This is a genomic window from Sinorhizobium terangae, from assembly GCF_009601505.1.
In the GTDB taxonomy this organism is placed as follows: domain Bacteria; phylum Pseudomonadota; class Alphaproteobacteria; order Rhizobiales; family Rhizobiaceae; genus Sinorhizobium; species Sinorhizobium terangae.
On record NZ_WITC01000121.1, the window covers coordinates 55,570 to 111,865 of the forward strand.

At 60.8% G+C, this 56,296-nt stretch carries 57 protein-coding genes (2 of these 57 running past the window's edge); 42 read left to right on the forward strand and 15 right to left on the reverse strand.

The features are described 5' to 3' along the window. The 10 genes from pdhA to GHK62_RS28630 form a co-directional block, all read left to right on the forward strand. Positions 1–928 carry the 3' portion of a pyruvate dehydrogenase (acetyl-transferring) E1 component subunit alpha gene (gene pdhA / locus GHK62_RS28585; RefSeq protein ID WP_153442320.1) on the forward strand. It extends 119 nt beyond the left edge of the window, so only the last 928 of its 1,047 coding nucleotides appear in the window; the start codon falls outside the window, past its left edge; its stop codon occupies positions 926–928. Between the two features lie 17 nt (positions 929–945). Then, positions 946–2,313 (forward strand): pyruvate dehydrogenase complex E1 component subunit beta, encoded by a 1,368-nt coding sequence (locus GHK62_RS28590; protein ID WP_153442321.1) that lies wholly within the window; start codon positions 946–948, stop codon positions 2,311–2,313. A gap of 15 nt (positions 2,314–2,328) precedes the next feature. Continuing rightward, positions 2,329–3,687 carry a pyruvate dehydrogenase complex dihydrolipoamide acetyltransferase gene (locus tag GHK62_RS28595; protein ID WP_153442322.1) on the forward strand — a complete coding sequence of 453 codons (1,359 nt, stop codon included), beginning with the start codon at positions 2,329–2,331 and terminating at the stop codon, positions 3,685–3,687. A 58-nt stretch (positions 3,688–3,745) separates the two neighbouring features. Continuing rightward, positions 3,746–4,387 (forward strand): SGNH/GDSL hydrolase family protein, encoded by a 642-nt coding sequence (locus GHK62_RS28600; RefSeq protein WP_153442323.1) that lies wholly within the window; start codon positions 3,746–3,748, stop codon positions 4,385–4,387. 2 nt (positions 4,388–4,389) lie between these two features. Beyond that, on the forward strand, positions 4,390–4,971 hold the full coding sequence (locus GHK62_RS28605; protein ID WP_153442324.1) for a GNAT family N-acetyltransferase: 582 nt from the start codon (positions 4,390–4,392) through the stop codon (positions 4,969–4,971). 19 nt (positions 4,972–4,990) lie between these two features. After that, the gene (gene lpdA, locus GHK62_RS28610) at positions 4,991–6,436 is read left to right on the forward strand and encodes a dihydrolipoyl dehydrogenase (protein WP_153442325.1); all 1,446 of its coding nucleotides are present in this window, start codon (positions 4,991–4,993) and stop codon (positions 6,434–6,436) included. 78 nt (positions 6,437–6,514) lie between these two features. Beyond that, entirely contained in the window at positions 6,515–6,766 is a 252-nt protein-coding gene (locus GHK62_RS28615) for a GlsB/YeaQ/YmgE family stress response membrane protein (protein ID WP_153442326.1), read from the forward strand. A gap of 135 nt (positions 6,767–6,901) precedes the next feature. Continuing rightward, positions 6,902–7,876: a lipoyl synthase gene (gene lipA / locus GHK62_RS28620; RefSeq protein WP_153442327.1), complete on the forward strand. Its 975-nt coding sequence runs from the start codon at positions 6,902–6,904 to the stop codon at positions 7,874–7,876. A gap of 66 nt (positions 7,877–7,942) precedes the next feature. Further along, positions 7,943–8,512, forward strand: a complete 570-nt coding sequence (locus GHK62_RS28625) for a P-loop NTPase family protein (protein ID WP_184108811.1) — start codon at positions 7,943–7,945, stop codon at positions 8,510–8,512. Positions 8,513–8,521: 9 nt separating this feature from the next. Next, the gene (locus GHK62_RS28630; RefSeq protein WP_153442328.1) at positions 8,522–8,968 is read left to right on the forward strand and encodes a type II toxin-antitoxin system RatA family toxin; all 447 of its coding nucleotides are present in this window, start codon (positions 8,522–8,524) and stop codon (positions 8,966–8,968) included. On the opposite strand, the gene GHK62_RS28635 is transcribed toward GHK62_RS28630, so the two are convergent. Together GHK62_RS28635 and GHK62_RS28640 are read right to left on the reverse strand one after the other, a co-directional pair. Further along, entirely contained in the window at positions 8,959–9,456 is a 498-nt protein-coding gene (locus GHK62_RS28635) for a CinA family protein (protein WP_153442416.1), read from the reverse strand. The genes GHK62_RS28630 and GHK62_RS28635 overlap by 10 nt on opposite strands. After that, entirely contained in the window at positions 9,456–10,670 is a 1,215-nt protein-coding gene (locus GHK62_RS28640) for a bifunctional 2-C-methyl-D-erythritol 4-phosphate cytidylyltransferase/2-C-methyl-D-erythritol 2,4-cyclodiphosphate synthase (RefSeq protein WP_153442329.1), read from the reverse strand. Before GHK62_RS28640 ends, GHK62_RS28635 begins: the two co-directional genes overlap by 1 nt. 164 nt (positions 10,671–10,834) lie before the next feature. Between GHK62_RS28640 and dusB the strand changes: the two genes are divergently transcribed. The 9 genes from dusB (at position 10,835) to hflX (ending at position 22,370) form a co-directional block, all read left to right on the forward strand. After that, positions 10,835–11,863, forward strand: a complete 1,029-nt coding sequence (dusB, locus tag GHK62_RS28645; protein WP_153442330.1) for a tRNA dihydrouridine synthase DusB — start codon at positions 10,835–10,837, stop codon at positions 11,861–11,863. Continuing rightward, positions 11,860–13,017 (forward strand): two-component system sensor histidine kinase NtrB, encoded by a 1,158-nt coding sequence (locus tag GHK62_RS28650; protein WP_153442331.1) that lies wholly within the window; start codon positions 11,860–11,862, stop codon positions 13,015–13,017. Before dusB ends, GHK62_RS28650 begins: the two co-directional genes overlap by 4 nt. Further along, complete coding sequence (ntrC, locus tag GHK62_RS28655; protein WP_153442332.1) at positions 13,014–14,468, forward strand: nitrogen regulation protein NR(I); 1,455 nt, start codon at positions 13,014–13,016, stop codon at positions 14,466–14,468. The genes GHK62_RS28650 and ntrC overlap by 4 nt, the downstream gene beginning before the upstream one ends. A gap of 205 nt (positions 14,469–14,673) precedes the next feature. Continuing rightward, complete coding sequence (locus GHK62_RS28660; protein ID WP_153442333.1) at positions 14,674–16,947, forward strand: sensor histidine kinase NtrY-like; 2,274 nt, start codon at positions 14,674–14,676, stop codon at positions 16,945–16,947. Next, positions 16,937–18,301 carry a two-component system response regulator NtrX gene (gene ntrX / locus GHK62_RS28665; protein ID WP_153442334.1) on the forward strand — a complete coding sequence of 455 codons (1,365 nt, stop codon included), beginning with the start codon at positions 16,937–16,939 and terminating at the stop codon, positions 18,299–18,301. Before GHK62_RS28660 ends, ntrX begins: the two co-directional genes overlap by 11 nt. Before the next feature lie 57 nt (positions 18,302–18,358). After that, a complete protein-coding gene (gene trkA / locus GHK62_RS28670; RefSeq protein WP_153442335.1) occupies positions 18,359–19,735 on the forward strand; it encodes a Trk system potassium transporter TrkA in 1,377 nt (458 codons plus the stop codon). A gap of 13 nt (positions 19,736–19,748) precedes the next feature. After that, entirely contained in the window at positions 19,749–20,612 is an 864-nt protein-coding gene (locus GHK62_RS28675; RefSeq protein WP_153442336.1) for a D-amino-acid transaminase, read from the forward strand. A gap of 111 nt (positions 20,613–20,723) precedes the next feature. Further along, positions 20,724–20,966 carry an RNA chaperone Hfq gene (gene hfq / locus GHK62_RS28680; protein ID WP_003535434.1) on the forward strand — a complete coding sequence of 81 codons (243 nt, stop codon included), beginning with the start codon at positions 20,724–20,726 and terminating at the stop codon, positions 20,964–20,966. Positions 20,967–20,972: 6 nt separating this feature from the next. Beyond that, on the forward strand, positions 20,973–22,370 hold the full coding sequence (gene hflX / locus GHK62_RS28685; RefSeq protein WP_184108813.1) for a GTPase HflX: 1,398 nt from the start codon (positions 20,973–20,975) through the stop codon (positions 22,368–22,370). Positions 22,371–22,394: 24 nt separating this feature from the next. Here the strand turns inward: hflX and mazG are convergent, their stop codons facing one another. After that, positions 22,395–23,228 (reverse strand): nucleoside triphosphate pyrophosphohydrolase, encoded by an 834-nt coding sequence (gene mazG, locus GHK62_RS28690; protein ID WP_153442337.1) that lies wholly within the window; start codon positions 23,226–23,228, stop codon positions 22,395–22,397. A gap of 3 nt (positions 23,229–23,231) precedes the next feature. Then, entirely contained in the window at positions 23,232–23,819 is a 588-nt protein-coding gene (locus tag GHK62_RS28695; protein WP_153442338.1) for a deaminase, read from the reverse strand. 230 nt (positions 23,820–24,049) lie between these two features. Here GHK62_RS28695 and cysG point away from each other — a divergent pair, with 230 nt between their 5' ends. From cysG to GHK62_RS28720, 5 genes are all read left to right on the forward strand, one after another. After that, positions 24,050–25,510, forward strand: a complete 1,461-nt coding sequence (cysG, locus tag GHK62_RS28700) for a siroheme synthase CysG (RefSeq protein WP_153442339.1) — start codon at positions 24,050–24,052, stop codon at positions 25,508–25,510. Positions 25,511–25,521: 11 nt separating this feature from the next. Further along, positions 25,522–25,836: a DUF2849 domain-containing protein gene (locus GHK62_RS28705; protein ID WP_184108815.1), complete on the forward strand. Its 315-nt coding sequence runs from the start codon at positions 25,522–25,524 to the stop codon at positions 25,834–25,836. 14 nt (positions 25,837–25,850) lie between these two features. After that, entirely contained in the window at positions 25,851–27,524 is a 1,674-nt protein-coding gene (locus GHK62_RS28710; protein WP_153442341.1) for a nitrite/sulfite reductase, read from the forward strand. 15 nt (positions 27,525–27,539) lie between these two features. Further along, the gene (locus tag GHK62_RS28715) at positions 27,540–28,040 is read left to right on the forward strand and encodes a DUF934 domain-containing protein (RefSeq protein ID WP_153442342.1); all 501 of its coding nucleotides are present in this window, start codon (positions 27,540–27,542) and stop codon (positions 28,038–28,040) included. 144 nt (positions 28,041–28,184) lie between these two features. Further along, the gene (locus GHK62_RS28720) at positions 28,185–28,997 is read left to right on the forward strand and encodes a ferredoxin--NADP reductase (protein WP_153442343.1); all 813 of its coding nucleotides are present in this window, start codon (positions 28,185–28,187) and stop codon (positions 28,995–28,997) included. A 138-nt stretch (positions 28,998–29,135) separates the two neighbouring features. On the opposite strand, the gene GHK62_RS28725 is transcribed toward GHK62_RS28720, so the two are convergent. The 5 genes from GHK62_RS28725 to GHK62_RS28745 all read right to left on the reverse strand — a co-directional run bounded on the left by GHK62_RS28725 (position 29,136) and on the right by GHK62_RS28745 (position 34,311). Then, positions 29,136–29,753: a GntR family transcriptional regulator gene (locus GHK62_RS28725; protein WP_153442344.1), complete on the reverse strand. Its 618-nt coding sequence runs from the start codon at positions 29,751–29,753 to the stop codon at positions 29,136–29,138. Between the two features lie 245 nt (positions 29,754–29,998). Continuing rightward, positions 29,999–30,775 (reverse strand): amino acid ABC transporter ATP-binding protein, encoded by a 777-nt coding sequence (locus GHK62_RS28730; protein WP_153442345.1) that lies wholly within the window; start codon positions 30,773–30,775, stop codon positions 29,999–30,001. A 13-nt stretch (positions 30,776–30,788) separates the two neighbouring features. Next, positions 30,789–31,943, reverse strand: coding sequence for an amino acid ABC transporter permease (locus GHK62_RS28735; RefSeq protein ID WP_153442346.1), 1,155 nt, complete (start codon positions 31,941–31,943; stop codon positions 30,789–30,791). Between the two features lie 4 nt (positions 31,944–31,947). Beyond that, positions 31,948–33,141, reverse strand: a complete 1,194-nt coding sequence (locus GHK62_RS28740; protein ID WP_153442347.1) for an amino acid ABC transporter permease — start codon at positions 33,139–33,141, stop codon at positions 31,948–31,950. Between the two features lie 144 nt (positions 33,142–33,285). Then, complete coding sequence (locus GHK62_RS28745; protein WP_153442348.1) at positions 33,286–34,311, reverse strand: amino acid ABC transporter substrate-binding protein; 1,026 nt, start codon at positions 34,309–34,311, stop codon at positions 33,286–33,288. A gap of 336 nt (positions 34,312–34,647) precedes the next feature. Between GHK62_RS28745 and GHK62_RS28750 the strand changes: the two genes are divergently transcribed. Beyond that, the gene (locus GHK62_RS28750) at positions 34,648–35,838 is read left to right on the forward strand and encodes a cystathionine beta-lyase (protein WP_153442349.1); all 1,191 of its coding nucleotides are present in this window, start codon (positions 34,648–34,650) and stop codon (positions 35,836–35,838) included. Positions 35,839–35,841: 3 nt separating this feature from the next. Here the strand turns inward: GHK62_RS28750 and GHK62_RS28755 are convergent, their stop codons facing one another. Together GHK62_RS28755 and GHK62_RS28760 are read right to left on the reverse strand one after the other, a co-directional pair. Then, complete coding sequence (locus GHK62_RS28755; protein ID WP_153442350.1) at positions 35,842–37,014, reverse strand: FAD-dependent monooxygenase; 1,173 nt, start codon at positions 37,012–37,014, stop codon at positions 35,842–35,844. Between the two features lie 28 nt (positions 37,015–37,042). Further along, on the reverse strand, positions 37,043–37,288 hold the full coding sequence (locus GHK62_RS28760) for a zinc-finger domain-containing protein (RefSeq protein ID WP_153442351.1): 246 nt from the start codon (positions 37,286–37,288) through the stop codon (positions 37,043–37,045). Positions 37,289–37,463: 175 nt separating this feature from the next. Between GHK62_RS28760 and GHK62_RS28765 the strand changes: the two genes are divergently transcribed. The 8 genes from GHK62_RS28765 (at position 37,464) to GHK62_RS28800 (ending at position 44,535) form a co-directional block, all read left to right on the forward strand. Further along, positions 37,464–38,249, forward strand: coding sequence for an alpha/beta fold hydrolase (locus GHK62_RS28765; protein ID WP_153442352.1), 786 nt, complete (start codon positions 37,464–37,466; stop codon positions 38,247–38,249). Positions 38,250–38,350: 101 nt separating this feature from the next. Then, on the forward strand, positions 38,351–39,169 hold the full coding sequence (cysE, locus tag GHK62_RS28770; RefSeq protein WP_153442353.1) for a serine O-acetyltransferase: 819 nt from the start codon (positions 38,351–38,353) through the stop codon (positions 39,167–39,169). A gap of 220 nt (positions 39,170–39,389) precedes the next feature. Next, positions 39,390–39,593 carry a DUF3126 family protein gene (locus GHK62_RS28775; RefSeq protein ID WP_034854672.1) on the forward strand — a complete coding sequence of 68 codons (204 nt, stop codon included), beginning with the start codon at positions 39,390–39,392 and terminating at the stop codon, positions 39,591–39,593. 230 nt (positions 39,594–39,823) lie between these two features. After that, a complete protein-coding gene (locus GHK62_RS28780; protein ID WP_153442355.1) occupies positions 39,824–40,177 on the forward strand; it encodes a phasin family protein in 354 nt (117 codons plus the stop codon). A gap of 237 nt (positions 40,178–40,414) precedes the next feature. After that, positions 40,415–40,768: an ATP-dependent Clp protease adapter ClpS gene (clpS, locus tag GHK62_RS28785; protein WP_153442356.1), complete on the forward strand. Its 354-nt coding sequence runs from the start codon at positions 40,415–40,417 to the stop codon at positions 40,766–40,768. A gap of 9 nt (positions 40,769–40,777) precedes the next feature. Further along, complete coding sequence (gene clpA / locus GHK62_RS28790) at positions 40,778–43,285, forward strand: ATP-dependent Clp protease ATP-binding subunit ClpA (protein WP_184108817.1); 2,508 nt, start codon at positions 40,778–40,780, stop codon at positions 43,283–43,285. A 174-nt stretch (positions 43,286–43,459) separates the two neighbouring features. Then, positions 43,460–44,194 (forward strand): AzlC family ABC transporter permease, encoded by a 735-nt coding sequence (locus GHK62_RS28795; RefSeq protein WP_153442357.1) that lies wholly within the window; start codon positions 43,460–43,462, stop codon positions 44,192–44,194. Next, the gene (locus GHK62_RS28800; protein WP_153442358.1) at positions 44,146–44,535 is read left to right on the forward strand and encodes an AzlD domain-containing protein; all 390 of its coding nucleotides are present in this window, start codon (positions 44,146–44,148) and stop codon (positions 44,533–44,535) included. The genes GHK62_RS28795 and GHK62_RS28800 overlap by 49 nt, the downstream gene beginning before the upstream one ends. A 35-nt stretch (positions 44,536–44,570) precedes the next feature. Here the strand turns inward: GHK62_RS28800 and GHK62_RS28805 are convergent, their stop codons facing one another. The 4 genes from GHK62_RS28805 to GHK62_RS28820 all read right to left on the reverse strand — a co-directional run bounded on the left by GHK62_RS28805 (position 44,571) and on the right by GHK62_RS28820 (position 47,526). Continuing rightward, positions 44,571–44,990, reverse strand: a complete 420-nt coding sequence (locus GHK62_RS28805; protein ID WP_153442359.1) for an HIT family protein — start codon at positions 44,988–44,990, stop codon at positions 44,571–44,573. Positions 44,991–45,136: 146 nt separating this feature from the next. Beyond that, positions 45,137–46,315, reverse strand: coding sequence for a GNAT family N-acetyltransferase (locus tag GHK62_RS28810; RefSeq protein ID WP_153442360.1), 1,179 nt, complete (start codon positions 46,313–46,315; stop codon positions 45,137–45,139). 4 nt (positions 46,316–46,319) lie between these two features. After that, positions 46,320–47,045, reverse strand: coding sequence for a glycerophosphodiester phosphodiesterase (locus GHK62_RS28815; protein WP_153442361.1), 726 nt, complete (start codon positions 47,043–47,045; stop codon positions 46,320–46,322). Positions 47,046–47,058: 13 nt separating this feature from the next. Beyond that, the gene (locus tag GHK62_RS28820) at positions 47,059–47,526 is read right to left on the reverse strand and encodes a RidA family protein (protein WP_153442362.1); all 468 of its coding nucleotides are present in this window, start codon (positions 47,524–47,526) and stop codon (positions 47,059–47,061) included. 145 nt (positions 47,527–47,671) lie between these two features. Here GHK62_RS28820 and GHK62_RS28825 point away from each other — a divergent pair, with 145 nt between their 5' ends. The 9 genes from GHK62_RS28825 to bamA form a co-directional block, all read left to right on the forward strand. Further along, positions 47,672–48,499 (forward strand): cell envelope integrity EipB family protein, encoded by an 828-nt coding sequence (locus tag GHK62_RS28825; RefSeq protein WP_153442363.1) that lies wholly within the window; start codon positions 47,672–47,674, stop codon positions 48,497–48,499. 182 nt (positions 48,500–48,681) lie between these two features. Further along, a complete protein-coding gene (gene rpsB, locus GHK62_RS28830) occupies positions 48,682–49,449 on the forward strand; it encodes a 30S ribosomal protein S2 (protein ID WP_153442364.1) in 768 nt (255 codons plus the stop codon). Between the two features lie 253 nt (positions 49,450–49,702). After that, positions 49,703–50,626, forward strand: a complete 924-nt coding sequence (gene tsf, locus GHK62_RS28835) for a translation elongation factor Ts (RefSeq protein ID WP_153442365.1) — start codon at positions 49,703–49,705, stop codon at positions 50,624–50,626. Between the two features lie 191 nt (positions 50,627–50,817). Next, a complete protein-coding gene (pyrH, locus tag GHK62_RS28840) occupies positions 50,818–51,540 on the forward strand; it encodes a UMP kinase (protein ID WP_153442366.1) in 723 nt (240 codons plus the stop codon). A 51-nt stretch (positions 51,541–51,591) separates the two neighbouring features. Then, a complete protein-coding gene (gene frr, locus GHK62_RS28845) occupies positions 51,592–52,152 on the forward strand; it encodes a ribosome recycling factor (RefSeq protein ID WP_153442367.1) in 561 nt (186 codons plus the stop codon). A gap of 35 nt (positions 52,153–52,187) precedes the next feature. Further along, positions 52,188–52,931, forward strand: coding sequence for an isoprenyl transferase (locus tag GHK62_RS28850; protein WP_153442368.1), 744 nt, complete (start codon positions 52,188–52,190; stop codon positions 52,929–52,931). Beyond that, the gene (locus GHK62_RS28855; RefSeq protein ID WP_153442369.1) at positions 52,931–53,764 is read left to right on the forward strand and encodes a phosphatidate cytidylyltransferase; all 834 of its coding nucleotides are present in this window, start codon (positions 52,931–52,933) and stop codon (positions 53,762–53,764) included. The genes GHK62_RS28850 and GHK62_RS28855 overlap by 1 nt, the downstream gene beginning before the upstream one ends. Before the next feature lie 178 nt (positions 53,765–53,942). Further along, positions 53,943–55,067, forward strand: a complete 1,125-nt coding sequence (gene rseP, locus GHK62_RS28860) for an RIP metalloprotease RseP (protein ID WP_153442370.1) — start codon at positions 53,943–53,945, stop codon at positions 55,065–55,067. A gap of 305 nt (positions 55,068–55,372) precedes the next feature. Continuing rightward, positions 55,373–56,296, forward strand: the start of a protein-coding gene (gene bamA, locus GHK62_RS28865; RefSeq protein ID WP_153442371.1) for an outer membrane protein assembly factor BamA. The gene runs 1,407 nt beyond the window's last position; the window shows 924 of its 2,331 coding nt (coding positions 1–924); it begins with the start codon at positions 55,373–55,375; its stop codon lies beyond the right edge, outside the window.

Consider the following 56,296-nt stretch of genomic DNA (forward strand, 5'->3'; position numbering starts at 1 on the left):
CCGGGAAATGCTGCTGATCCGGCGTTTCGAGGAAAAGGCTGGCCAACTTTACGGCATGGGCTTCATCGGCGGCTTCTGTCACCTCTATATCGGGCAGGAAGCCGTCGTAGTCGGTATGCAGATGGCGCTCAAGGAAGGTGATCAGGTCATCACCGGTTACCGTGATCACGGTCACATGCTTGCTTGCGGAATGAGTGCGCGCGGCGTAATGGCCGAACTGACCGGCCGTCGCGGCGGCCTTTCCAAGGGGAAAGGCGGCTCGATGCACATGTTCTCCAAGGAAAAGCATTTTTATGGCGGCCACGGTATCGTCGGGGCACAGGTGTCGCTCGGCACCGGCCTTGCCTTCGCGAACAAGTACCGTGGCAACGATAATGTCAGCCTCACCTATTTCGGCGACGGCGCCGCCAACCAGGGCCAGGTCTACGAGAGTTTCAACATGGCTGCTCTCTGGAAGCTGCCGGTGATCTACATCGTTGAAAACAACCGCTACGCCATGGGCACGTCCGTGTCCCGTGCATCGGCGCAGACCGATTTCTCGCAGCGCGGCGCCTCCTTCGGAATTCCCGGCTATCAGGTGGACGGCATGGATGTTCGCGCCGTCAAGGCGGCCGCCGACGAAGCGGCTCAATATTGCCGTTCCGGCAAGGGGCCGATCATCCTCGAAATGCTGACCTATCGCTATCGCGGCCACTCCATGTCCGACCCGGCGAAATATCGGTCGAAGGACGAGGTGCAGAAGATGCGCTCCGAGCATGACCCGATCGAGCAGGTAAAGGCCCGGCTTACCGAAAAGGGCTGGGCGAGCGAGGAGGAGCTGAAGCAGATCGACAAGGATGTCCGCGACATCGTTGCCGACAGCGCCGATTTTGCCCAGTCTGATCCGGAGCCGGATGTCTCCGAGCTCTATACCGACATCCTGCTTTGATCCGGGGAGGGACAACCATGCCAGTAGAAATTCTCATGCCCGCCCTTTCCCCGACGATGGAGGAAGGCACGCTCTCCAAATGGCTGAAGAACGAGGGGGACAAGGTGTCCTCGGGCGATGTCATCGCCGAGATCGAAACCGACAAGGCGACGATGGAAGTGGAAGCCGTTGATGAAGGCACGATCGGCAAGCTCCTGATTGCCGCCGGTACGGAAGGCGTGAAGGTCAATACGCCGATTGCCGTGCTGCTGCAGGACGGCGAGGCTGCCGGCGACATCGTAACGCCGAAGGCCGAGGCTCCGAAACCCGCTGCGAATGAAGCGCCCGCCGCCGCGCCGGCTCCGGTTGCCGCTCAGCCGAAAGCGGAGATTCCTGCCGACCCGGCTATCCCCGCCGGAACGGAAATGGTTTCGATGACGGTGCGCGAGGCGCTTCGCGATGCGATGGCCGAGGAGATGCGCGCCAGTGACGACGTTTTCGTCATGGGTGAGGAAGTCGCCGAGTACCAGGGCGCCTACAAGATCACCCAGGGCTTGCTGCAGGAGTTCGGCCCGCGTCGCGTGGTCGACACCCCGATCACCGAACATGGTTTTGCCGGCGTCGGCGTCGGCGCGGCGATGACGGGCCTGCGCCCGATCGTCGAGTTCATGACCTTCAATTTCGCGATGCAGGCGATCGACCAGATCATCAACTCCGCTGCCAAGACTCTTTATATGTCGGGCGGCCAGATGGGCGCGCCGATCGTCTTCCGCGGCCCGAGCGGTGCGGCAGCCCGCGTCGCCGCGCAGCACTCGCAGTGCTATGCCGCCTGGTACAGCCACATCCCGGGCCTCAAGGTCGTCATGCCGTACACGGCCGCCGACGCGAAGGGCCTCTTGAAGGCAGCGATCCGCGACCCGAACCCGGTGATCTTCCTTGAGAACGAAATTCTCTACGGTCACTCCTTCGAGGTTCCGAAGCTCGATGATTTCGTGCTGCCGATCGGCAAGGCCCGCATTCATCGCGTCGGCAAGGATGCAACCATCGTTTCCTTCGGCATCGGCATGACCTACGCGGTCAAGGCTGCGGCCGAGCTCGAAGCGCAGGGCATTGATGTCGAGATCATCGACCTTCGCACGATCCGCCCGATCGATCTTCCGACGGTGATCGAGTCGGTGAAGAAGACCGGCCGCTTGGTGACCGTCGAAGAAGGCTACCCGCAGTCCTCCGTCGGCACCGAGATCGCCACCCGCGTCATGCAGCAGGCCTTCGACTATCTCGATGCGCCGATCCTGACGATCGCGGGCAAGGATGTGCCGATGCCCTATGCCGCCAACCTCGAAAAACTGGCGCTGCCAAGTGTCGCCGAGGTCGTCGATGCCGTGAAAGCCGTTTGCTACAAATAAAGGGAGGGCGCTTCGATGCCAATCAACATCACGATGCCTGCCCTCTCTCCGACCATGGAAGAAGGCAATCTGGCCAAGTGGCTGGTCAAGGAAGGCGATCAGGTCAAGTCCGGCGACGTCATCGCCGAGATCGAGACCGACAAGGCAACCATGGAAGTGGAAGCCGTCGATGAAGGCACGGTCGCCAAGATCGTCGTGCCGGCCGGCACGGAAGGCGTCAAGGTCAATGCGCTGATCGCCGTTCTGGCGGCTGATGGCGAGGACGTGGCGACGGCAGCGAAGGGCGGCAATGGCGGAAATGGCGCGGCTGCACCGGCACCGGCAGCCAAAGCCGAAGAACCGGCCCCGACGGCACCTGCCGCTGCACCCGCTCCTGCTGCGGCACCGGCCGCGGCGCAGCCGGCAGCATCGGTATCGACTCCCGCCGCAGCCGATGGCAAGCGACTCTTCTCTTCGCCGTTGGCGCGCCGCCTTGCCAAGGAAGCCGGCATTGACCTGTCGGCAATCGCCGGTTCCGGCCCCTATGGCCGCGTCGTCAAGAAGGACGTCGAGGCCGCCGTCGCCGGCGGCGGTGCCAAACCGGCAGCCGCACCTGCGCAAGCGGCTGCACCCGCTCCGGCGGCGCTCGCAAAGGGCATGTCCGAGGACGCCGTGCTCAAGCTCTTCGAGCCGGGTTCCTACGAGCTCGTCCCGCATGACGGCATGCGCAAGACCATTGCCAAGCGCCTGCAGGAATCGAAGCAGACGATCCCGCATTTCTATGTTTCGATCGATTGCCAGCTCGACGCTCTGCTTGCGCTTCGTGCACAGCTCAATGCCGCCGCTCCGGAAAAGGACGGCAAGCCCGTCTACAAGCTCTCGGTCAACGACATGGTGATCAAGGCGCTGGCGCTGGCACTGCGCGACGTTCCGGACGCCAACGTCTCCTGGACCGACTCTAATATGGTCAAGCACAAGCATGCCGATGTCGGTGTTGCTGTCTCGATCCCCGGTGGTCTGATCACACCGATTATCCGCCAGGCGGAGTTGAAGAGCCTTTCGGCCATCTCCAACGAGATGAAGGACTTCGGCAAGCGCGCCAAGGAGCGCAAGCTGAAGCCGGAAGAGTACCAGGGCGGCACCACTGCCGTCTCCAACATGGGCATGATGGGCGTCAAGGACTTTGCCGCCGTCGTCAATCCGCCGCATGCGACGATCCTCGCGGTCGGTGCCGGCGAGGAGCGCGTCATCGTTAAGAACAAGGAGATGGTGATCGCCAACATGATGACCGTCACGCTCTCGACCGACCATCGCTGCGTCGATGGAGCGCTCGGTGCGGAACTGCTCGCCGCCTTCAAGCGCTACATCGAAAATCCGATGGGCATGCTGGTCTGATGCGATCGGGACCGGCTTTTTCGAGCCGGTCCATCCCCCAAAAACGTGGGCACAAGCGATGAAGACAGTCCTTTGTTACGGTGACAGTCTGACCTGGGGCTATGACGCGGGCGGCCTCGGCCGGCACGCGTTGGAGGATCGCTGGCCGAGCGTGCTGCAAAAGGCCCTCGGTGCGGACGTGCACGTCATCGCCGAAGGGCTGAACGGCCGCACGACGGCCTATGACGACCATCTCGCCGATTGCGACCGCAACGGTGCGCGTGTCCTGCCGACCGTGCTCCATAGCCACGCGCCGATCGATCTGATGATCTTCCTGCTCGGCACCAACGACATGAAGCCGGTGATCCACGGCACGGCCTTCGGCGCCGTCAAAGGGATCGCGCGCCTCGTCAACCTCGTCCGGCGGCACGACTGGCCGGTCGAAGCCGAGGAGGGGCCGGATATCCTCATCGTCTCGCCGCCGCCGCTTTGCGAAACCGCCAACAGCGCCTTCGCGGCAATGTATGCGGGCGCTATCGAGCAGTCGGCGATGCTGGCGCCGCTCTATCGCGATCTCGCCGACGAACTCGACTGCGGCTTTTTCGATGCCGGCTCCGTTGCGAAAACCACCCCGCTCGATGGCGTGCATCTCGACGCCGACAACACCCGCGCGATCGGCCGGGGATTGGAACCGGTCGTGCGGATGATGCTCGGGCTCTGACCATGGCGGCTGGCGCGACCCTTAGGCCGGCGAGGCGGGGCGAGGCAGCGGAGCTCGCCGTCCTGATCGACATCGCCTCGCACGGATTTGCCGCGTGGCTCTGGTATGGCGGCGTTATGCGCGGCGTTGCCGAAACGGCGTTCGAGCACGGCCGCAACAAGCTTCGCGAAGATGAGGGGCTAGGTACATGGCGCGACGCGATCGTTGCCGAGGTTGAGGATGAGATCGCGGGTGTAGCCGTCTCCTACGCGATCGATCCCTCCGTCCGCGATATCGAGGCGAAACATCCGGTGCTCGTCCCGTTGCTGGCGTTGCAGAGACAGGTCGTGGGCCATTGGTTCATCGATAGCCTTGGGGTCTACAAGCATCGTCGCGGCGAGGGGATCGGCCGCGCATTGCTGGAGCACGAAATTGCCCGCGCCGGGCCGGCGCCGGTGAGCCTGATCACCGAAAGCCACAATGAAAGGGCTCAGGCACTCTACAGGATCAACGGCTTCGAGGAGGTGGTGCGCATTGAAGCCGTACCGCTCTTCGAAGACAGCAGGAAACACGACTGGGTGCTTTTCACCCGAAAGGTCGCTTGAGACAAAAGGCAGGAAACACATGGCTGAGAATTACGACGTCATCGTTATCGGTTCGGGCCCGGGCGGCTATGTCACCGCCATCCGCTCGGCTCAACTGGGCTTGAAGACAGCCATAGTCGAGCGCGAGCACCTCGGCGGCATCTGCCTCAACTGGGGCTGCATTCCGACCAAGGCGCTCTTGCGCTCGGCCGAAATTCTCGACCATGCCAATCACGCCAAGAACTACGGCCTGACGCTCGAAGGCAAGATGACCGCCAACGTCAAGGAGGTCGTCGGCCGCTCCCGCGCCGTCTCTGCACGGCTGACCGGCGGTGTTGCCTTCCTCATGAAGAAGAACAAGGTCGACGTCATCTGGGGCGAGGCGAAGCTCACCAAGCCCGGCGAGATTATCGTCGGCGCGCCCTCGAAACCGGCGGTCCAGCCGCAAAATCCGGTTCCGAAGGGCGTCAAGGGTGAAGGCACCTATACCGCCAAGCACATCATCATCGCGACTGGCGCCCGGCCGCGCGCACTTCCGGGCATCGAGCCGGACGGCAAGCTGATCTGGACCTACTTCGAGGCGATGAAGCCCGAGGAAATGCCAAAGACCATGCTGGTCATGGGGTCCGGCGCGATCGGCATCGAGTTCGCGAGCTTCTACCGGTCGATGGGCGTCGATGTCACCGTCGTCGAGCTCCTGCCGCAGGTCATGCCGGTCGAGGATGCGGAGATTTCCGCCTTCGCCCGCAAGCAACTCGAAAAGCGCGGCATGAAGATCTTCACTGACGCCAAGGTAACGAAGGTTGAGAAGGGTGCGAACGACGTGACCGCGCATGTCGAAACGAAGGACGGCAAGGTCACGCAGATCAAGGCGGATCGCCTGATTTCCGCTGTCGGCGTGCAGGGCAATATCGAAAATCTTGGCCTTGAAGCGCTGGGCGTCGAGACTAGCCGCGGCTGCATCGTCACCGACGGCTACGGCAAGACGAACGTGGCAGGGATCTATGCGATCGGAGATGTCGCCGGCCCGCCGATGCTCGCGCACAAGGCGGAGCACGAGGGCGTGATATGCGTCGAGAAGATCGCCGGCGTTCCCGGTGTACATGCGCTCGACAAGGGCAAGATCCCGGGCTGCACCTATTGCGACCCGCAGGTTGCCTCCGTGGGCCTTACCGAGGCCAAGGCCAAGGAACTCGGCCGCGAGATCCGCGTCGGCCGCTTCAGCTTCGGTGCCAACGGCAAGGCGATTGCGCTCGGCGAGGACCAGGGTCTCGTCAAGACGATCTTCGACAAGAAGACCGGCGAGCTTTTGGGCGCCCATATGGTCGGCGCCGAAGTGACCGAACTCATCCAGGGTTTCGTTGTCGCCATGAACCTGGAAACAACCGAGGAAGAGCTGATGCACACGATCTTCCCGCATCCGACACTCTCGGAGATGATGAAGGAAAGCGTGCTCGACGCCTACGGCCGGGTATTGAACGCCTGATGACGCTCCGCCGTTCGGAACTTTCGGTCTCTTCACGCATTGAGGGCGCTGCAGCGTTTTCAATGCGGGGAGGTTGTCATGAGCTTGAACGGCGTGGGTATTCTGGCGGCGATCATTATCGGCGGTCTTGCCGGCTGGCTGGCGGAGAAATTCATGAGCAGCGAGATGGGGCTGATCGCGAATATCGTCCTCGGCATCGTCGGTGCCCTTGTGCTGAACTTCATTCTGGCGGCCTTCGGCATGGCCTATACGGGCTGGGTTGCCTATCTCGTTATCGGCTTCATCGGCGCGTGCCTGTTGATCGCGGCGGGCCGCGTCGTCAGACGGTAGGGTCTCCTTCCGCATTCGCCAGTGATCGGGCTGCCATGCAAATGGTGGCCTGACTTTTCATGTCCGGCCATCTATATAAATCGAAAGCGGGCGCGTCGGCGGATGGCCGAAGTCCGATACGATGAAGGAAGAAATATGGTAACGGTTTTCGACGCCGTCTCGGATAGGGCCGAGCGTGTTCGCCACCCGGAAAAGGCGCACAAGCCCGATACGGAAGTTCTGCGCAAGCCGGACTGGATCCGCGTAAAGGCGCCGACGTCGAAGGGATACATGGAAACCCGCTCGATCGTGAAGGGCAACAACCTTGTTACGGTCTGCGAGGAGGCTGGCTGCCCGAACATCGGCGAATGTTGGGACAAGAAGCACGCGACCTTCATGATCATGGGCGAGATCTGCACGCGCGCCTGCGCTTTCTGCAACGTCTCGACCGGTAAGCCGAATGCGCTCGATATGGAGGAGCCGGCCAACGTCGCCAAGGCGGTCAAGCAGATGGGCTTGAGCCACGTCGTGATCACCTCCGTCGACCGCGACGACCTTGATGACGGCGGCGCCGAGCATTTCGAGAAGGTGATCTTCGCGATCCGCGAGGCCTCTCCCGAAACGACCATCGAGATCCTGACGCCCGACTTCCTGCGCAAGCCCGGTGCACTGGAGCGTGTAGTTGCTGCCAAGCCGGACGTCTTCAATCACAATCTCGAAACGGTCGCTTCGAACTATCTGACTGTTCGCCCTGGTGCCCGCTACTTCCATTCTATCCGGCTCCTGCAGCGGGTGAAGGAACTCGATCCGTCCATGTTCACCAAGTCCGGCATCATGGTCGGCCTCGGCGAGGAGCGGAACGAAGTGCTGCAATTGATGGACGATCTGCGCACCGCTGACGTCGACTTCCTGACGATTGGTCAATACCTGCAGCCAACACGCAAGCACCACAAGGTCGAGAAATTCGTAACGCCCGAGGAGTTCAAGTCCTACGAGACGGTCGCCTATACAAAGGGCTTCCTGATGGTTTCCTCGAGCCCGCTGACACGCTCGTCACATCACGCCGGCGATGATTTCGCGCGGCTGAGGGCGGCGCGGGAGAGAAAGCTCCTGGCCGAGGCGGGTAACTGATTTCACTGCTGGTACAAGATAGCCGCGACGTCGCATCGTCGCGGCTCTTTTGTTTGGGGGGCGAGAGTGGCTGACGATTCGACGGACACGGCGGAGGCTGCATCGATTCTCTCGAAGGCAAGACGTGTGTTGGTCATCGGCTGCTCGGGTGGTGGCAAGACGACGCTGGCCCGCAGACTTTCTGAACACTGTGACCTCCCGTTCGTTTCGATGGACAGAGAATTCTTTTGGCTGCCCGGATGGATTTCCAGGACGCGGGAGGAACAAAGAAACCTCATCGTCGCCAAGGTGGCCGAAGCGCGGTGGGTCATGGACGGGACCAACCCGACGACCTTCGATCTGCGATTACCCCGCGCCGACATCGTGCTCTGGGTGAGGATGCCGCGCTTGCTATGCCTGATAGGGGTGACGCGGCGTTGGCTGAAATGGCGTGGGGCCTCACGGCCGGAAATGGCCGAGGGATGTCCGGAGCGGGTGAGTTGGGAGTTCGTCCGCTACATCTGGACATTCGAGCGCAAGTTCGTTCCTCGCATCGAGAACGGCCTGCGGGAGCACGGGCCTGGCGTCCCAGTCCTGCAGATAAGAAGCCGGGCACAAATGCGCACACTGCTTGAACTTCTCGCAGCACGCGCTTAACTGCAAGTCATGCCGCACTTCGAAACAAACCATGTCGTCAAGCACTCGGCCGATCAGATGTTCGATCTTGTCGCCGACGTCGAGCGCTATCCGCAGTTTCTGCCGCTTTGCGAGGCTTTGAGCGTGCGCTCACGCAAGGAGCGCGATGGCAAGGTATTGCTGCTGGCCGACATGACGGTCGGTTACAAGGCAATTCGCGAGACCTTCACGACCCAGGTTCTGCTCAACAAGTCCGCGCGGACGATCGATGTCAGTTATATCGACGGACCATTCAAATATCTCGACAACGGGTGGCGCTTCGAGCCGACCAGCGACAAGCTGTCGATCGTACATTTTGACATCGATTACGAATTCAAGAGCAGGCTTCTTGGCGCCTTGATGGGCTCCATGTTTGACCGGGCATTCCGCATGTTTTCCGAAGCCTTCGAAATGCGCGCCGACGAGGTCTACGCTTGATGAGAGATGGCTTCGATGAGCTCGAACGCGGTTCTGACCGCTGACATTCGAACCACGTCGCGGCCGACGTCGCCATAGCGCATCTCCCGGTGAAGCGTCGCGCCATTCCGGCTCGCTGCCGCGAAGTACACGAGCCCTACCGGTTTCTCCACCGAGCCACCGCCGGGGCCGGCGACCCCCGTTACGGCGACGGCAATATCCGCCCCTGAATGGGAGACGGCGCCGCGTGCCATTTCGACGGCGGTCTCGCGCGAGACGGCGCCGTGGGCGGCAAGCGTCGCGAGTTCGATCCCAAGCATCTGTATCTTCGCGTCGTTGGAATAGGTGACGAAACCGCGGTCGACGACGAGCGACGAGCCGGCAACTTCCGTCAACGCACCCGCAATCAGGCCACCGGTACAGGACTCCGCCGTCGCGAGCTTCAGGTTGCGTGCGGTAAGATCCGTGATGATCTCCCGCGCTTTCTGCTCTATATCGGCCGGCCACATCATGGGTTCCTCCCCGGAGTATAGACGACCGTTGCCGTGGCGATTGCCGCGATGCCTTCGTTGCGGCCGATGAAGCCGAGCTGTTCGTTGGTGGTCGCCTTGATCGAGCAGCGGTCGATGGTGACGCCGAGCATTGCTGCTAGGTTCTCTCGCATCTGCTGGCGGTGCGGCCCGACCTTGGGCGCTTCGGCGATCAGCGATATGTCCGCATTGGTGATGATGCCGCCACACTCCCGCACGATCCGCGCCGCGTGCTCCAGAAAGATGCGGGACGGCGCGCCCTTCCACTGCGGATCCGACGGCGGGAAGTGATCGCCGATATCGCCGGCGCCGCAGGTCGCGAGAAGCGCGTCGGTCAGTGCATGGAGCGCGACGTCGGCATCCGAATGGCCGGAGAGTTTGCGGTCGTGCGGGATGAATACGCCGCAAAGGGTGACGCCGTCGCCTTCGACGAGTTGGTGGACATCGTAGCCATTGCCGGTGCGCACGTCGGGAATCGCGCTGCCTTTGAGCCTTTCGTCCGCCATCGAAATATCCCTCTGCAAGGTTAGCTTGATGTTGTCCACCATACCCTCGACGAGGACAACGGGAATACCGGCCCATTCGGCAATGGAGGCGTCATCAGTAAAATCCGCTCGCGCATCAGCCTTGGCGGCGCGGTGCGCGGAGAGAATCGCCTCCAACGTGAAGCACTGCGGTGTCTGTGCCGCATAGAGGTTACTCCGCGCGACCGTCTCCTGCACGACGCCATTTGCGCCGGCCCGCTTCAATGTGTCCGCGACCGCGATCGCCGGCAGGACCGCATCGGCACCGCTGAGCAGTGCTAGACGGCAACGATCGAGCAGGGCGTGATCTGCAAACGGGCGCACCGCGTCGTGGATCATCACGTACTTGGCCCCGGCAGCAGCAATAGCCTCCAGGCCTGCAAGGACCGAAAGTTGACGTGTCGCTCCTCCGTGTACCACGGTCAAATCGGCTGGCCTGGGCACGTGCTTCAGAGCCGCGGCAAGCAATTCCGCATCGTCCGGGTGGATGACGATGACGATCGGTCCCGTTCCCGCCCATGTCGCGAAAGTGTCAAGCGTATGCGCGATAACGGGGCGGCCGCCGATCGCACGGTACTGCTTCGGCCCCTCGGCCGATTGGCCGGCGCGCTCGCCGCGGCCGCCCGCGACGATGACGATACCACAGGAGAACTGTTCTTCAGGCTGCATCTTATGTATGTGGTCCCGAATTTCGCCGCTCTTCGCCGTGATCTACCGCGAAGGCCCCGCCATTGCCAGCCCGGCCGTTACCGGCCATGCGGGGAATTTTGTCGAAGGCGTGGAAATCGCTTGGCAAGCCGAATAACAATGTCTAAAAATAGTGCAAGAAGAACATGTGCCTGAAAGATATGCATTTGCCACCATCGGCCCTGTCATCCTCGCTCCGGATCGGGAAAGTTGAAATCCGCAACCGGGTGGCGCTCGCGCCGATGTCGGGGGTGACGGACTTGCCTTTCCGCACGCTCGCCTGGCGCTTCGGCGCCGGATTTGTGGTGACGGAAATGGTCGCCAGCCGCGAACTGGTCTGCAACGCCGCCGAATCCTGGGTGCGGCTGAAGAACTCCGGCATCGAACCGCATATCGTCCAGCTCGCGGGCCGTGAGGCGCACTGGATGGCGGAAGCTGCAAGGATCGTCGAGGCGAACGGCGCCGACGTTGTCGACATCAACATGGGCTGCCCGGCCAAGAAGGTGACCGGCGGCTATTCCGGTTCGGCACTGATGCGCGACCCAGATCATGCCTTGTCGCTAATCGAAGCGACCGTCAGGGCTGTTTCGGTGCCGGTTACGCTGAAGATGCGCCTCGGATGGGATGAAAATACAATCAATGCTCCATTGATCGCCCGGAGGGCCGAAGAGGCGGGTGTGCAGGCCATCACGATCCACGGCCGCACCCGGATGCAATTTTACAGCGGCAAGGCGGATTGGGACGCGATCCATGCGGTACGTGATGTCATCTCGGTCCCGCTGATCGCCAATGGCGACGTCGATACGGTGGCGGACGCCACCGAAATCCTGCGCCGGTCGGGTGCGGATGCCGTGATGGTCGGGCGCTCATCGCAGGGACGGCCATGGCATGCCGGTGTTCTCGCCGGCACGCGTCTTCACCCCGATGCATCGGAGATCGCGCAAATCTTCGCCGAGCACTACGCCATGATGCTCGAATTTTATGGGCTTCAGATTGGCCTCCGGCACGCCCGCAAGCATGTCGGCTGGTACATCGAGCGTTTCGCGCCGGACCTCTCGTCCGGGGACAAGGCGGCGATCCTGACGTCAACCGATCCGGCTCTGGTTAGTGATCGCGTCGCCGCCGCGATCGCAAATCGCGATGTCGCACCGGCTAATGAGGAGATGGCGGCATGACGGACAAGGCAATGGCAATGGAGCCGACAGGAGATGCGAACGATCTTTCCATGGCGGTGCTGAACGCGATCCAGAACCCCGTCATCCTGGTCGATGAAAGCGGCCTTGTGGCCTTTGCCAATTGGGAGGCCGAGTCCTTCTTCGGCGCTAGCGCCAATCACCTCGCCCGCCACAATATCAGCGCCTTCATTCCATTCGGCAGTCCGCTCCTGACTCTGATCGACCAGGTCCGCGAGCGACGGGCGCCCGTAAACGAATACCGGGTCGATCTGAGTTCGCCGCGCCTCGGCGCCGACAAGCTCGTCGACCTCTATGTCGCGCCGGTTCTTTCGACGCCAGGATCTGTGGTCATCGTCTTCCAGGAGCGCTCGATGGCCGACAAGATCGATCGGCAATTGACGCACCGAGGCGCTGCGCGATCAGTGACTGGTCTCGCCTCGATGTTGGCCCACGAGATCAAGAACCCGCTCTCCGGCATTCGCGGTGCCGCGCAGCTTCTCGAGACGTCCGTCAATGACGAGGACCGGGCGCTGACGCGGCTGATCTGCGACGAGACGGACCGCATCGTATCGCTCGTCGATCGTATGGAGGTCTTCTCTGACGAGCGGCCTGTTGATCGCGTTCCGCTCAATATCCATTCCGTGCTTGATCACGTGAAGGCGATCGCCAAGGCCGGCTTTGCCCGCGGGATCAAGATTTCGGAGAACTACGATCCGTCGCTGCCACCAGTTTATGCCAATCGCGACCAGCTTGTTCAGGTGTTCCTCAATCTGATCAAGAATGCCGCCGAGGCGATCGGCGATCGTGCGGATGGCGAGATCATCCTGACGACGGCCTATCGCCCCGGCATTCGCCTTTCGGTTGCCGGCACCCGCGAAAAGATCTCGTTGCCGCTGGAGTTCTGCGTGCACGACAATGGACCGGGCGTGCCCACGGATCTGCTGCCGCATCTTTTTGACCCCTTCATCACCACGAAGACCAACGGCTCGGGCCTCGGCCTGGCGCTCGTCGCCAAGATCATCGGCGGCCACGGCGGCATCGTCGAGTGCGACAGCCAGCACAACCGCACCACCTTCCGCGTTCTGATGCCGGCGTCCAAGGGACTGGCGGCCGATGATGACGAAATTCCGATGACAAAAGGAAACATTGCATGACGGCAGCTACGATCCTCGTCGCGGATGACGACGCCGCCATCCGCACCGTGCTCAACCAGGCCTTGAGCCGCGCCGGCTATGATGTGCGCATCACCTCCAATGCGGCGACGCTGTGGCGCTGGATTGCTGCCGGCGACGGCGATCTGGTCGTAACTGACGTCGTCATGCCGGACGAGAACGCCTTCGATCTCCTGCCGCGGATCAAAAAGGCGAGGCCGGATCTGCCCGTGCTCGTGATGAGCGCGCAGAACACGTTCATGACGGCTATCAAGGCGTCCGAAAAGGGAGCCTACGACTACCTGCCGAAGCCCTTCGATCTGACGGAAATGATCGGCATCATCGGCCGGGCGCTCGCCGAACCAAAGCGCCGTCCCTCCAGGATCGACGACGATTCACAGGACGGCATGCCGCTCGTCGGTCGCTCGGCCGCCATGCAGGAAATCTACCGCGTGCTCGCGCGGTTGATGCAGACCGACCTGACACTGATGATCACGGGGGAATCGGGAACCGGCAAGGAACTGGTCGCGCGAGCCTTGCACGACTATGGCAAGCGCAGGAATGGCCCCTTCGTCGCGATCAACATGGCGGCGATCCCGCGCGACCTTATCGAATCGGAGCTGTTCGGGCACGAGAAGGGCGCCTTTACCGGCGCCCAGACCCGCTCTACCGGCCGTTTCGAGCAGGCCGAAGGCGGGACGCTCTTCCTCGATGAAATCGGCGACATGCCGATGGACGCCCAGACCAGGCTGCTGCGCGTGTTGCAGCAGGGCGAATACACAACGGTTGGCGGGCGAACGCCGATCCGTTCAGATGTGCGGATCGTCGCCGCGACGAACAAGGATCTGAAACAGTCGATCAATCAAGGGCTTTTCCGCGAAGACCTCTACTATCGCTTGAACGTCGTGCCGCTGCGCTTGCCGCCGCTGAGAGACAGAGCGGAGGATATCCCGGATCTTGTCCGCCATTTCGTTCAGCAGGCCGAAAAGGAAGGGTTGGATGTCAAGCGTTTCGACCAGGAAGCGCTGGAACTGATGAAGACGCATCCGTGGCCCGGCAATGTGCGAGAGCTCGAAAATCTCGTGCGGAGGCTGACGGCGCTCTATCCACAGGATGTGATCACCAAGGAGATCATCGAGAACGAGTTGCGTTCCGAGATTCCTGACAGCCCGATCGAGAAGTCGGCGACCCGTTCGGGGTCGATGTCGATCTCCCAGGCGGTCGAGGAGAATATGAGGCAGTATTTTGCCAGTTTCGGCGATGCCCTGCCGCCGTCAGGCCTCTATGACCGGGTGCTCGCGGAGATGGAATATCCATTGATCCTCGCAGCCCTGACGGCGACCCGCGGCAACCAGATCAAGGCCGCCGACCTCCTCGGCCTCAACCGAAACACGCTGCGCAAGAAGATTCGCGAACTTGGGGTCTCCGTCTACCGCAGCTCACGCAGTGCTTGACTGAGATGCAACACCGTTGCATTTTCGCCACAATGCGTTGCTTGAACGTCCGATAGTCGATTCGTTGCGTCGTCATTGGAGACGACCCAACCGATCGAGGCACGCCGATGCTGTTTGGGGTTGGGCGTTACGGTCAGTTTCTTTGACTCGCTAAAGTTCGCGTTTGCCGGCGCCGTCGGGCGCCGGTTTGGGGGAAGCGTTTTACATGGTGGACGGAATGGCCCTGCCATTGGGCACAGAGGACAGGGTCGCAACTGTCCAGGATCGGCGGGCGTCCTTCGCGCTGCCCGGATTGATGCTCGCCACCGGCGCGCTGATCTGTGCCACCTTGTCGCTGCTCGTTCTTCTCGGCCTGACACCCATTCGGCCGGAACGAAACATCGTCATTGCCTGCGCGGGCGTCAACGGCGTCTTCGTTGTCGGTCTGATCTACCTGATCGCGCGAGAAATCCTCAGACTGCTGCGGGCGCGCAGCAAGGGAAGAGCGGCGGCACGGCTGCATGTGCGCATCGTCGCGCTATTTTCCATCGTCGCGATAACGCCGGCCATTCTGGTCGCAATCTTTGCCAGCATCACGCTTGATGTCGGGCTCGATCGCTGGTTCTCGCTGCGCACCCAGGCGATTGTGCGCTCGTCGCTGAACGTTGCGCAGGCTTACGTCCTCGAGAATGCGAGCTACCTGCAAGGCCAGACAGTATCTATGGCCAACGACCTCGAGCGCAACCGGCAGCTTTACAGCCTCGATCGCACCGGCTTCACCGAATTGATGACGCGGCAGGCGAGGGGGCGCGGCATGCTTGGTGCCTTCCTGGTGCGCGCTGACGGTAGCGCCATCCTTCAAGCCAATATCTCGACGGAAAAGCCGCTGCCTGCCATTCCTGCCGATGCGCTCAAAAGCACGGTTTCCGGCCAGCCGACGCTTATTCCTCCCGGCGTGACCAACCTCGTCGGCGCTGTCATTCCGCTCGACAATATACCGGGAACCTATCTCTACACGGTTCGCAACGTCGATCCCGAAGTGATGCGTTCGATGCGGCTGATGGAGGAGAACACGGCCGAATACAAGGCCCTTGAAGCGGGGCGCACCTCGCTTCAGATCGCCTTCGGCGTGCTCTATATCGGCTTTGCCCTCATCGTTCTCTTGGCGGCGATCTGGACGGCGATAGCCGTTGCCGACCGTATCGTGCGGCCGATCCGGCAACTGATCGGCGCCGCAGACAGCGTTGCATCCGGCAACCTCGATGTGGTCGTTCCGGTGCGCGCCGTCGATGGCGACGTGGGCAACCTGTCGCGCACCTTCAACAAGATGGTCACCGAGATCCGCACGCAGCAGCAGCAGATCCTGGTAGCGAAGGACGAAGTGGACCAGCGCCGCCGCTTCATCGAGGCGGTGCTTTCCGGTGTCACCACGGCGGTTATCGGCGTCGGCAAGGATCGTCGCATCACGATTGCCAATCCTTCGTCGGAAGAGTTCCTGCGGAAGTCGGCGCCGGGACTGCTGGGCGCAAGCCTGAGCGAGGTCGCGCCGGAGATCGACGCGGTGCTGATCGAGGCGGAAAGCCGCTATCGCAACGATTACCGCAAGCAGATCAATATTATGCGCGGCGGGACCGAGCGCACGCTGAATGTCCAGGTGACGCGTGAGGAAGGCGACGAGTCGCATGGTTCCTACGTCATCACCATCGACGACATCACCGATCTGGTGATTGCGCAGCGGTCTACCGCATGGGCCGACGTGGCCCGCCGCATCGCGCACGAGATCAAGAATCCGCTGACACCGATCCAGCTTTCGGCCGAACGTCTGCGGCGCCGTTACGGCAAGCAGATCGACCAGCAGGACCGGGCGGTATTCGACCAGTGCACGGATACCATCGTGCGCCAGGTGGAGGACATCGGCCGGATGGTCGACGAATTTTCCGCCTTTGCGCGGATGCCGAAGCCGACGAAGGAAAAATCCGATCTGCGATCGATCCTCAAGGATGCCGTCTTCCTTCGCGAGATGGGCAACAACCACATCACCTTCGTCCGCGACTTCGGCGACGAGCCGCTCGAAGGCCAGTTCGACGGCCGCATGCTCGGCCAGGCCTTCGGCAACATCGTCAAAAACGCGGTAGAGGCGATCGAGGCAGTCCCTGCCGGAACGTCGCGGGGGGCGCCGACCATCGTCGTCCGCTCCCGCCGCGAAGGCGCTTCCGGCCGCTTCGTTGTCGATGTGATCGACAACGGCAAGGGGCTGCCGACAGAGAACCGGCACAGAATTCTGGAGCCATACATGACGATGCGCGAAAAGGGCACCGGTCTCGGTCTCGCAATCGTCAAGAAGATCATCGAGGACCATGGCGGACAATTGGAACTGCACGACGCACCGGTCGATTTCGACGGCGGCGTCGGGGCAATGATCCGCGTGATCCTGCCGCCTGCCGGCGAAACCGGGGGCGAAGGTACTGTAAAGGACAAGGGTAATACCAATGGCGGCTGATATTCTGGTTGTGGACGATGAGGAGGATATCCGGGAGATCGTCTCGGGGATCCTGTCGGACGAAGGTCACGAGACCCGGACGGCTTTCGACAGCGACAGTGCGCTTGCGGCGATCAACGATCGCGTGCCGCGATTGGTCTTCCTGGACATCTGGATGCAGGGCAGTCGCCTCGACGGACTGGCGCTGCTCGACGAGATCAAGAGCCGCCATCCCGACCTGCCGGTGGTGATGATTTCCGGTCACGGCAACATCGAAACGGCCGTTTCCGCCATCAAGCGCGGGGCTTACGATTTCATCGAAAAACCGTTCAAGGCCGACCGGCTGATCCTGATAGCCGAGCGGGCGCTGGAGAATTCCAAACTCAAGCGCGAAGTCTCGGAATTGAAGAAGAAGTCCGGCGATCCGGTAGAACTCATCGGAACATCCGTCGCCGTGTCGCAGTTGCGGCAGACGATCGAGAAGGTGGCGCCGACCAACAGCCGGATCATGATCCAGGGACCTTCGGGTTCCGGCAAGGAACTCGTGGCGCGCATGATCCACCGCAAGTCCACGCGTGCATCCGGACCGTTCGTTGCGCTGAACGCCGCGGCGATCACCCCGGATCGCATGGAAGTCGCGCTTTTCGGTACGGAAGGCACTCCCGGCCAGCCGCGCCGCACAGGCGCGCTCGAAGAAGCCCATGGCGGCATTCTTTATCTCGACGAAATCGGCGAGATGCCGCGGGAAACGCAAAACAAGATCCTGCGTGTGCTGGTCGACCAGCAGTTCGAGCGTGTCGGTGGTTCCAAGCGCGTCAAGGTGGATGTGCGCATCATCTCCTCGACCGCCTACAATCTCGAGAACATGATTTCCGAGGGGCTTTTCCGCGAGGACCTGTTTCACCGGCTGGCGGTGATTCCGGTACGCGTTCCGGCCCTTGCCGAACGACGCGAGGACATTCCATTCCTTGTGGATATGTTCATGCGCCAGGTGAGCGAGCAGGCCGGCATCCGCCCGCGCAAGATCGGCGAGGACGCGCTCGCCGTTCTTCAGGCGCATGATTGGCCGGGCAATATCCGCCAGTTGCGCAACAATATTGAGCGCCTGATGATCCTCGCCCGCAGCGATGGGCCAGATACGCCGATCACCGCCGACATGCTGCCGACCGAGGTCGGGGACACCCTGCCCAAGATTTCCGCACAGGGTGACCAGCACATCATGACCTTGCCGTTGCGCGAGGCCCGTGAAATGTTCGAGCGCGATTATCTGATCGCTCAGATCAACCGATTCGGCGGAAACATCTCGCGCACGGCGGAGTTCGTCGGAATGGAACGTTCCGCGCTTCATCGCAAGCTGAAGTCGCTGGGCGTCTGATCCGGGGGCGGCTCGCGGCGTGTTTGCCGCTGTAGCTTGTGGAATGAAGGAACGGCGATGAAAGTGGTCATATGCGGCGCTGGACAGGTCGGCTACGGGATTGCCGAGCGCCTGTCACAGGAAAACAACGACGTCTCGGTGATCGATACGTCCGCCGCGCTGATCGCCCATATCACTGAAACGCTGGATGTGCGCGGCTATGTCGGCCACGGCGCGCATCCGGATGTGTTGGCGAGAGCCGGTGCCGACCAGGCTGACATGATCATCGCTGTCACATTGTACGACGAGGTCAATATCGTGGCCTGCGAGGTAGCGCATGCGATCTTCAATGTGCCGACCAAGGTCGCCCGCATTCGCGCACAGAACTATCTCGCACCGGAATATTCGGACCTCTTTTCCCGGGAGAATGTCCCGATCGACGTGACGATTTCGCCGGAAATCGAAGTGGGCCGTCTTGTTCTTCGGCGTATTTCCTTCCCGGGTGCCACCGATGTGGTCCGCTTCGCCGAGGATCGCATCGCCATGATCGCGATCGAGTGCATGGAAGACTGCCCCGTTGTGGACACTCCACTACAGCAGTTAAGCGAGCTTTTTCCGGATCTTCTGGCCACCGTTACGGGTATCTTCCGAAACGGAAAACTGATCGTTCCGCATTCCTCCGATCAATTGCAGACGGGCGATCTCGCCTACGTCGTTTGCGACCGGGACCATGTCCGCCGCACGCTGGGGCTTTTCGGACACGAAGAGCAGGAGGCGCGGCGGATCATCATCATGGGCGGCGGCAATATCGGCTATTTCGTCGCGCGCATGATCGAGGAGCAGCAGCCCCGGATGCGTGTCAAGCTCATCGAGAATGATCGCGACCGGGCCGTGCAGCTGGCCGACAAGCTGAACAACACCGTCGTCCTGCATGGCTCGGCCATGGACCAGAGGATCCTGATGCAGGCGGACGTTCAGGATGCCGATCTCGTGGTCGCCCTCACCAATAACGATCAGATCAACATTCTCGGCAGCATGATGGGCAAGCGGCTGGGCGCGAAGTCGACGCTGGTGCTGATCAACGAGCCGGCTTACCAGGATTTCGCCGGCACGGCCGGTGTCGATGCGCATATCAACCCGCGAGCCGTCACCATCTCCCGCGTCCTGCAGCATGTCAGGAAAGGCCGCATCCGATCGGTCTACGCGGTGCAGAGTGGCCAGGCAGAAGTGATCGAGGCCGAAGCACTCGAGACCTCGCCGATGGTCGGCAAGGCCCTGCGCGAGCTCGAATTGCCGGAGGGGATCCGCATTGGAGCGCTCTATCGCGACAGGACTTTCATTCGGCCTGACGGCAATACGAGGATAAAGGCGAAGGATCGCGTCGTGCTTTTTGCAGCCGCCGACGCGGTGCGTCATGTCGAACAGCTTTTCCGAGTCAGCATCCAATATTTCTGAGGTCTCGCCCCAAATGCCGCGAATTGCTTATGTCAACGGCGCCTACGTGCCGCATTCCGAAGCCGCCATTCACGTCGAAGATCGCGGCTACCAGTTCGCGGACGGAGTCTACGAGGTTTGCGAGATCCGTCACGGCTTCATCGTGGACCTCAGTCGGCATTTGGATCGCCTGGACCGATCGCTCAGGGAATTGCGGATCGCCTGGCCGATGAGCCGAGCGGCGCTGATCCACGTCATTCGCGAGGTATCGCGCAGGAACCGGGTGCGCAACGGGCTTTTCTATCTGCAAGTGACGCGGGGCGTGGCACGGCGCGATCATGTCTTCCCGGCAAACGACACACCACCATCACTCGTCGTCACGGCCAAGCGGACGGATGCCACCGCAATCGCGAAGAAGAATGCGGACGGGATCGAGGCGATCACGGTGCCGGAAAATCGTTGGGATCGGGTCGACATCAAGTCAGTCGGCCTTCTGCCGAACGTGCTTGCGCGCCAGAAGGCGAAGGAACTCGGAGCTCAGGAGGCAATTTTCGTCGATACCGACGGCCTCGTCAAAGAGGGAGCGGCGACCAATGTCTGGATCGTTGATGGCGACGGAACCCTGCGCACGCGTCCGGCGGAGCACGGCATCCTGCGCGGCATAACGCGCACGACGCTGATGGACGTGGCGAAGGCGCTTGGCCTGAAGATCGAGGAAAAGGCGTTTTCGGTGGAGGAGATGTACGCTGCGCGCGAAGTCTTCGTTACTGCCGCGACGAGCATCTGTTTTCCGGTCGTTTCCGTCGACGGCAAGACGATCAGCAATGGTCATCCGGGAAGCATAGCACAGAATATTCGCGAGGCCTTTTTCGACATTGCGGAAAAGACATTGATTTGATACCAAACTTGATGGGGTGTCGGGGACGGATACTGTGACGCCTCAAAACGCAGAATCTGACAAAAATGCACCGGCGCCAAAAAGGCCGGCAAATAAGAAAGAAGCGGCGCGATGGCGGAACGTTCTCAAAACTTGCAGGATCTCTTTCTCAATACGGTCCGCAAGCAAAAGATTTCATTGACCATTTTCCTGATCAATGGCGTCAAATTGACAGGCGTGGTCACATCTTTTGACAATTTCTGTGTATTGCTGCGCCGTGACGGCCATTCTCAGCTCGTCTACAAGCACGCCATCTCGACAATCATGCCGGGTCAGCCGCTGCAGATGTTCGAGAACGAGGAAGCCGCATCCTGACGGAACGTGAGCAACATTACCAAGCGTGATTCAAAATCGTCGTCGATCATCCCGGAGCTGGAACGGCTCCGCGATGACATGCGCGCGGTCGTCGTCGTTCCCGTTCTGAAGAAGACGGGAAAGGCATCGGCCGAGATTGTCTCTGCGCCGGTGACGCGCTCCGACGAAAGTCGCCTGGAAGAGGCAATGGGCCTCGCCCTTGCCATTGATCTCGACGTGGTGCACGGAATGATCGTTCCGGTTGCCCAGCCGAAGCCGGGAACCTTGCTCGGCAGCGGCAAGATCGAGGAGATCGGCCATGTCCTGGACGAGAAGGATGCCGGGCTGGTAATCATCGATCACCCGCTGACGCCAGTCCAGCAGCGCAACCTCGAGAAGGAATGGAACGCCAAGGTCATCGACCGGACGGGCCTCATTCTGGAAATCTTCGGGCGGCGCGCCTCCACCAAAGAAGGTACGCTTCAGGTCGATCTCGCGCATCTCAACTATCAGAAGGGCCGGCTGGTCAGAAGTTGGACCCACCTTGAACGCCAGCGCGGCGGCGCGGGGTTCATGGGCGGCCCCGGTGAAACCCAGATCGAAGCCGACCGTCGGTTGCTGCAGGAAAAGATCGTTCGACTGGAGCGTGAACTGGAGCAGGTGCGCCGCACCCGTCAGCTTCATCGCTCGAAGCGCAAGAAGGTGCCGCACCCGATCGTGGCACTGGTCGGTTATACGAACGCCGGCAAATCGACGCTCTTCAACCGGATGACCGGTGCGGGCGTGCTGGCCGAGGACATGCTTTTCGCGACGCTCGATCCGACGCTCAGGCGTCTGAAGTTGCCGCATGGGCGCATGGTCATTCTATCCGACACGGTCGGTTTCATCTCCGATCTGCCGACGCACCTTGTCGCAGCCTTCCGGGCGACGCTTGAAGAAGTGCTCGAAGCGGACCTGATTCTGCACGTGCGCGACCTATCCGATGCAGACAACCAGGCACAGGCGAGCGATGTGCTGCGCATCCTTGCCGACCTCGGCATCGACGAGAAGGAAGGCGCCGAGCGCATCGTCGAGGTCTGGAACAAGATCGACAAGCTCGAACCGGAGATGCGCGAAGTGCTCGTGAAAAAGGCAGCAAGCACGCCGAACACGGTCGCCGTCTCTGCGGTCACCGGCGAGGGCGTCGATCACCTGCTCGCCGAGATCGGCCGCCGTCTTTCGGGCGTCCTGACAGAGTGCACGGTCGTGCTCGGTCTCGACCAGTTGCAGCTACTGCCTTGGGTCTATGAGCATTCGATCGTCGATGGCCGAGAGGACCTTGAAGACGGAAGGGTCAGCCTCGACTTAAGGCTGACGGAGGGTGAGGCCGCGGAGCTTGAACGGCGGCTCGGCAACGGACCGAAACCGGTCGAAGAGGACTGGTGACCGGTCTAACGTAGCGGCATGCCGTCACGTCAGTTGGCGCTCGATCGCCTTTGCCGCCTGCCACAGCTCTTCCATGCGCTCCAGAGAAGCGGCATCAAGCGTCTCTCCGCCGGCTTCCAGTTCCTGTTCGATGTGGCCAAAGCGGCGGCGGAACTTGGTATTGGTGCCGCGGAGCGCCATTTCCGGATCGGTGCCGACGTGGCGGCCGATATTGACGACGGCGAAGATCAGGTCACCGAGTTCATCGGCCACCTTTCGCTGGTCTCCATCCTTCAAAGCCTGCCGCAATTCAGTGATCTCCTCCTCGATCTTGTCGAGGATGGGCTCGGGCTTCGACCAGTCGAAGCCGACCTTTGCCGCGCGTTCCTGCAGCTTCAGCGCTTCGACCAGCGCCGGGAAGCTGCGTTGCACGGAGCCGAGGTGGCCGGCATCGGCGTCCTGCGGCAGGCCTAGTCGCATCCGGCGCTGCCGCCGGTCCGCCTTTTCCGCTCGCTTGATCTCATCCCATTGCAGCCTGACCGCCTCGGGTGTTTCGGCGTCGGAGCGGGCGAAGACATGCGGATGGCGACGGATCATCTTGCGGGTCACGGCTTCGACGACATCGCCGAAGGAGAATTCACCGGCTTCTTCCGCCATGCGGGCGTGAAAGACCACCTGCAGGAGAAGGTCGCCGAGTTCATCGCAGAGATCGTCCATGTCGTGGCGCTCGATCGCGTCGGCGACCTCATAGGCTTCTTCGATCGTGTAGGGCTTGATCGTCTCGAAGGTCTGGACGATGTCCCAAGGGCAGCCTGTGTCCGGCTGGCGGAGCGCCGCCATGATGTCGAGCAGGCGTTGAATGTCGCGAGAAGGTTCCATGGCTCAGTTCAGCGGTATGGCGTTCTGGTCCTTGCCGGCCTGATAGTGCTCAGACAGGCGGCGATAACGCTCGCGGATGCGCGCGTCCTGCGCGGCGAGCCTTTCCTTTGTCTGGTGGTCGGCGTCGCCCGTCAGTGCCGCAATCGACGCAGATTTCCAGAAGGCGTTTTCCTGTGCATAGCCGCCCGGGTCCAGCCGGAAGACTTCCTTCAGGATCTTCAGGTCGTGAGGGATCGAGAAGCTGTCGCGCGAGTCCTCGTGGCTAAAGAAGTAGTAGAAATTGTCGAACCCCGCCCAGGTGATCGCGGAAAGGCACATGGAGCAGGGCTCGTGGGTCGAGAGGAAGATCAGATCCCGCGTATCAGGCTTGTCGGCCATCTCGTAAAAGCGCTTCAGCGTATGGACCTCGCCGTGCCACAGCGGATTTTCGGTCTCATTGTTGGTCTCCGCAAGCACCAGCGAAAGATCGGACTTGCGCAGGATTGCCGCGCCGAACACCTTATTGCCGGCAGCAACACCCTTTTCGGTCAGCGGAAGGATGTCTTTCTCGATTACCGTCAAGAGGCGTTCGGCCAAATCCGATTGTCTCATCTTCTGTGCTCTCTGCGAATATCGGCGGCATTTAACGGAGGTCGGCCCGCCAGCGCAATGGCCAAGCCGGGCGTGGCGCCGGTGTGTCACCGGAGATATTTACTCAAAATGGCTGACTGTCGAGCAAAACAATACGTGGCCGGAAAAGCATTGAAATTTCTGTTTCTTCAATTGTTACCGGCTATGGGGGATATTCGCCGCAGCCTGTAGAAGGAGCCGTTCTCTCAGTGATGTCGCAGCAACTGTCCTATTTTCCGACATTTTTTAGCGTCGCGCAGAAGCGCGTGGCGGTGTTCGGCAATGGGGATGAGGCCTTCGCGAAGGTGCGGCTGCTCTTGAACACTGAAGCGCGCATCGCCGTTTACGCGGATGCGCCGGAGGCTGCCTTCGAGACATTCCTTGAGACAAACGGCATCGAGATCGTCCGAGAAACCTTTGCCGCGCATCAGGTTGAGGGCGCGGTCCTGGTGTTCGCGGCGACTGGCGATGCATCTGCCGACCGGGCTATCGTTGCCGCGGCGCGGGAGAGGAAAATCCCTGCGAATGCCGTCGATCAGCCGGACCATTGCGATTTCCTGACGCCGGCACTGGTCAATCGGGCTCCGGTCGCCGTGGCGATCGGAACCGAAGGGGCCGGACCCGTACTGGCGCAGATGATCCGCGCGCAGATCGACCAACTGCTTTCCCCGTCGCTCGGTCTGGTCGCGTCTTTGGCAGCGAGCTATCGCGATGCAGTCGAGCGACTTGTGCCGCGCGGTGTTGCGCGCCGCGTCTTCTGGCGGCGGTTCTTTTCGGGGCCGGTTGCTGACCACGTGGCGCTTGGCGACGTCGCCTCGGCGCGCCGCGAGGCGTCGCGGCTGCTCGATGGCGCCGGTCGCGTCCCCGGGCACGTCTGGCTGGTTGGCGCCGGTCCGGGTGCCGAGGATTTGCTGACGCTTCGCGCGCAGCGTGTGATGATGGAAGCCGATGCGATCGTCTACGATGCGCTCGTGCCGCAGGCGATCGTCGACATGGGGCGCCGCGACGCAGAGCGCCTTTCGGTCGGCAAGCGCAAGGGCTGCCACACCAAATCGCAGGACGAAATCAATCAGTTGCTGGTGAAGCTTGCCGGCGAGGGTAAGCGTGTCGTTCGGCTGAAATCCGGCGATCCGCTGATCTTCGGTCGAGCTGGCGAGGAGATGGCTGCCCTGCGGGAGGCCGGTATCAGCTATGAGATCGTCCCCGGCATCACCTCCGCATTTGCGGCAGCGGCAGACTTCGAACTGCCATTGACCTTGCGCGGCGTTGCGTCGTCGCTGGTATTCACCACCGGCCATGACCTTGCCGGCGATGTGCTGCCCGATTGGGCGCGGCTTGCCGTTTCGGGCGCGACGATTGCGGTTTATATGGGCCGCACCGTCGCCGCTTCGGTTGCCGCGAGGCTTATGAAAGCGGGCCTGCCCCAGGAGACCACAGTGGCCGTGGTCGAGAATGCCAGCCGTGCCGAACGGCGGCTGCTGCACGGGATTCTTCGCGACCTGCCTGACCTGGAGACGCGCACGGAACTCGACGGTCCGGTCATGGTGATCATTGGCGACGCGGTTGCGGGTGCCAATTTCGGCCGGTCTGAACCGCTTGCTGCCGGGCGGCGGCAGGGCAGCGAGGCCAAGGACGCTTCTGGCGCGAAACGCGCCGAACAGATTTCGAATTGAGGACGACGCGAGTGGTGGACAAGGTCTTGACGGCAAACCGACTGGCGGATGGTATTTCCGTCTGGCTCGACGCCTCCGGCAATTGGGTGGAGTCGCTGCAGGATGCCTTCGTCGCCCGCCATGCCGAGGCCGTCGCGGCGCTCGAAGCGACCGGTAAGCGCTCGTTCGACGAGAATAGCGTCGTGGACGTCAACGTTGTCGACGTCGAGGAAGTCGACGGCACGCTTCGCCCGTTGCGCATGCGCGAGCGGATCCGCGCCGAGGGCCCGTCGATCGCCTATGCTCCGGGATATCATGGGCTTTCCGGCCCGAAATTTGCTGCCTGAGGACCTGAGACCCTATGTACCGTTACGACGAATTCGATCACGCCTTCGTTTCTGCCCGTGTCGAGCAGTTCCGCGATCAGGTCCAGCGGCGGCTGTCCGGTGAACTGGCCGAGGATGCCTTCAAGCCTCTGCGCCTGATGAACGGCGTCTATCTGCAGTTGCATGCCTACATGCTCCGCGTCGCCATTCCCTATGGCACGCTGTCGAGCCGGCAGATGCGCATGCTCGCTCATATCGCCCGCAAATACGACCGGGGCTATGGCCATTTCACCACGCGCCAGAACATCCAGTATAACTGGCCGCGTCTTTCCGACACGCCGGACATCCTCAACGAACTCGCAAGCGTCGAGATGCACGCTCTGCAGACCTCGGGCAACTGCATTCGCAACGTGACGGCGGATCATTTTTCCGGTGCGGCTGCCGATGAGATTGCCGATCCGCGGCCCTATGCAGAGATTCTCCGTCAGTGGTCGAGCGTCCACCCGGAATTCTCATTCCTGCCGCGCAAGTTCAAGATCGCGGTAACTGGCGCCGAGCGCGACCGTGCGGCGATCCAGGTGCATGATATCGGCTTGCATCTGAAGAAGGACGAGAATGGCAGGCTCGGCTTTGCCGTCTATGTCGGCGGCGGGCAGGGCAGAACTCCGCTGATCGCCAAGAAGATCCGTGACTTCCTGCCGGAAGAGGATCTGCTCTCCTACACGACGGCGATCATGCGCGTTTACAACCTCTATGGCCGCCGCGACAACAAGTACAAGGCGCGCATCAAGATTCTGGTGCATGAAACCGGTGCCGAGGAGCTTGCTCGCCAGGTGGAGGTCGAGTTCGCCAAGCTCAAGGACACGGAGCTGAAGCTGCCGGATGCCGACATCCAGGCGATTTCTGCCTATTTTGCGCCGGCAACCCTGCCGAACCGCGCCGAAGGCTGGGGCAATCTCGCCCGCTGGAAGAAAGCCGATCCGGAATTCGCGCGCTGGGTTCAGCAGAACGTGCAGCCGCACAAGCATCCGGACTATGGCATGGTGACCATTTCCCTGAAGCCGATCGGCGGTATTCCGGGCGATGCGAGCGACGCACAGATGGATGCGGTTGCGGACATTGCCGAGGAATATGCCTTCGACGAGATCCGCGTCAGCCACGAGCAGAACCTGATTCTGCCGCATGTGGCGCTCGCCGACCTGGAGCCGGTCTACCGCGCTCTGGTCGCGGCAGGCCTCGCGACGGCCAATGCCGGGCTGATCACCGACATCATCGCCTGCCCGGGCCTGGACTATTGCGCACTCGCCAATGCGCGCTCGATCCCGGTCGCTCAAGAGATTTCGAACCGCTTCGGTTCGCCTGAGCGCCAGGCAGAAATCGGCGAGCTCAAGATCAAGATCTCCGGCTGCATCAATGCCTGCGGACACCATCACGTCGGCCATATCGGTCTTCTGGGCGTGGAGAAGAAAGGTGCGGAGCTCTACCAGATCACGCTTGGCGGGTCCGGAGACGAGAACACGTCGATCGGTGAAATCATCGGCCGCGGTTTCGAGCCGGAAAAGGTGACCGATGCGGTCGAAACGATCGTCGACACCTATCTCGGCCTGCGCCGGGACAAGACGGAGACCTTCCTGGAGGCTTATCGCCGGGTTGGACCGCAGCCGTTCAAGGATGCGCTCTATGGCGGCAGTGCTCAGGAAGCCGCTTGAGGCAGGGACGAGAACATGACGAAGATTTGGAAAGAAACGGGCTTTGTGAACGATGACCCCTGGGTCGTCGAGACGGAAGAAAACAAAGCCGGGTCGAACGAAAAGGCGATACTTGGCCTGGACGCCTTCATCGACGCGGTCTCCGCCGGCGATGCACGCGAGCTGGGCGTACTGATCGCGCCCGCCAACGACGTCACGCGGCTGGCGCCTTACCTCGACCGAATCGCGCTTGTTGCCGTGGCGTTTCCAGCTTTCAATGACGGTCGCGCCTTCAGCCATGCGTCGCGGCTTCGTTCGCAGCTTGGCTTTGAAGGGGAAGTCCGGGCGGTTGGAGACGTACTGATCGACCAGATCCCGCTGATGCTGCGTTGTGGTATCGACAGTTTCGCGGTGACGAATGCGACGGCGATCAAGCGGCTCTCGGAAGGGCGCTTGCCCGGCATCACCAATCACTATCAGCCGACTGCCAGGCCGTCTTCGGACGCCAAATCCTACAGTTGGCGGCGCGTTTCTTAAAAAATGTACCCCGCGACAGTGTGAAGCAAGCCGAAATCCTCGAAAGCGACTATATTTGGAAGGGATTTCCTTTCAATCGAGTGCGGGTTGGAATATCCGCTCATACTTGATAGACAGGGTCATCATTACAGGACTGTAGCCACGATGAATGCTCCGGCAAAAACGGAAGATTTCGCGATCCAGGCACCAGCAGGTGTCTTTGTCGAGACGGTCACGAGTGTTGCGCATTACACGGACCGGCTCTTCCGCTTCCGTATGACGCGTCCGCAGGAGTTCCGTTTCCGCTCCGGCGAGTTCGCGATGATCGGCCTCATGGTTGGTGACAAGCCCATCTATCGCGCCTATTCGATTGCGAGCCCGGCATGGGACGAGGAACTCGAGTTCTTCTCGATCAAGGTTCCGGACGGCCCACTGACGTCGCATCTGCAGAAGATCAGACCGGGCGACCAGGTCCTCATGCGCAAGAAGCCGACCGGCACGCTGGTGCTTGACGCGCTGGTGCCGGGTCGCAGGCTTTACATGTTCTCGACGGGCACCGGGATCGCCCCCTTCGCGAGCCTTATCCGCGATCCGGAGACTTACGAGAAATTCGAGGAAGTCATTCTTACGCACACCTGCCGTGACGTCGCCGAGTTGAAATATGGCTTCGACCTCGTGGACGAGATCCGCAATCATGAGTTCCTGAACGAGATTGTCGGCGACAAGCTTCGCCACTATGCGACGGTGACGCGCGAGGACTATCCGTTCAAGGGGCGGATCACGGACCTGATGACCAACGGCAAGTTCTTCGCGGATCTGGGCTTGCCGCCGCTTGATCCAGCGATCGACCGCGGCATGATCTGCGGTTCCACGGCAATGCTGAAGGACACCAAGGAAATTCTGGAAGCTGCCGGGTTGACGGAAGGCGCGAACAACAAACCCGCCGAATTCGTCATCGAGCGCGCGTTCGTCGGCTGACATCTCCGCGGCCGAAATATCGTGAATCAACAAAGAGGCGTGTCCCCGGGATGCGTCTCTTTTCGTTTGTGTCCGCGGAGCGCGCCCGTGGGAGCGACGTGCTCAGCAACTTTCTGTTACGAGAATGCAGGGATGACCTCAAGCCGTCGCCAGATAATCCATCAGCCCGGACATGGCATTGGCGGCGCCGTCGCCGTCTGCCGCCTGGATCGCGCGCATCACCCTGACATGGCGCTCCACCGATCCCTTCATCTTTTCCGGCGCGGCTGACGCAACCCATAAGCGGCGCGCGTGGGTCTGCAACGGCGCGAGCGCCGCCGTCAGAAACCTGTTCGGACAGGCGTCCTCCATGATCTCGTCGAACATCTTGTCGGCGACGAGAAAACCCTCCATGTCGCCCCGGTCCGAACACGTTGTCATCGTCTGCTCGCAGCCGTTGATCGCCTGCCGGATTTCAGGGGACGCGTTCTGCGCCACAAGCGCGGCTGCCAGCGGTTCCAGCCTTTGCCGCGTCTGCATCACATGAGCACGATCCTCGGGCCGGATCGTGGTGATCTGCAGTCCCACCCGCGCACGAATGTCGATCAGCCCCTGCCAGGCAAGTTTCTGGATCGCTTCTCGGACGGGAGTGCGGCCGTGCTCGGCAAGTTCGATGAGTTGACGCTCGGTAACCAGCGACCCAGGCTTGAGCTTCAATGTGACGATGAGGCGTTCGAGTGCGAGATAGGCGAGGTGGGCCTGGGATTGGACTGGCATGAGCATCCCGCTGGTTCTGATATATCAGAAATTGGCACAGATTCAGAATCGTCGCAAGCAAGACGATATATCAGCGTCAAGGGTCAATTCGCCGGCCGAGAGCAGTTGCTGCCGCGGGCGGCCTGCCGGTACGCCGCACCCTTCCCGGACCTCACGCCAACTCACAAGGGCCGTGCGGCGACGGTGAAAGGGAACGGCCCGCCAGTTGCTGGCGGGCCGTGATCGTTCGACTCACATTATCGATATCAGTGCAGGATCTGGCTGAGGAACAGCTTGGTGCGCTCGTGCTGCGGATGGTCGAAGAATTCGGCCGGCGAATTCTGTTCGACGATCTGGCCCTGATCCATGAAGATCACCCGGTTGGCGACCTGGCGGGCAAAGCCCATTTCGTGGGTTACGCACAGCATGGTCATGCCTTCCTCGGCGAGGCCGACCATGGTGTCCAGCACTTCCTTGATCATTTCCGGGTCAAGTGCCGATGTCGGCTCATCGAAGAGCATGATCTTCGGATTCATGCAGAGCGAGCGGGCAATCGCGACGCGCTGTTGCTGGCCGCCCGAGAGCTGACCCGGATACTTGTGTGCCTGCTCGGGGATCTTGACGCGCCTGAGGAAATGCATCGCGATTTCCTCAGCCTGCTTCTTCGGCATCTTGCGGACCCAGATCGGCGCGAGCGTGCAATTTTCCAGGATCGTCAGGTGCGGGAAAAGGTTGAAGTGCTGAAAGACCATGCCGACTTCGCGTCGGACTTCGTCGATCTTCTTCAGGTCGTTGGTGAGTTCGATGCCGTCGACGACGATCTTGCCCTTCTGGTGCTCCTCGAGGCGGTTGATGCAGCGAATCATCGTCGACTTGCCGGAGCCCGACGGGCCGGCGATGACGATGCGCTCGCCGCGCATGACCTTAAGGTTGATGTCGCGCAGCACGTGGAAATCACCGTACCACTTGTTCATGTTGGTGATTTCGATCGCGACATCCGTCGTCGAGACGGTCATCTTCGATGCGGTGGCGGTGTTTGCCATATGTTTCCCCTTTTTATCTTTGGCTTCTGTCGAGCACGCGTTCCATGAAGCCTGAATAGCGCGACATGCCGAAGCAGAAAAGCCAGAATACGAATCCCGCAAAAATCAGGCCGCTCACCGGTGTAACCGCGGAAGCCCAGTTCGTATCGCTAAAATTCAGGCGGACGATACCCAGTAGATCAAACATGCCGATGATCGAGACAAGCGACGTGTCCTTGAACAAGCCGATGAAGGTGTTGACGATCCCCGGAATCACCAGCTTCAGCGCCTGGGGCAGGATGATAAGGTTCATCTTCTGCCAGAAGCTGAGGCCAAGCGAATCGGCGCCTTCGTACTGTCCCTTCGGAATGGCCTGCAATCCGCCCCGCACGACTTCTGCCATGTAGGCGGAAGCGAAAAGCGACACGCCGATCAAGGCCCGCAGGAATTTGTCGAAGGTGACACCTTGCGGCAGGAACAGCGGCAGCATCACGCTTGCCATGAACAGCACCGTGATAAGCGGAACGCCGCGGACCACCTCGATGAAGACGGTGCAGAGCATCTTGATCACCGGCATGTCCGATCGTCGCCCGAGCGCCAGCAGAATGCCGAGCGGCAGTGAGACAGCGATCCCGACGAAAGACAGGGTGAGGGTGACCAGGAGGCCGCCCCAGAGTGGCGTCTCCACATAGATGAGGCCGAACCAGCCGCCCGGCAACAGGACCATCGCGATGATCGGCAGAACGACCAATAGCAGGACGGCGTTCAACCCCTTGTACGGCATCTTCGGCATCAACATCGGCACGAGGAAGAGCACGAACAGGATGCCGACGAGTGCGGGGCGCCAACGTTCGTCCATTGGATAGCGCCCGAAGAGAAATTGGCTGAATTTCGCATTGACGAACGCCCAGCAGGCGCCGCTCCACCCGTCCGGCTGGGAGCCGCCTTGTGTGACCGTCGCGCAGACGCCACGGCCGCCGCCTGTCCAGGCGGCGTCGATGAAGAGCCACTGTATCGCAGGCGGCACCAGCCATGCCAACACCAAGAGGCTGATGATGGTGAGGGCAGTGTCCTTCGGCGTGGCAAAAAGATTCTTCCTGAGCCAGAAGACAATGCCGCTTTCCAACACCGGAGCCGGTGAGGCTTCGACCATCGACGCGCGAACGAAACTTGCTTCGTGTGTGGTCATCGTCTCACCTTTCCACCAGTGCCATGCGGGCGTTGTACCAGTTCATGAACAGCGAGGTCGCAAGGCTGAGGGTGAGATAGACGATGAGCCAGATGCTGACCACTTCGATCGCCTGCCCGGTCTGGTTAAGGATGGTCCCGCCGACAGCGACGAGGTCGGCGTAGCCGACGGCAATTGCCAGAGACGAGTTCTTGGTGAGGTTGAGATATTGGCTCGTCAGCGGTGGAATGATGATTCGCATCGCCTGTGGCACGACGACCAGTCGCGTGGTCAGTCGCGGGCGGATACCAAGCGCGTGGGCCGCTTCGGTCTGCCCTTTTGAAATCCCGCGGATACCTGCGCGGACGATCTCCGCGATGAAGGCCGCCGTGTAGAAGGAAAGCGCGAGGTAGAGCGACATGAACTCGGGTCCCACGACCGAACCGCCCGTAAGGTTGAACTTGCCGGCAATCGGGAGGTCGAAGGTGATCGGTGCGCCCGTAGCGAGGAATGTGATCAGCGGCAGGCCTATGACCAACCCGAGCACCGTCCACAGCACCGGAAAGCGCTGGCCGGTCGCCGCCTGTCGCTGGTTGGCATAACGCGCGACGAGAAAGCTCGCGGCAACGGCAATAAGGAACGCGAGGATCGTATACTCAGCCCCTTCTCCGAGGACGGGCCTCGGGAAGGCCACGCCGCGATTGCTGACAAAAACGTTCAAGGGCAGGGCAAGCGCCTCTCGTGCCTGCGGCAACACTGCCAGAACGCCGCTGTACCAGAAGAAAATGACGAGCAGAGGAGGGATGTTGCGGAACACCTCGACATAGGCCAGCGACAATTTGGCGATGATCCAGTTGTGCGAGAGCCGCCCGATGCCGACGACGAAGCCGATGATCGTCGCGGTGATGATGCCGATGATCGCGACGAGCAGCGTATTGACGAAGCCGACGACAAGCGCACGGCCATAGGTCGAATCGCTGGTGAACGCGATAAGCGATTGCCCGACGTCGAAGCCTGCGCGGCTTCTCACGAAGCCATATCCCGATGCGATATTCGCGCGCCTAAGGTTCTCAATCGTGTTGTCGACGATCCAATAGATGAAGACCGCGAGGATGATGATGGTGACTGCCTGATAGAATATGCCGCGCACCTGGGGGTCGTTGATGATCGATCCCGAGGACTTGCTCTTTTCAGGCGCATTCGTGACGCCAATGGCCATACAATGCCTCTTTCCCCAATCCGCCCTTTCCGGGCGTTTTTATTGTTGGAATGGAGGAGCGGGCGCGGCCCGCTCCTCCTTTGCATCAAAGCGCTACAGCGTCCCTTGGGCGTCTGACAAGGCGCGCGACGCTGCAGGTTACGATCAGCGGATCGGCGGAGCGTATTGGATGCCGCCCTTGTTCCAGAGGGCATTCAGGCCGCGCTCGATCTTCAGCGGGCTGCCGGCGCCGATGTTGCGATCGAAGACTTCGCCGTAGTTGCCTACCGCCTTGATGATGTTGACCGCCCATTCGTTGGTCAGGCCGAGGTCGGTGCCAATCTTGCTGTCGGCTTCGACGCCGAGGAAGCGCTGCACGTCAGGGTTCGTGGACTTCTTCATCTCTTCGACGTTGGCCTGGGTGATGCCGAATTCTTCCGCCTGGATCAGCGCATAGTGAGTCCAGCTAACGATATCGAACCACTGATCGTCGCCCTGACGAACGGCCGGAGCGAGGGGTTCCTTGGAGATGATCTCCGGCAGGATCATGTGATCGTCTGGCTTCGACAGGGTGAGGCGCAGTGCATAAAGGCCCGACTGGTCCGTGGTGTAAACGTCGCAACGGCCTGCGTCATAGGCAGCGTTCACTTCCTCGAGCTTCTCGAAGACCACCGGATTGTACTGCAGGTTGTTCGACTTGAAGTAGTCGGCGAGGTTCAGTTCGGTCGTCGTACCGGTCTGCACGCAAACGGCAGCGCCGGACAGTTCGAGCGCGGACTTCACGTTGAGGCTCTTGCGAACCATGAAGCCCTGGCCGTCATAATAGTTGACCGGACGGAAGTTGAAGCCGAGTGCCGTATCCCGGTTGATGGACCAGGTCGTGTTGCGGGCCAGAAGGTCGACTTCACCGGATTGCAGTGCCGGGAAGCGTTCCTTCGCGGAAAGTGGCGTATACTTCACCTTGCTGGCATCACCGAAGATGGCGGCAGCGATTGCCTTGCAGTAATCGACGTCGAAACCAGTCCAGTTGCCGGAAGCGTCGGGGGCGGAGAAGCCGGCGAGACCGGTGTTCACGCCGCACTGGACAAAGCCCTTGGCCTTCACGTCATCAAGGGTCGCGGCCGATGCCGCATGTGCGCCAATACCCATGACAGCAGCGCCAACCAGAGCTGTCAGAATTCGTCTTGCCATTTTTTGAACCTTTTCGGTTGTTGTTTGTTCCCGTCTGCACAAGCGCGCTCCGTAGGCGCGTGCAGCCTCCGCCACCCTCCTGGCGTGAGTGCAATCTATCTCATGCTCAAAATCCATAAGGGTCAAGAGATGTTGCCGATTTTCTGATTTTGCATGTGAAAAACCCGAATTTCGCCAGAAGTTTAGGCAGTTTCTTCCCGGAAATCGGTTTCTTTGAACAAAAAACGGCCAGTTCGGCATTTTGCACGAGAGCTCGTCACTTCATCCAATTTTCCCTTGACCCGGCGGGTGCCGCGTTCGATGAGTTGGCGTCGAATCTAAACAGCGGATTTTTCAATGGCAGACAAGATCAGCGCGCTCAAGGAGACCGGCATCAACACCCGTCTGGCGCACACTGGCAACAATCCCTCGGATTTCCACGGCTTCGTCAATCCGCCGGTGGTGCATGCTTCCACCGTGCTGTTTCCCAATGCCAGGACCATGGAAAGCCGCGCGCAGAAATATACCTACGGAACGCGCGGCACGCCGACCACGGATGCACTCTGCGAGGCGATCAATGAGCTCGAGGGCGCTGCCGGAACTATACTCGTGCCTTCGGGCCTGGCGGCGGTTACGGTGCCATTCCTGACTTATCTGTCGGCTGGGGACCACGCGCTCGTCGTTGATTCGGTCTATTTCCCGACACGGCATTTCTGCGACACGATGCTGAAGCGCCTCGGCGTCACCGTCGAATACTACGATCCGATGATCGGTGCCGGCATTGAAAGCCTGATCCGGCCGAACACGCGACTGGTGCATACAGAAGCGCCGGGCTCGAATACATTCGAAATGCAGGACATTCGTGCAATTGCGGCCGCGGCACACCGCCACGGTTGCGTCGTGACGATGGACAATACCTGGGCGACGCCGGTTTATTTCCGCCCGCTCGATCACGACGTCGACGTCTCGATCCATGCAGCCACAAAATATCCGTCGGGCCATTCCGATGTGTTGTTCGGCACCGTGTCTGCCAACGTCACCCACTGGCCGGCTCTCAGCGAGGCGATGGTCACGCTCGGCGTCTGCGTGTCGCCGGACGACAGCTACCAGATCCTCCGGGGACTGCGCACGATGGGGATTCGTCTGGAGCGTCATCAGGCGAGTGCGCTGGCGATCGCCGAATGGCTGGAGAGCCGCGACGAGGTTGCACGCGTCTTGCATCCGGCACTGCCGAGCTTTCCGGGATACGAGCTCTGGAAGCGCGACTTCGGCGGCGCGAGCGGGATTTTCTCCTTCGTGCTGAAGGCCGACAGTTCCGAAATGTTCAGGACCAAGGCGCACGCCTTCCTGGATGCGCTCTCGCTGTTCGGTCTTGGCTATTCCTGGGGTGGCTTTGAAAGCCTCGCCGTCCACGTCAACCTGTCCGACCGCAAGGTGGCAAAGGCCCCGTCGGAGGGGCCGGTTATCCGATTGCAGATCGGGCTGGAAGACGTTCCGGATATCCGTCGCGACCTCGAAGCAGGCTTCGCCGCCGCCAACGCGGTCTGACGCTTACTGCCCCGGAACGCCGTAGCCGTAAAGCCAGTCGAGGTCGGCGGCAAGCGATTCGGAACCCTTAAGCGCGAGCACCAGATCACGCCCGAGACGGATTGGCCCCCGGGCGTGATAAGCAAAGCGGTTGAACGCGGCCCGCTTTCGTACGCGATCGATCCGCGACCTTCGCGCACGATCATAACTGGCAAATGCGGACGGGACATCCTGGCTTTCGGCGAGGCAGTGCGCGAGCTCCCGGGCATCCTCGATCGCCATCGCAGCGCCCTGAGCCGCAAATGGCGTCATCGCATGGGCTGCGTCGCCGATTAGGATGGTTCTCGTCCCGTCGTGCCATGCACCGTCCCCGACGGTGCACAAGGGCCAGTAGGTCGTTGCGGTGGCGTTCGTGAGCAGCATGCGCAGCTTGGGGTGCCAGCCGTCCAAGGCTGTTGCAAGCTCACGCCGCCTCTCCTCGGAGTCCTTGCCGACCCACACGCTTTCGCCGGCCTTGCCGCCGACGATCGCCACAAGGTTGAAGCTGCCGACTTCCTTGATCGGGTAGGCGACAAGATGCGCATTCGAGCCGAGAAAGGCCGTGACACGGTCCTCCGACAGGAGGGGGACTGCCTCGGAGCGCGGCACCATCAGCCGCCAGGCGATGTTGCCCGAGAACTGTACGGGGCCCACACCCGGGATGGATGTTCTTGTCCGTGACCAGATACCATCCGCGCCGACGATTACGGACGGGCGTCGTGCCATCGCGCGATCGATTGCCGCTTCCGGGTCGCTCTCGATCCGGAATCCAAGGTGAATGCGGCAGCGTGGTTCGGCTGCCACCGCATCCAATAGGATCTTTTGCAGGCTGGCGCGGTGCAGAACACCGTAGGGAGCCGCCCAACGGTTGCGGGCGAAGGAACCAGCAGGGACGCTTGCGAGTGCGCGCAGTGAACGGCCATCGAGAAGTGCCACCGACTCCGGCTCGCTCCAGATAGCTTCAAGGGCGGGGAGCAGACCGAGTTCGATCAGGATGCGTGACGCGTTCGGCGACAATTGCAGGCCGGCGCCGACCTCCTTCAAGGAGTCTGCCTGTTCGAATATTTCCGCCTCGAAACCCTGGCGGGCCAGACAGAGAGCCGTCGTCAGGCCGGCAATACCGGCGCCGACAATCGCGACCGGACCAGCGTCGTGCATCGATCTCGTACCGGCGAACTGCGACGACTTAAGCCGCCTTGCTGGTGAAAAGGCATCCCGAAGGATTAGTCTCCGTTGCCTTCAGCGAAGGATTGTAGCGATAGAGCGTCGAGCAATAGGAGCAGACCTTCTCGTTGTCGTCACCCATATCGATGAAGATGTGGGGGTGGTCGAAGGGCACGGATGCGCCCGTGCACATGAATTCCTTGACGCCGATTTCGATCGCCTGGTGTCCGCCGTCATTCTGAAAATGGGGGATGCTGTGGCCGGCCATGTCATGCTCCGATGAATGCAAGTCTTACAAATTTGGCGGCACCATAGTGAGCTTTGCCGCAAATGTGTAGCGGCAAACATGCCGCGCCTGTGGGTTTTTGGAGGGCCGGGGGTTTCAAGCGGCGGCGTTACAACCTAGTTTGCGCCGAAAGCAGAATGCCCTTCAGGAATGAAACATGGATCTGAACCCGCCGCCGTTTTCGCGTTTCGTACATGACGGAATGGAAATCGCCTTTTTCGACGAAGGCGACCCGTCGGGAGATCCCATCCTCCTCGTCCACGGCTTCGCTTCGAGCGCCAATGTCAACTGGGTGTATCCGGGCTGGCTTAAGACACTGGGCGACGCCGGCTACCGCGTTATCGCGCTGGACAATCGCGGCCATGGAAAGAGCAGCAAGCCGCACGACCCTTCGCTCTATCATCCGCAACAGATGGCAGGGGATGCTGCGGCACTTCTTCTGCATCTCGGGATCGGCGAAGCGCATGTCATGGGTTATTCCATGGGCGCGCGCATTTCCGCGTTCCTGGCTTTAGAGCATCCGGATCGCGTACGCTCGCTTATCTTTGGCGGCCTCGGAATAGGCATGGTTAGCGGGGTCGGAGACTGGGACCCGATCGCCGACGCGCTGCTTGCGCCCTCGCTGGAGAGCGTGACGCATCCGCGCGGCCGGATGTTTCGTGCTTTCGCCGATCAGACCAAGAGCGACCGCCAGGCGCTCGCGGCTTGCATTTCCACGTCGCGCGATCTTCTGTCGCCCGAAGATATGGCCCGCATCGAAGTGCCGGTACTGATCGGGGTCGGAACGAAGGACGAGATTGCCGGATCGGCGCAGGAACTTGCGGCCCTTATGCCGCGGGCTAAGGCGCTCGACATTCCGGGGCGCGACCATATGCTGGCGGTCGGCGACCGGGTGTTCAAGAAGGCCGTGCTCGAGTTCCTTGGCGAGGTGGGGCGAGCGTAAGGGCGTTCTACGACCCGTGGCTGAAATAGGGTGCACCCATTTATGTCGGCGGGAAATTAACCTATATTCGCACCATTGATCGAACATGAAGGAGAGCGACTATGGTCGCCAAGACAGAACTGCGCCATGCGGAAGCGTTCGACCCGATCTGGGACAGCCTGCGAGAGGAAGCGCGCCTGGCTGCCGAGCGGGATCCGATGTTGGCAGCGTTCTTGTATTCGACCGTCGTCAACCAGCACTCCCTCGAAGAGGCTGTGATTTACCGGATTTGCGAACGGCTGGATCATCCGGACCTGCAGGCAAACCTGCTCCACCAGACCTTTTCCGAAATGCTTGAGGACTGGCCCGAATGGGGCACGATCCTTCGCGTCGATATCCAGGCGGTCTATGATCGCGATCCGGCGTGCACGCGGTTCATCGAGCCGGTGCTCTATTTCAAGGGGTTCCACGCCATCCAGACGCATCGCCTTGCCCACTGGCTGTGGAAGCGCGGACGGAAGGACTTCGCTCTGTATCTGCAGAGCCGCTCTTCGAGCGTCTATCAGACCGACATCAATCCTGCCGCCCGGATCGGGCGCGGCATCTTCCTGGATCATGCGACGGGGCTGGTGGTCGGCGAGACGGCCACCATCGGTGACAACGTATCGATCCTGCATGGCGTGACACTTGGCGGCACCGGCAAGGAGGGCAGCGATCGTCATCCGAAGATCGGTGACGGCGTGTTGATCGGCGCAGGCGCAAAGATACTTGGCAACATCCACATCGGGCATTGCTCGCGCGTTGCGGCTGGTTCAGTCGTGCTGAAGCCGGTCCCCCCCAAGACGACGGTGGCGGGCGTTCCGGCAAAGGTCGTGGGGGAGGCCGGATGTTCCGAGCCGTCGCGCCAGATGGACCAGATCCTGGCCACTTTCGACATCTGACCGGGTGCGAGTCTAACGAGGCGCGAACGCCGGTGCGGCCGCGCCTCGCAAGTGCGGCATTCGGCGCGACCAGTTTGTGCCTTGCAGAAAATTGGACGAAAATTCAAAACGATAAGCGTCTTCTCAAATCTGGAGGGACCCCCGGCGCTTCAAGTGGGTTTACACTTGGCAATTCCGCATGCGAGAAGCGCCGCAAATCAAACATCTACGGAGAGAAGATTTGAAGCCCGAAGAGATCCGAAAGCTTGAAGCCTACTTCAAGCGCACCTTCAACCAGTCGATGGTCGTCAAGGCGCGGCCGAAGAAGGACGAGTCTGCTGAGGTCTATCTCGGCGACGAATTTCTCGGTGTCGTTTTCCGCGACGAAGAGGATGGAGAGCTTTCGTACAATTTCTCGATGGCAATTCTCGACATCGATCTCTAAGATCAAGATCTTTCGTCGATCTTGCGACCCGGTTCTGAGCGATCAGGCCGGGTTTTTCATTAAAAGTCATATTTATTTCGTCTGCGCGAAAAAATTTTGCCGTTTAGCCGCGGATTTTCATCAAGTCGTTGCAAGAACAGTGTTTTATTGCAACGCACACAAAACTTGACTTTTTGTGCGCCGCACATAAACTGCCTACCTGTTAAGCCGTCTAAAGGAGACACCCCTCGATGTTTAACTTCGACGATGCCAACAAGAAAAGCAAAGAAGCCATTGATGTCGCGGTCAAAAGCTATTCGGCCCTGACCAAGGGCTTTCAGGCCATTGCCACGGAAGCAGCGGACTATTCGAAGAAGTCCTTCGAAGACGGAATGGCGCATTTCGAAAAGCTCACCAATGCCAAGAGCGTTGAAGCGGCGTTCGAACTGCAAACCAATTATCTGAAGGCGAGCTACGAAGGCTTTGTGGCCGAGGCGACGAAGATCGGCGAGATGTATGCCGATCTCGCCAAGGACGCTTACAAGCCCTACGAAGTGCCGGTTGCCAAGGCGACCGCAGCAGCCAAGTCTGCCGCCGCGGCCTGACGACAAGGACCATCGCCATCGCAAGAGGGCCGGTCGCGGTTGCCGCGGCCGGCCCTCTTGCTTTCGAAATACTGCTCGTTGTGACCGAAGAAAGTTGATCAATCTTGTGCTTCACCGTGCGAATATGATTGCAGTGCGTTGGTTCGGCCTTAAAATTCAGAAACGAACCATTAGATAAGGACGAGCATGCCGCAGCCACGTTCGTTGGAAGCGCAGCTGTACAAGGAATGAACAAGAATGATCGCCATCCCGGTCCGGATGCAGCAGGGAAGCGAAGGAGACGGAGGCGGCCCCAGTCGTGGCACCTCCGTTATCACGCGAACCAAGCCGAAGACCAAGAAGCCGAGTTTGTATCGCGTTCTGCTTTTGAATGACGACTACACGCCGATGGAATTCGTCATCCATATTCTGGAGCGTTTCTTCCAGAAGGATCGGGAAGAAGCGACCCGCATCATGCTCCACGTCCACAATCACGGCGTGGGAGAGTGCGGCGTCTTCACCTACGAGGTCGCCGAAACCAAGGTGACGCAGGTGATGGATTTCGCCAGGCAGCACCAGCATCCGTTGCAATGCGTCATGGAAAAGAAATGAGGAACTAACGTGCCAACATTTTCGCCCAGCCTCGAAAAGGCGCTGCATCAGGCACTGACTTTTGCCAACGAGCGCCACCATGAATATGCGACGCTCGAGCACCTGCTGCTGGCATTGATCGACGATGCCGATGCGGCTGCCGTGATGGGCGCGTGCAACGTAAATCTCGAAACACTTCGCAAGACCGTGACGGACTATGTCGACAACGAACTGTCGAATCTTGTCACCGGTTATGACGAAGACTCCAAGCCGACCGCTGGCTTTCAACGTGTGATCCAGCGTGCGGTCATCCACGTGCAATCCTCCGGCCGCGAGGAGGTGACGGGCGCAAACGTGCTGGTGGCGATCTTTGCCGAGCGCGAAAGCCACGCCGCCTATTTCCTCCAGGAGCAGGAGATGACCCGCTATGACGCGGTCAACTTCATTTCCCATGGGATCGGCAAGCGGCCGGGCAGTTCCGAATCGCGGCCCGTGCGCGGCGCGGAAGATCAGGATTCCGAGCAGAAAGCACCCCGCGAAAGCGATGAGGCGGGTCCGAAGAAACAACAGGACGCGCTTACCGCCTACTGCGTGAACCTCAACGAGAAGGCGAAGTCTGGAAAGATCGATCCGCTGATCGGTCGCCATGCCGAAGTCAATCGCACGATCCAGGTGCTTTGCCGCAGGTCCAAGAACAACCCGCTCTATGTCGGTGATCCCGGCGTCGGCAAGACGGCGATCGCCGAGGGTCTTGCCAAGCGCATCGTCGAAAAGAAGGTGCCGGAAGCGCTCCAGGACGCCACGATCTTCTCGCTCGACATGGGAACGCTGCTTGCCGGAACGCGCTATCGCGGTGATTTCGAGGAGCGGCTGAAGCAGGTCGTCAAGGAACTCGAGGACTATCCGGGCGCCGTGCTCTTCATCGACGAGATCCATACGGTGATCGGTGCCGGCGCCACGTCGGGCGGCGCGATGGATGCATCCAACCTTCTGAAGCCGGCGCTCTCGACGGGCGCGATCCGCTGCATCGGTTCGACCACCTACAAGGAATACCGCCAGTTCTTCGAGAAGGACCGCGCACTTGTGCGCCGCTTCCAGAAGATCGACGTCAACGAGCCGACGATTGCCGATGCGATCGAGATCATGAGGGGCCTGAAGCCGTATTTCGAGGACTATCATCACCTCAAATATTCGAACGACGCCATCAAGGCGGCGGTCGAGCTTTCCGCCCGCTACATCAACGATCGGAAACTGCCGGACAAGGCGATCGACGTGATCGACGAGTCCGGTGCCGCCCAGATGCTGCTTCCCGCCGGCAAGCGCCGCAAGCTGATCACCGAGAAGGAGATCGAGGCGACGATTGCGACGATGGCCCGTATCCCGCCGAAGACCGTTTCCAAGGACGACGAGGCGGTGCTTGCCAATCTCGAGAAGGAGCTGAGGTCCGTGGTCTACGGCCAGGACCTGGCGATTGAGGCGCTCGCCTCGTCGATCAAGCTCGCGCGTGCCGGCCTTCGGGAACCGAACAAGCCGATCGGCTGCTATGTGTTCTCCGGCCCGACGGGCGTCGGCAAGACCGAAGTGGCCAAGCAACTGGCGTCATCGCTGGGTGTCGAGCTCCTGCGTTTCGACATGTCGGAATACATGGAGCGGCATACGGTGTCCCGCCTGCTCGGTGCACCTCCCGGCTATGTCGGATTCGATCAGGGCGGTCTCCTGACCGACGGCGTCGACCAGCACCCGCATTGCGTACTGCTGCTCGATGAGATCGAGAAGGCGCATCCGGATCTGTTCAACATCCTCCTGCAGGTGATGGACCATGGTTCGCTGACCGATCACAACGGCAAGAAGATCGACTTCCGCAACGTCATCCTGATCATGACGACCAATGCGGGCGCTTCCGATATGGCACGGCCGGCGATCGGCTTCGGCTCATCGAAGCGTGAAGGCGAGGACATCGAGGCGCTGAACAGGCTGTTTACGCCGGAGTTCCGCAACCGACTGGATGCGGTCATTCCGTTCAGCTCGCTGCCGACGCCGGTCATCCATCAGGTCGTGCAGAAGTTCGTCATGCAGCTCGAAACGCAGCTTGCCGAACGCAACGTGACCTTCGACCTCGCGCCGGACGCCATCGCCTGGCTCGCCGAGAAGGGATACGACGAAAAGATGGGCGCTCGGCCGCTGGCGCGCGTCATCCAGGAAAACATCAAGAAGCCGCTCGCCGACGAAATCCTCTTCGGCAAGCTGAAGAAGGGTGGCGTCGTCAAGGTGACGATCGGTACGAAGGAGGACGGCAGCAAGGGTCTGGTCCTTGATGCTGTGCCCGAAACGGCGCCGATCAAGCCGAAGGCGGAAGTCTCGCGTCCGGCAGGCAAGGGTGCCAAGCCCAAGAAAGGTGACGAGGAAACCGTCGCCGCCGACTCCGAGCCGAAGTCAAAGGCGAAAAAGACCGCGGCGAAAGGATCCTCCAAGGACAGTAAAGCGGAGTCGGCTCCGCTGAAGGGACGGACGGTTCCCAAAGTGCCGCGCAAGAAGTAAAGCGATCGCTATCGAATCTGACGGTGCCGGGTGGGCTTCACCCGGCACCGTCATGTTTAGGCATGCTTGCCTAAGCCGGTAAGGAAACGTGCAGTAATTCAAAGTGCTACGGCCTTGTGCGTCCGAATGGACGCACGGCGCTGTAGATGAGTAAGCGTCGCATGCAGGGTGTTCATGGAACGCGTTGAACAACGATCATCTCTTGCCTGGTTCCTGACCGGCGCTCGCGGCATCTTCAGTTTGCCCGCCATCATGCTGATGCTTTCCTTTGTCGGCTTTTGCTCGCTCACGGCGCAGGCCGGGATCCCGCCCGAGCAGGTCGTCTTCATGACGGGCATTGTCTGGGCGCTGCCGGCAAAGGTCATCCTCGTCAGTTCAGTCCTGAGCGGCGCGAGCCTTGCCACGGCTTTTCTCGCGGTGACGCTCTCGTCGGTGCGGCTGATGCCGATGGTCGCGGCCCTTGTCCCGGAATTGCGCACGCCGAAGACGCCGACATGGCTGCTCCTCGTCCTGTCGCATTTCGTCGCGATCACAGCATGGGTGTTTGCGATGGAGCGCGTGCAGCAGGTGCCGCGCGCGCACCGGGCCACCTTCTTCGCTGGTTTCGGCATCACGCTCGTCGCCACCAACATGGTGCTCGTGGCGGTCGTCTATCGTCTCGTTGCGGACTTCCCGCCAGTCATTGCCGGCTGCCTGTTTTTTCTGACGCCGGTCTATTTCCTCGCGTCCATCTGGAATTCGGCGCGTCACCGGGTGGTCTATCTCGCGCTTGCCATCGGCCTCGTCGCGGGACCGCTCTTCTATTGGCTGCTGCCGGAGTTCGACATCCTGCTTGCGGGCGTCGGCGGCGGAACGCTCGCATGGTTTGTCGAGCGTTCCTGGCGCTCGCGAAAGGAGGTGGGCGCGTGACGTGGCACGAGGGTTGGTGGGCCTACCTCTTCATCGCGATTGCCGGCTGGCTCGCGACCGATATTTGGCGATGGCTCGGCGTGCTTGCCGGCGAGCGGCTCCGCGAGGATTCCGAGGCGCTGAACTGGGTAAGGGCGGTGGCGACGGCGCTGGTCGCGGCTGTCATCGCGAAACTTGTACTCTACCCGACCGGCGTGCTGGAGCAGTCACCCCTGTGGCTGCGCCTCGGGGCCGTGGCGCTTGGCGCAATTGCGTTTTTCCTCGCCCGCCAAAAGCCGGCGGTCGGCATCGCAACGGCGATCGCGACACTCGCCGCCGGACTTTGGTGGCTGGGGTTTTAGGACGCCGCCCAAGGGGCCGCTTCTTCTTCCCGCACTCAGAGGGCCTGCCGAATCTTTTCCGCGTTCGCCGCCAGTACATCGCCATCTTCCATCTTGCCGGAATGCGGCTTCAGCGGAACGCCGTCACGGCGGGGTATGACATGGAAGTGCAGATGGAAGACAGACTGGCCGGCCGGCGCTTCATTGAACTGCATGATCGTCACGCCGTCGGCGTCAAATGCTTCCTTTGCCGCGATGGCGATTTTTTGAACTGCACCGATCAGTGAAGGCAGCGTTGAGGCGTCGGCATCGAGAATGTTGCGGGAAGGGGTCTTCGGCAGCACAAGAACGTGGCCCTCCGCCTGAGGCATCACGTCCATGAAGGCGACGGTCGCATCATCTTCGTAGACCCGGTGCGATGGAATTTCGCCCCGCAGGATCTTGGCAAAGATGTTGTTCGTGTCATACGCGCTCATTTTCATTTCCTCGTATCGTTGCGCCGGCATCGGCTGTCAGTCGTCCCTGGATCACGATGATTTGGGCCGAATCGACTCGTGATCGATTCTAATCAGTTGGAGCGGGATGCGGGCGGAAAACCGCGCGCACTTTTCCTCATGCCGCTCTAGCGCTCACCTTTGCGGAAAGGTCCGTGTTCCGCAAGAAATTCGCTGGTATCTTCCACATCGCGGCGTTCGCGTTCGAGATAGTCGGCGACCGCGCGCGCGAGCCCGGGATGCGTGATGAAGTGCGCCGAATGCGTGGTAACGGGCATGTAGCCGCGGGCCAGCTTGTGCTCTCCTTGCGCTCCCGCCTCGACGCGCTTCAGCCCCTTGGCGATCGCGAAATCGATCGCCTGGTGGTAGCAGACCTCGAAATGCAGGAACGGGTGATCCTCGATACAGCCCCAGTGCCGGCCGTAGAGCGCATCATCGCCGATGAAGTTGATGGCGCCGGCGACATAGCGACCGCCGCGCTTGGCCATGACGAGCAGAACGTCGTCGGCCATCCTTTCACCGATCAGCGAATAGAAGGAGCGCGTGAGATACGGGCGGCCCCATTTGCGCCCGCCGGTATCCATGTAGAAGGCGAAGAACTGGTCCCAGATTTCCTCGGTCAGGTCGCTGCCGGTCAGCCAATCGATGGTGATGCCTTGTTCGACGGCCGTGCGACGTTCCTTTTTCAGCGCCTTGCGCTTACGGGATGCGAGAGTTTCGAGAAAGTCGCCATAGGACCCGTAGCCCTCATTGGTGAAGTGAAACTGCTGGTCGGTTCGATGAAGGAAGCCCGCCCGCTCGAAAATTGGCACTTCGTCGGCCGGTACGAAGGTGACGTGAGCCGACGAGACGCCGTGGCGGCGCGTAAGCTCCTTCAATCCCGCGGCGAGCGCATCGCGGATCGGTCGCGGGTCGCGCCCTTCAGTCGTAAGCAGGCGCGGTCCTGTTACCGGAGTGAAGGGCACGGAGCATTGCAGCTTGGGATAATAACGGCCACCGGCACGCTCGAAGGCGTCCGCCCATCCGTGGTCGAAGACGTATTCACCCTGGCTGTGGCTCTTCATGTAGCAAGGAAGGGCGCCGCGCAGGAAACCATCCGCATCTTCCATCAGCAGGTGTTGCCCGAGCCATCCCGTTTCCGCGGTCGCAGAACCTGATTCCTCCAGCGCCGACAGATAGGCGTGGGAGAGGAAGGGATTGTAGGGAACGCTTGCATTCGCCTTCGAAGCGCCGGCGAGCCGATTCCAGTTCGCCGGCGCGATCGACGTGAAAGAGTGTTCGATGCGGATGTTGATGGCGTCTGTCATAAGCCTAGGAAATCATGGTTTCCCTTGGATCGAAACCCTCGAACGTCATCTGGTCGGCATTGGCGAATGAGTGGTCCTGAGCCTCTCTGTCGCGCACCGTCCATGTGATGACCGTGCGGCCGAGCGCGCGTTGCTTGGTGATGAAAGGATTCGGCATGTCGCGGTAGAAATAGGAAATGAAATCGAGGCCGATTTGCATCGCTTCCTCGTTCTCGGCGAAGGCCTCGGGCGTGATGCCTCCGGCGGTGAGGCCAAGCGGATAGGGCGCGTCCAATGCCTTGAGATCCTTGAGCAGCCAATGATCGAAGCTCATCAGCGCCACGTGGCCCTTGTAGTCCTCAAGGGTATCGAGCACCGCGGCGGCAAAGCCTTCGTCGTCGTCTTTCCGGCCCTTGAGTTCGATGATGAGCGGCACGCGCCCGTTGACGAGGCGGAGCATTTGCGACAGCGTCGGCACCTTGTCCTTGGTGCCGCCGACCGACATCAGCCCGAGTTCTCCCGCAGTCCTTGCCCGGACGTCTCCCTTTATACCGCAGAGCCGCTCGGTGTTGTCATCATGAAAGACGACCGGAACACTGTCTGCGGTATATTGCAGGTCGCATTCAATCGCGAAACCCGCTTCGGCAGCGCGGGAAAACGCCGAAAGGGTGTTTTCCCAAACCTCCCGATTCATGTCGTGAAAGCCCCGATGGGCGATCGGCTGGGCCTTGAGCCAGGAAATATCCTTCATGAGATTCCCCGGATCAGGCGATTTCGATGATGGCGTCGATTTCGACGGCTGCGTTGAAGGGCAGGGCAGCCATGCCCACTGCGGCACGCGCATGCTTGCCGGCTTCGCCAAGTACGTTGGCGAGCAGGTTGGACGCGCCGTTGATGACGAGGTGCTGTTCGACGAACTCCGGAACGGACGCGACGAAACCGTTGATTTTCACGAGGCGACGGATGCGCCCGAGGTCGCCGGAAAGCGCTGCCCTGGCCTGCGCCAGGATGTTGATTGCGCAGAGTTCTGCGGCGCGCTGGGCGGTCGCGACGTCGACGTCCTTGCCGACATGTCCGGTTACGGCAACGTTGCCGGCTTCCATCGGCAGTTGTCCGGAAATATAGAGCATCGAACCGCTGATCACGTAGGGAACATAGTTCGCTGCAGGTGCCGCGGCCTGAGGCAGTGTGATGCCAAGGTCGGCCAAGCGCGTTTCGATCTCTGCGGACATGGAAGGCTCCGTTGTTGTCTTTTGTGATAAAATCCGGCATGCAGGCTGGATCGGAACGGGCGTCAATCTTTTCGTCGCAGATCTGCCTCGCTTCTGCCGACAGTTTGTTTATAGCATTGCCGGCAAGTGCAACAGGAGGAAACGGATGTTTCGTACAGGCTTCGGTCTTGCCAGTTTTGGAAGCGTCTGTGTCGCGGCAATGTCGGTCTTGGGTGCCGGTGACGCGAATGCGAGCGTGCTTGCGCCTCACCGCGCCGTTTACGACCTGGAACTGAAGGATGCGTCCGACCGCTCGGGCATTTCCGGCATGTACGGCCGCATGGTCTATGAATTCAACGGTTCTGCCTGCGAGGGCTACACGGTCAGTTTCAGGTTCATGACCCAGGTCGATACCGGAGAGGAAGTCCGCCTCACGGACCAGCAGACGACCACCTACGAAGACATGCGCAACGGCAACTTCCGCTTTCTGACGCGTTCTTTCACCGACGAGAAGCTCGACAAGGAAGTCCGCGGCAGTGCGCATGAAGACAAGACCGGCGTCAAGGTCGAGCTGACGGCACCCGACAAGCGCGAGGTGGCTCTCGCCGAAAGCCGATTCCCGACCGAACACATGCTGGAAGTGATCGATCGGGCGAAGAAGGGCGAGGCGTTTTTCGAATCGCGCATCTTCGACGGCTCCGATTCGGGCGACAAGACGCTCATCACCTCGACCTTCGTCGGCAAGCCGCGCAAACCGGCGCCGGATGACGTCGATGTCGGCAAGGCCGGAAAGCTCGCGACCGAGAATTACTGGCCGGTGACGATTTCCTACTTCAACGACGACAGGAGCGGAGACGCGCAGCCCATCTACAGCATGGCGTTCAAGCTCTATGAAAACGGGGTCACGCGTGACCTGACGATGGACTATGGAGATTTCGTGCTGAGCGGAAAGCTCACCAACCTCGAAGTCTTCAATGCGGGAGACTGCAAATAGGCAAGAACCGCATAAAACTGACTTCCAGTCTTGATTTATCGGGCAGTTGCGGTTAAGGGGCTGCCCATTCCACACGTGAGGCACGGGATTTTCCGGGAGAAATCCGGATTGTTCCACCGGTGGGCGCAGCAAAGATGCGCTCGACGCCTTGCGGAGGTTCAACCGGAAAAGGAGAAAAAGGCATGGCATTGCCTGATTTTACTATGCGCCAGCTTCTTGAAGCAGGCGTTCACTTCGGCCACCAGACGCATCGCTGGAACCCGAAGATGAAGCCGTACATCTTCGGCGACCGTAACAACGTCCACATCATCGACCTCGCCCAGACTGTCCCGATGTTCTCGCGCGCCCTGCAGGTTGTCAGCGACACCGTGGCCAATGGCGGCCGCGTGCTTTTCGTCGGCACGAAGCGCCAGGCTTCGGAAATCATCGCCGACGCGGCGAAGCGCTCTGCCCAGTACTACGTCAATGCTCGCTGGCTCGGCGGCATGATGACCAACTGGAAGACCATTTCCAACTCGATCCAGCGCCTGCGCAAGCTCGACGACATCCTCGCTTCGGAAGCTTCGGGCTTCACGAAGAAGGAGCGCCTGAACCTCGAGCGTGAGCGCGAGAAGCTGAACCGCGCGCTCGGCGGTATCCGCGACATGGGCGGCACGCCGGACCTGATGTTCATCATCGACACCAACAAGGAATCGATCGCGATCGACGAAGCCAAGCGCCTTGGCATTCCGGTTGTCGCCGTCATCGACTCCAACTGCGATCCGGACCAGATCGACTACCCGATCCCGGGCAATGACGACGCATCGCGTGCCATCGCGCTTTACTGCGATCTCATCGCTCGCGCTGCCATCGACGGCATCGCCCGTCAGCAGGGCGCCGCGGGCCGCGACCTCGGTGCATCGGTCGAGGCTCCGGTCGAACCGGCTCTCGACGAATCGTCCGAGGCCTGATCTGGCCGGACGGTGGCTCAAGGCCGCCGTACCCAATGAAATGTCGGACGAGGCCGTTTGTGATGGAAATCTGAACGGCCTCGTTCTTTTCAGCCGGAAATGGCGTGATCGGGTCTACAATATCTCGCCCGCGCATCATCGCGATGAAGCGTTCATCACGATGTCACATTGAAAAGCCATTCCCTGCCAAAACCTCCTGGCATTGCGCCATCGATAGTGAGCGCGCCAGCCAAACAGACAAAGAGGCAAGAAGATGAGTGTTACTGCCGCAATGGTGAAGGAACTGCGCGAAAAGACCGGCGCAGGCATGATGGATTGCAAGAAGGCGCTTGCTGAAACCAATGGCGACATGGAAGCGGCGATCGACTGGCTGCGCGCCAAAGGCATCGCCAAGGCCGACAAGAAGTCGGGCCGCACGGCTGCCGAAGGCCTCATCGGCATCGCCAGCGCCGGCGACAAGGCCGTGGTCGTCGAGATCAACTCGGAAACGGACTTCGTCGCCCGCAACGACGCCTTCCAGGACCTCGTCCGCGGCGTCGCAGCCGTCGCCGTCGGAACCGATGGTTCGGTCGACGCAATCAGCGCTGCCAAGTATCCGGCCACCGGCAAGTCCGTTGCCGATACGATCACCGACGCGATTGCGACGATCGGCGAAAACATGACGCTGCGCCGTGCCGCGCTGCTGTCGGTCGACGATGGCGTCGTCGCGACCTACATTCACAATTCGGTTGCTGACGGTCTCGGCAAGCTCGGCGTGCTGGTCGCTCTGAAGTCGACCGGCGACAAGGAAGCACTGAATGCGATCGGTCGCCAGGTTGCGATGCACGTCGCTGCGACCAACCCGCTGGCGGTCCGCCCGAGCGAAATCGACCCGGCGGTGGCCGAACGCGAGCGCAACGTCTTTATCGAGCAGTCGCGCGCTTCGGGCAAGCCGGACAACATCATCGAGAAGATGGTCGAAGGCCGCATGCGCAAGTTCTTCGAGGAAGTCGCTCTTCTTTCGCAGGCTTTCGTCATGAACCCCGACCAGACCGTCGAGGCAGCGATCAAGGAAGCGGAAAAGACCGTCGGTGCGCCGATCGAGGTTGCCGGCATCGCCCGCCTGCTGCTCGGCGAAGGCGTTCAGAAGGAAGAGTCCGATTTCGCTGCGGAAGTCGCCGCTGCTGCCAAGGGCTGATTTCTTCACCCTTATTGGGAAAACATGGGGGCATCGCGTGACAACGCGATGCCCTTCGTGTATCCGGCATTCGTCAAAGCGTCGGACCCGCCGGTTTGTGGCCGGGCGGTCGATACCGCGCAACACGATATATCCTTATGCCGCTGTGCACCGCCTTCCGCACAGGCGTGCCGATCTGTTCAGGAGCGATGATGTCGGCCAAGCCAATCTACAAGCGTGTTCTTCTCAAAGCCTCCGGTGAAGCCTTGATGGGAAGCCAGGGCTTCGGCATCGACGTGGCGGTCGCCGACCGGATCGCGTCGGATATCGCCGAAGCGCGTAACATGGGCGTCGAAGTCGGCGTCGTTGTCGGTGGCGGCAATATCTTCCGCGGCGTCGCAGTCGCGTCGAAGGGTGGCGACCGGGTAACCGGCGACCACATGGGCATGCTGGCGACGGTGATCAATGCGCTCGCGCTCGCGACGTCGTTGCGCAAGCTGGACATCGACACCGTCGTGCTTTCGGCCATCGCCATGCCGGAAATTTGTGAGAGTTTTTCGCAGCGCGCCACCCTATATCATCTCTCGCTTGGCCGCGTGGTCATCTTCGCTGGAGGAACGGGCAATCCGTTCTTCACGACGGACTCCGCCGCGGCACTTCGAGCAGCAGAGATGGGCGCAGAAGCGATCTTCAAGGGAACGCAGGTCGACGGCATTTACTCTGCCGATCCGAAGAAGGACCCGACGGCTACCCGGTTCGATCGGCTCACCCACAGCGAGGTTCTGGAGAAAGGATTGGCCGTGATGGACGTTGCCGCGGTGGCGCTTGCACGCGAAAATGCCATTCCGATTGTCGTTTTCTCGATCCACGAGAAGGGTGGTTTTGCAGAGATATTGACCGGTGGCGGTCATGCGACCATCGTCACGGACAATTGACAGTTTGAAGGCCCTTTGGGCCATTGAAGACAGGAACGGGAGTCTTGAACCATGAGTGAAGGTGTGGACCTGAAGGAACTGAAACGCCGCATGGACGGAGCGATCTCCGCATTCAAGCATGACATAGCGTCGCTTCGCACCGGCCGCGCATCGGCCAACGTTCTCGATCCGGTGACCGTCGAAGCCTACGGCTCGCGCATGCCGTTGAACCAGGTTGCCAACATCACGGTTCCGGAGCCGCGGATGCTGTCCGTCTCGGTATGGGACAAATCCATGGTTGGCGCCGTTGAGCGCGCGATCCGGGAATCGAACCTTGGCCTGAACCCGATCGTTGACGGCCAGAACCTGCGTATTCCGCTGCCGGAGTTGAACGAGGAACGCCGCAAGTCTCTCGTCAAGGTCGCGCACGACTACGCCGAGAAGAGCAAGGTGGCCGTCCGCCATGTTCGCCGTGACGGCATGGACGACCTGAAAAAAGCCGAAAAGGATGGCGAGATCGGTCAAGATATCCACCGTGCTCAGTCCGAGCGCGTCCAAAAGATGACCGACGAAACAATTTCCGAGATCGACCGCTTGCTCGCCGAGAAGGAAAAGGAAATCATGCAGGTCTGACGCGTGATGATCTGAGTCTCTTTTTTGGACCGCCAATGCCAGAGTTCATCCCCGCAAACGTACCGAACCACGTTGCCATCATCATGGATGGCAACGGTCGATGGGCAAACGCGCGCGGACTACCGCGCACGATGGGACATCGAAAGGGCGTCGAGGCCGTGCGGGCTGCGGTCAAGACGGCCGCCGAACTCGGCATTCGCTACCTCACGCTTTTCGCATTCTCGTCGGAAAACTGGAGCAGGCCCGAGGCTGAGATCACGGACCTCATGGGCTTGCTCAAGGCGTTCATACGACGCGATCTCGCCGACCTGCACCGCGAGAACGTCCGCATCCGCGTCATAGGCGACCGTGCAAATCTCAGGGGCGACATTCTTCCGTTGCTGATCGAGGCGGAGGAGACGACGAGCGCGAACACCGGGATCACCTTGGTGATCGCTTTCAACTATGGCGCGAGAGACGAATTGGCGAGGGCCATGCGTCGTCTCGCGACAGAGGTGGCCGCCGGTCGCCTCCGCCCGGACGAGATCACGACGGACAGGATCAACGCAACGATCGACACCGCCGGCATCCCCGATCCGGACCTGATTCTGCGGACGAGCGGCGAAGAGCGCCTCTCCAACTTTCTGCTTTGGCAAGGAGCCTATTCGGAATTGCTGTTCATTCCAGAACTTTGGCCGGATTTCACGCGTGAAACATTCCTTGCCGCCATCGAGAAATATGCCAGCCGCGAACGCCGTTTCGGCGGTCTCTCGCAACCGACGCTGGCGGTCGGCTCCTGATGCAGTCTGAACTCAAGCTGCGCATCGCCTCCGGAATAGTGCTTGCGGCGGTGGCTCTCGGTGCGACCTGGGCAGGCGGCCTTGCCTTCCAGTTCCTGTCCGTCGCGATCGGTTTGCTGGTCTATTACGAGTGGTCGACCATTACGAAGCTCGCTGAGGGCGACTTTCAGGGCAATGCGTTCGGGTGGCTTTCCCAGATCGTAATCGCAGTCCTCGTGCTGTTCGATTACATCCATCTCAGCCTGCCGGTCCTCGCCGCCTTTTCGGTTCTCGCCGGGCTTTGGGTGTTGATCCGCAACACGAGCTGGTGGCTGCCGGGCGGCATAGTCTATGCGGGTTTGACGGCGGTTTCGCTCGCGGCGATCCGCGGCGCAGATTATCTCGGGCTGGTGGCGATGCTTTTCGTGTTCGCCGTCGTCTGGGGGACGGACATCTTCGCTTATTTTACCGGCAGGGCAATCGGTGGGCCGAAACTGGCGCCGGCCATATCCCCCGGGAAAACCTGGTCCGGAGCGCTGGGCGGGACGATCTGCGGCGTGCTTGCGGGTGTTGCCGTCTTCATGGCTCATTTCTCCCTGCAGGATTTTCGCATCCCGATCATCGCGCTGGTGCTGTCAGTCTCCAGCCAGATTGGGGATCTGTTCGAATCTTTCATCAAGCGTCGTTTCGGCGTCAAGGATTCGAGCCACCTCATCCCGGGGCATGGCGGGGTCATGGACCGGGTCGACGGATTGATATTCGCGTGTGTTGCCGCGCTGGTTCTGGTTTTGGCCCAGATCCTTTCTGCCGGCGGCCGCGCAGTCGCCTTCGGTTCCGTTCTGTTGGGCCTTTGAGGCCTGCCACATAATCCCTTAGGTCGAATTTGAATTGAGGGTAGATTATATAAGGATGCAAAGTGTGACCGCGGCAGTCGCGCATCTCTGTAGCGCCGCGCGTCTTACCAGACGTGCAAAGGACGCTGTAGCAGTGGAATGCGCGATGTCGCTACAGCGGATGCGTTAGGAATTGCCAATGAGCATGCTGCTTGAAAATCTGCAATACGCTATACCCACCTTCCTGTTCCTGCTGACCCTCTTGGTCTTCGTTCATGAGCTGGGACACTACCTGGTGGGCCGCTGGTCAGGTATCCGTATTCTCGCCTTTTCCGTCGGCTTCGGGCCAGAACTCTTCGGCTGGACCGATGGTCGCGGCACCCGATGGAAATTCTGCGCGATTCCGCTCGGCGGCTACGTGAAGTTCTTCGGAGACGACGATGCAGCGAGCACGCCGGACTATCGGCGTATCGAGGCAATTGTACCGGAAGAGCGTGCTCGCACATTCCTGGGGGCGAAGCTTTGGAAACGGGCTGCGACTGTCGCGGCCGGACCGATTGCCAATTTCGTGCTGGCGATTGCGATTTTTGCCGTTCTCTTCTCGGTCTACGGGCGGGCCGTTGCCGATCCGGTCGTGGCTTTGGTGGCGCCCGGCAGCGCGGCGGAGAAGGCAGGCGTCAAGCTGGGCGACAGGCTTGTTTCAATCGACGGAACGCCGATTGTGACTTTTGACGATGTGCGACGCTACGTCAGCGTCCGACCGGAAATGCCGATCACGGTTCGCGTCGAGCGCGAAGGTTCACCGATAGACCTGCGGATGGTGCCGCAGCGCACCGAATCCGTAGACCCGCTGGGCAACAAGGTGGAAGAAGGCAAGATCGGTATCGGAACAAATCAGGAGGTCGGAAACTTCCGAATCGAAACCTATGGACCGCTGGAAGCAGTCGGGCAGGGAGCCCTGCAAAGCTGGCGGATCGTCACCGGCACGTTCGACTACCTGTCGAACCTGGTCGTTGGCCGCATGAAGGCCGATCAGGTGGGCGGACCGATCCGTATCGCGCAGATGTCCGGGCAGATGGCGAAGCTTGGGGTTGCCGAAGTGCTGAACTTCGCAGCGGTTCTTTCAGTTTCTATAGGATTGCTTAACCTCATGCCTGTGCCCGTGCTTGATGGTGGCCACCTCATGTTCTATGCGGTGGAGGCGTTGCGCGGCAAACCGGTCGGGCCTGCTGCACAGGATATCGCTTTCCGCATCGGATTTGCGATGGTGCTGATGCTTACGGTCTTCGCGGCGTGGAACGACATCAATTGGCTATTCGGCTGAAACCGGATTCCGAAGACGTGTGGCGTCGCCCGTAGGCCTGCCTGCGCTCTTCTTCCTTTCCGGGTCCTTGGAGGGAAGGAACAACCTTTCGGATATTGTGAACACGTGACGCGCAATGGCTTGCGCCGCAAGGATTTGTTTACGATAAGTCGAATCCGTAGTGGCGGTTAAGCCACGGTTCGAATTGAAGTAAACAGAATTTAACTAGCTGGCTTGCTTGTATGGCAAAAGCGGGTAAAACGGCAACCGTGACCGGAGTCGGTACGAAATTGCCGCGGGACGTTGGGAAAAGGTAAGAATTTAACATGAAAGCTGGTTCAAGGTTTTTGAACGCGGTGTCGGCGTTTGCGCTGTCAGCAAGCATGGTTGCCACGGGTACCGGTGTTGGGGTGTTCGCAGGCACGTCCGTCGCGCAAGCCGCGGTCATCAATCGTGTTGAGGTGCGGGGCGCAACGCGCGTAAGCGCGGACACCGTGCGCGCAAACATAACGATTGTCCCGGGCAAGAACTTCAGCAACGCCGATATCGATGCCTCGGTGAAGCGCCTTTATGCAACTGGCTATTTCTCCGACGTCAGCATCAATGTCGCCGGCGGCACGCTCGTCGTCACCGTCAGCGAGAATCAGCTCGTCAACCAGGTCGTCTTCAACGGCAACCGCAAGATCAAGGACGATAAGCTTCAGGGTTTGGTGCGGACCCAGCCGCTCGGTCCGTACAGTGAGGCGACCGTCGAAAGCGATATTCAGGCCATCAAGGCCGCCTATGCTGCGATTGGTCGTAGCGACGTCACCGTGACGACGCAGGTCGTGCCGATTGCGGAAGGGCGCGTGAACCTTGCCTTCGTCATCAACGAGGGCGAACGCACCAAGATTTCGCAGATCAATTTCGTCGGCAACGAAGCTTACAGCGACGGCCGCCTGCAGTCGGTGATTGCGACCAAGGAATCGGGCATTTTCTCGTTTCTGACCCGTAAGGACGTCTACAATCCGGACAAGCTGCGCGCCGACGAAGAGCTGCTGCGTCAATTCTATTACAACCGCGGTTATGCCGACTTCCAGGTGATCTCGTCCGACGCCGTGCTCAACGAAGAGACCAACGAATACACGGTGACGATCACCGTCGAGGAAGGTCCGCGTTACGACTTCGGCGCGGTCAACGTCGAGTCGACGGTCGAAGGTGTCGACGCCGAAGAGTTGAGGGGGTTGATCCAGAGCCGCGAAGGCTCCGTC

Excerpts from the sequence above, each read along its gene's own strand:
- pyrH (WP_153442366.1), top strand. The coding sequence starts at position 50,818 with ATGTCGGCCAAGCCAATCTACAAGCGTGTTCTTCTCAAAGCCTCCGGT.
- frr (WP_153442367.1), top strand. The coding sequence starts at position 51,592 with ATGAGTGAAGGTGTGGACCTGAAGGAACTGAAACGCCGCATGGACGGA.
- GHK62_RS28750 (WP_153442349.1), top strand. The coding sequence starts at position 34,648 with ATGGCAGACAAGATCAGCGCGCTCAAGGAGACCGGCATCAACACCCGT.
- GHK62_RS28630 (WP_153442328.1), top strand. The coding sequence starts at position 8,522 with ATGCCGCACTTCGAAACAAACCATGTCGTCAAGCACTCGGCCGATCAG.
- GHK62_RS28640 (WP_153442329.1), bottom strand. The coding sequence starts at position 10,670 with ATGCAGCCTGAAGAACAGTTCTCCTGTGGTATCGTCATCGTCGCGGGC.
- GHK62_RS28745 (WP_153442348.1), bottom strand. The coding sequence starts at position 34,311 with ATGGCAAGACGAATTCTGACAGCTCTGGTTGGCGCTGCTGTCATGGGT.
- GHK62_RS28735 (WP_153442346.1), bottom strand. The coding sequence starts at position 31,943 with ATGACCACACACGAAGCAAGTTTCGTTCGCGCGTCGATGGTCGAAGCC.
- GHK62_RS28605 (WP_153442324.1), top strand. The coding sequence starts at position 4,390 with ATGGCGGCTGGCGCGACCCTTAGGCCGGCGAGGCGGGGCGAGGCAGCG.
- lpdA (WP_153442325.1), top strand. The coding sequence starts at position 4,991 with ATGGCTGAGAATTACGACGTCATCGTTATCGGTTCGGGCCCGGGCGGC.
- GHK62_RS28825 (WP_153442363.1), top strand. The coding sequence starts at position 47,672 with ATGTTTCGTACAGGCTTCGGTCTTGCCAGTTTTGGAAGCGTCTGTGTC.
- GHK62_RS28800 (WP_153442358.1), top strand. The coding sequence starts at position 44,146 with ATGGTTTGTCGAGCGTTCCTGGCGCTCGCGAAAGGAGGTGGGCGCGTG.
- ntrC (WP_153442332.1), top strand. The coding sequence starts at position 13,014 with ATGACGGCAGCTACGATCCTCGTCGCGGATGACGACGCCGCCATCCGC.
- GHK62_RS28695 (WP_153442338.1), bottom strand. The coding sequence starts at position 23,819 with ATGAGACAATCGGATTTGGCCGAACGCCTCTTGACGGTAATCGAGAAA.
- GHK62_RS28855 (WP_153442369.1), top strand. The coding sequence starts at position 52,931 with ATGCAGTCTGAACTCAAGCTGCGCATCGCCTCCGGAATAGTGCTTGCG.
- GHK62_RS28725 (WP_153442344.1), bottom strand. The coding sequence starts at position 29,753 with ATGCCAGTCCAATCCCAGGCCCACCTCGCCTATCTCGCACTCGAACGC.
- trkA (WP_153442335.1), top strand. The coding sequence starts at position 18,359 with ATGAAAGTGGTCATATGCGGCGCTGGACAGGTCGGCTACGGGATTGCC.
- lipA (WP_153442327.1), top strand. The coding sequence starts at position 6,902 with ATGGTAACGGTTTTCGACGCCGTCTCGGATAGGGCCGAGCGTGTTCGC.
- GHK62_RS28740 (WP_153442347.1), bottom strand. The coding sequence starts at position 33,141 with ATGGCCATTGGCGTCACGAATGCGCCTGAAAAGAGCAAGTCCTCGGGA.
- dusB (WP_153442330.1), top strand. The coding sequence starts at position 10,835 with ATGTGCCTGAAAGATATGCATTTGCCACCATCGGCCCTGTCATCCTCG.
- GHK62_RS28600 (WP_153442323.1), top strand. The coding sequence starts at position 3,746 with ATGAAGACAGTCCTTTGTTACGGTGACAGTCTGACCTGGGGCTATGAC.
- GHK62_RS28810 (WP_153442360.1), bottom strand. The coding sequence starts at position 46,315 with ATGACAGACGCCATCAACATCCGCATCGAACACTCTTTCACGTCGATC.
- GHK62_RS28730 (WP_153442345.1), bottom strand. The coding sequence starts at position 30,775 with ATGGCAAACACCGCCACCGCATCGAAGATGACCGTCTCGACGACGGAT.
- GHK62_RS28815 (WP_153442361.1), bottom strand. The coding sequence starts at position 47,045 with ATGAAGGATATTTCCTGGCTCAAGGCCCAGCCGATCGCCCATCGGGGC.
- GHK62_RS28595 (WP_153442322.1), top strand. The coding sequence starts at position 2,329 with ATGCCAATCAACATCACGATGCCTGCCCTCTCTCCGACCATGGAAGAA.
- cysE (WP_153442353.1), top strand. The coding sequence starts at position 38,351 with ATGGTCGCCAAGACAGAACTGCGCCATGCGGAAGCGTTCGACCCGATC.
- hfq (WP_003535434.1), top strand. The coding sequence starts at position 20,724 with ATGGCGGAACGTTCTCAAAACTTGCAGGATCTCTTTCTCAATACGGTC.
- tsf (WP_153442365.1), top strand. The coding sequence starts at position 49,703 with ATGAGTGTTACTGCCGCAATGGTGAAGGAACTGCGCGAAAAGACCGGC.
- GHK62_RS28615 (WP_153442326.1), top strand. The coding sequence starts at position 6,515 with ATGAGCTTGAACGGCGTGGGTATTCTGGCGGCGATCATTATCGGCGGT.
- GHK62_RS28760 (WP_153442351.1), bottom strand. The coding sequence starts at position 37,288 with ATGGCCGGCCACAGCATCCCCCATTTTCAGAATGACGGCGGACACCAG.
- rseP (WP_153442370.1), top strand. The coding sequence starts at position 53,943 with ATGAGCATGCTGCTTGAAAATCTGCAATACGCTATACCCACCTTCCTG.
- GHK62_RS28650 (WP_153442331.1), top strand. The coding sequence starts at position 11,860 with ATGACGGACAAGGCAATGGCAATGGAGCCGACAGGAGATGCGAACGAT.
- rpsB (WP_153442364.1), top strand. The coding sequence starts at position 48,682 with ATGGCATTGCCTGATTTTACTATGCGCCAGCTTCTTGAAGCAGGCGTT.
- GHK62_RS28765 (WP_153442352.1), top strand. The coding sequence starts at position 37,464 with ATGGATCTGAACCCGCCGCCGTTTTCGCGTTTCGTACATGACGGAATG.
- cysG (WP_153442339.1), top strand. The coding sequence starts at position 24,050 with ATGTCGCAGCAACTGTCCTATTTTCCGACATTTTTTAGCGTCGCGCAG.
- GHK62_RS28780 (WP_153442355.1), top strand. The coding sequence starts at position 39,824 with ATGTTTAACTTCGACGATGCCAACAAGAAAAGCAAAGAAGCCATTGAT.
- GHK62_RS28715 (WP_153442342.1), top strand. The coding sequence starts at position 27,540 with ATGACGAAGATTTGGAAAGAAACGGGCTTTGTGAACGATGACCCCTGG.
- GHK62_RS28720 (WP_153442343.1), top strand. The coding sequence starts at position 28,185 with ATGAATGCTCCGGCAAAAACGGAAGATTTCGCGATCCAGGCACCAGCA.
- GHK62_RS28635 (WP_153442416.1), bottom strand. The coding sequence starts at position 9,456 with ATGTGGCCGGCCGATATAGAGCAGAAAGCGCGGGAGATCATCACGGAT.
- clpS (WP_153442356.1), top strand. The coding sequence starts at position 40,415 with ATGATCGCCATCCCGGTCCGGATGCAGCAGGGAAGCGAAGGAGACGGA.
- GHK62_RS28710 (WP_153442341.1), top strand. The coding sequence starts at position 25,851 with ATGTACCGTTACGACGAATTCGATCACGCCTTCGTTTCTGCCCGTGTC.
- GHK62_RS28850 (WP_153442368.1), top strand. The coding sequence starts at position 52,188 with ATGCCAGAGTTCATCCCCGCAAACGTACCGAACCACGTTGCCATCATC.
- GHK62_RS28590 (WP_153442321.1), top strand. The coding sequence starts at position 946 with ATGCCAGTAGAAATTCTCATGCCCGCCCTTTCCCCGACGATGGAGGAA.
- GHK62_RS28820 (WP_153442362.1), bottom strand. The coding sequence starts at position 47,526 with ATGTCCGCAGAGATCGAAACGCGCTTGGCCGACCTTGGCATCACACTG.
- GHK62_RS28805 (WP_153442359.1), bottom strand. The coding sequence starts at position 44,990 with ATGAGCGCGTATGACACGAACAACATCTTTGCCAAGATCCTGCGGGGC.
- GHK62_RS28660 (WP_153442333.1), top strand. The coding sequence starts at position 14,674 with ATGGTGGACGGAATGGCCCTGCCATTGGGCACAGAGGACAGGGTCGCA.
- ntrX (WP_153442334.1), top strand. The coding sequence starts at position 16,937 with ATGGCGGCTGATATTCTGGTTGTGGACGATGAGGAGGATATCCGGGAG.
- GHK62_RS28755 (WP_153442350.1), bottom strand. The coding sequence starts at position 37,014 with ATGCACGACGCTGGTCCGGTCGCGATTGTCGGCGCCGGTATTGCCGGC.
- GHK62_RS28795 (WP_153442357.1), top strand. The coding sequence starts at position 43,460 with ATGGAACGCGTTGAACAACGATCATCTCTTGCCTGGTTCCTGACCGGC.
- GHK62_RS28675 (WP_153442336.1), top strand. The coding sequence starts at position 19,749 with ATGCCGCGAATTGCTTATGTCAACGGCGCCTACGTGCCGCATTCCGAA.
- mazG (WP_153442337.1), bottom strand. The coding sequence starts at position 23,228 with ATGGAACCTTCTCGCGACATTCAACGCCTGCTCGACATCATGGCGGCG.